Below are 57671 nucleotides of genomic sequence, written 5' to 3'. Positions count from 1 at the left end.
GGATAGCATTCAGGAAATTGCAAAAGCGGTCGGGTATTCCGAACGGAATCTGAACCGGGTATTTCAGCGGCTTTTGGATATGTCACCAGGCCAATTCCGTGCGAAACAGCGTGAATAGCCATGCAGGCAACTATGCCGTTTTCAAAGCAGCAGAATAACGAGAAAAACTTGCATAGAAGCGGCGAGGAGTCGCAGAATAGCGAAATGAAGCTGGCCCGAAAACATTGCGTTTTTCGGGCCAGCTTCATTTGTGGGGCTAGCGGGGCGGCCCTAAGCAGCAGTTTTCCAAATAGACAATTCATGCGGATAGTTAATGGAATTTGAACATTTTAAGAATTGTGACAATTCTCATTTCTTTTGTGCCGGTAAGGGAATATAATAAAATCAGAAAGACTTGTGAATATTTTCACAAAACTATTCAATGAAGGGGGTTTACGATATGAAAACAGCAGAAATAATTGCCAAACGATCTCCTTGGGATGGTTTCCGCGGAGGGAATTGGCAGAAAGAAATTGATGTTCGCGATTTTATTTTGCAGAACTTCACTTTATATGAAGGAAACGAGCAGTTTTTAGCAGGTCCAACAGAGGCAACAAAGGCGCTGTGGCAGCAAGTTATGCAGTTGACTAAGGAAGAGCGAGAAAGAGGCGGCGTATACGATTTGGACACGCGCATCGTATCTACGATTACGTCCCATGATGCCGGGTATTTAAACAAAGCTCAAGAAAAAATCGTCGGTATCCAGACAGACGAACCGTTCAAGCGATCGCTTCAGCCTTTTGGCGGTATCCGGATGGCCGTAACTGCTGCCGAATCGTATGGGTATCAAGTGGATAAGGAAGTAGTTGATATCTTCACCCATTATCGCAAAACGCACAATCAAGGTGTGTTTGATGCCTATACACCAGAAATGCTAGCCGCAAGAAAGGCCGGCATTATAACAGGTCTGCCTGATGCTTATGGCCGCGGACGAATTATCGGCGACTACCGCCGTGTAGCTCTTTATGGTGTCGACCGTCTGATTGCAGTAAAGAAACAAGAGCTTAATCTGATCGGGAACGGGACGATGACGGAGGAGATCATCCGTGATCGTGAAGAAATATCCGAACAAATTCGCGCCCTGAAAGAATTGAAACAGCTTGGCGAGACTTACGGATTTGATATTTCCACACCGGCAGCAACGGCCCGGGAAGCTTTCCAATGGCTGTACTTTGGTTACCTCGCGGCGATCAAAGAGCAGAATGGCGCGGCCATGAGTTTGGGACGTGTATCGACTTTCCTGGATATTTATGTAGAAAGGGATATTCAGAACGGAGTCATCACAGAAGAAGAAGCACAGGAACTGGTGGATCACTTTGTAATGAAGCTTCGTCTGGTCAAATTCGCCAGAACTCCTGAGTATAATGAACTGTTTAGCGGGGATCCGACCTGGGTGACCGAATCGTTAGCGGGTATCGCGGAGGATGGACGCCCGCTAGTCACGAAGAACTCCTACCGCTTCTTACACACCCTGGATAATTTGGGGCCGGCGCCGGAGCCAAACTTGACGGTGCTTTGGTCCACGAAATTACCGGATAACTTCAAAAAATATTGTGCCATGATGTCGATCAGAACGAGTTCCATTCAATATGAGAATGATGACCTGATGCGCGAGTATTACGGCGATGATTACGGCATTGCCTGTTGTGTATCGGCGATGCGGATTGGCAAGCAAATGCAATTTTTCGGTGCGCGTGCTAACCTGGCCAAAGCGCTGCTGTACGCTATTAACGGCGGTGTTGACGAACAGCTGAAAATACAGGTCGCCCCCCGCTATGCCCCTATCACTTCAGAATATTTGGACTATGAAGAAGTAATGGAAAAATATGATACGGTCTTGGAGTGGTTAGCCGGGTTATATGTTAATGCCTTGAACATCATTCACTACATGCATGACAAATATAGTTATGAGCGCATCGAAATGGCGCTTCATGACCGTGAAATCGTACGAACGATGGCTTGTGGTGTAGCGGGCCTCTCCGTTGTTGCCGATTCGTTAAGTGCAATAAAATATGCGAAAGTAAGGACGATTCGGGACGAAAACGGGATTGTCGTCGATTATGAAGCAGAAGGCGACTTTCCGAAATACGGAAACAATGACGATCGTGTCGACGAAATCGCGGTAGAGCTTGTGAAGTCGTTCATGAACAAAATAAAGAAACACCCGACCTATCGTAATTCGGTGCATACCCAGTCGATTTTGACGATCACTTCCAATGTCGTATACGGCAAGAAAACGGGCAATACGCCAGATGGACGCAAGGCGGGCGAACCATTTGCACCAGGGGCCAATCCGCTGCACGGACGCGATCAGAAAGGCTCGCTGGCTTCGCTGAGTTTTGTTGACAAACTGCCATATGAATATGCTCTGGACGGCATCTCGAATACGTTCTCGATTGTGCCTGAGGCATTAGGTAAAGATGAAGAAACGAGAAAAGCAAATCTGGCTGGGATGTTGGATGGTTACGCGGTCAAGCGCGGCCATCACTTAAACGTCAACGTATTGAATCGCGAAACATTGCTGGATGCGATGGAACATCCGGAGCAATATCCGCAGTTGACCATTCGTGTATCCGGCTATGCCGTTAACTTCATTAAGTTAACGAGAGAGCAGCAAATCGATGTTATCAATCGCACATTCCATGAAAGCATGTAAATGTGCAAACAAAAGTCAGCAAGGCGAATTCTCCATAACTTGGAAGAGGAGGGGAGCGACATAAAGGGACGAATTCATTCGATAGAAACGTGCGGCACCGTCGACGGACCTGGCCTGCGATATGTCATTTTTACACAAGGGTGTTTATTGCGCTGTAAATTTTGTCATAATCCCGATACTTGGGAGATAGGTCTAGGGAAGGAAATGTCGGTTCAAGAATTAGTGCAGGATATTAAAGACTATCTGCCGTTCTTTCAGGCCAGCAATGGAGGAGTGACCGTAAGTGGAGGGGAACCGCTGCTTCACGTGGAGTTCTTGGTTGAACTATTCACGGAGCTGAAGAAGTTAGGCGTGCACACAACGATCGACAGTTCTGCTGGATGTTTCAGTCGTTCCCCTCGTTTTATGGAAAAACTGGATAGGCTGCTGGAGCTGACCGATTTGGTATTATTAGATTTAAAACATATCGACCCGGCGGAGCATAAGGAGCTGACGGGGGTATCTAACGAGCATATTCTCGATATGGCCCGCTATTTGGAGGAAAAGCATATACCTGTCTGGGTCCGTCATGTGTTAGTGCCGGGGCACACAGATAACGATGTCTATTTGCAGCGTTTGTCCGATTTTATCGCTACATTAAATAATGTGGAAAAAATAGAAGTGCTGCCGTATCATAAGCTCGGCGTGTATAAGTGGGAGAACTTGGGCCTTGCTTACTCGCTGGAAGGCGTTGATCCCCCAACTGAAGAGCGTGTGCGCCATGCGGAAGAAGTCCTCCACCGGGTCAAAACAATACCGAAGAGAAGCTGATCCAGGCTTCTCTTTTTTTGACAGAATTAGTTCAAGCAGGCCCCTGCAGAAAGGGCGTACGCTTGGAGTCCGAGAGATTTCCTGCCTTTGCGGTTGCCTAAAAAACTAACATTTCGAGAAAGGTATTTACAATTGAAATCGCTTACCTTATAATTCATAACAAGGTTGTATTGAGGAGGAGGGATAAAATTTGTTATTTTGCGTAAACGATTACTCAGTTGCGTAAACGATTACGCAAAAAATGAAGGAAGCGAGTGAAGAGAAGGGGATGGAGTAAACAAATTTTTTTTCATTCTTGCGTAAACGATTACGCACCTGCTGATATTGATATTAATTCGGGAGAAGGTTTTTCAATAATCTTTAAAAAACGAGGTCTGAAATGTGGAAAAGATGACAATCGCGAAAATTGCAGAGCTTGCCGGTGTTTCCGTGGCAACGGTTTCACGAGTTTTAAACCAAACGGGCCGCTACTCCGAGGAAACGAAACGCAAAATATTGGAAATCATCGAAGAACACAATTATCGAACCAACAATGTCGCAAAAAGCTTGCGTACGCATCAATCCAAAACGATAGGCATCATTATACCCGATATTACCAATGAATTTTTCTCCAGTATCGTTTTGGCTGTAGAAAACTATTGCGTACCTCGCGGTTACTCGGTTTTCGTCTGCAATACAAGCGAAAATATAGATAAAGAAAAACTGTACTTGGAAGACCTTGACGCGAAGGGAGTTGACGGTCTCATCTATATTTCCGGCTATGGTGAAATACCCGGTCATGTCAGGCTGCCTTCCGTATGCATTGACCGGCGCCAGAAAAATAATAACAGCATCATTATTGAATCGGACAACTTCCAGGGGGGATTTTTGGCTACGGAAGAATTAATCAGTCAAGGCTGTCAAAGAATATTGCTGCTAAAGGATGAAAGGGATTACATTGCACCAATGGAAGGGCGATTCCAAGGGTATATGAGCGCATTGCGCAAATACGGTTTGACCTATGACCCTTCACTCAACATTCCGATGAACATATCGGTTGAAGCTTCTCAGGAGGCGGTGTCCAATGCGATCAAGAAAGGGATTAAATTCGATGGTATATTCGCTACGACCGATTGGCTCGCGCTTGGTTCGCTGTACGCCTTGCGGGAGCATGGCATAGAGGTGCCGAAACAGGTCAAAATTGTCGGATTCGACAACATCTCCGCCGGAAAATACAGTTACCCGGCCTTGACGACGATTAATCAGGATAAAACAAAACTCGGAGAATTGGCCGCCTCGTCCCTGCTGGAGCTTATCCAAAACCGAAAATTCCAACGGAGCTATGTCGTACCCGTCGAGTTGATTAGAAGAAAAACAACTTGTTAATGAACAGTAACTTTACTAAGAAGGGGATGTCAAAATGAAAAGATTAAAATTTTTGACCGTTAGTTTGGTAGCATTGCTGGTTATTGCGGGCTGCGGCAGCAGTAACTCGCCAAATCAGACAGGTGGCACGAACGGTAACAGCTCTGCACCCGCATCGGATGTAACATTAAATATTGCTGTTCAGCGGCATTCCGCAGTGGACGCATTGGAAGTGCTGCTTAAAGATTTTGAAGCGGAAACAGGCATTAAAGCCAAATTTGATGTTCTGCCGCAAAATGAGCTGAAAAGCAAAACAGAACTCGCTATGGCCGGCGGAACCGGGGAATACGATGTCATCATGTTTGACTATGTGCAAAACAGTCAATACGCCAAGGCGGGCTGGATATTGGATTTAACCGACTATATTGAATCCCGCAATGTGGATACTTCCGACTTCTTCCCGGGATTTCTGGAATCTTATCAATATGAAGGAAGACAATATGCGATTCCTTTCTTCGGAGAGAGCCTGATACTCATGTACAATAAAGACATTTTTGAAGAAGCGGGCATTACTGCACCGCCGGCAACGATGGACGAATTGATTGAAACGTCGCAAAAAATCCGTGATGCGGGCCATAACGCGATTGCGATTCGCGGTGCACGCGGCGAAGGCATGAATGTATTTACGTGGTCTTCCTTCTTCCTTGCCTACGGTGCGGAGTGGTTCGATGAAAACGGCGTGCCGTCCGTAAATTCCCCAGAGGCGATTCAAGCTACGGAAGTCTATGCGAATCTGTTAAATGAATACGGTCCTCCGGGAGCGGCAAACTTCACTTGGGACCAGGTTCAATTGTCGATGCAGCAGGGCAACGTCGGTATGGTCATCGATTCGCTGAATTTTGCGCCGAGACTGGAAAACCCTGAAAATTCTACGGTAGTGGGCAAAGTAGGTTACGCGGCCATTCCAAGCGGTCCGGCAGCTCAGGTGACAGGTCTTGGCACATGGGGAATGGCCATTCCTGCCGATTCGAAAAATCCGGATAAGGCGTTTGAATTTATCAACTGGGCGAACAGCGCCGAAATCCAATTGAAAACATCGATTGATGGAGAACGTGCTGATGCGACTCGGCAATCCGTATGGGAAAGCGAAGAATTCAAAGCTAAATACACTTACGAAAACTGGACAGAAGTAGCGACCGAGAGTCTGGCTAAAGCGGAAAGAGATTATCGTCCGGGCATTACGCAATGGAGACAGCTTGGCGACAGAGTAAGCATCGCGATCAGCGAAACGCTGGCCGGCGAAGATGCGAAAAAGGCTCTTGACGCTGCACAAAAGGATGTAGAGGATATTAGAGCGGAATAATGGATGCCGGCAAGGAAGACAGGGTCTGGCTTACCGCAATTCATGCCGATCGGTAAGCCTTTCTCCTTCTTGGGGAAGGGGTGGTAAAGTGAAACAGCAAGCGCAAAATATGGGTGCCCCCAGCAACAGCTTTTGGAGGAAACTGAAACTTCTTTTTACATTGGAAACGAAATGGACAGCTGTTTTGCTGATGAGCCCGATTGTGATTTTCTTACTGTGTACAACGGTGTTTCCTACGATTTATGCGCTGATCATCAGTTTGCAGAGCTACAATCTTGCCGATGTGGCCGGCCGAGAATTCATCGGTCTGGGCAATTTCACCAAACTGCTTGCCGACTCGCAGTTTTGGAATGCAATGAAAGTAACAGGGATCTTTTTGTCAGGCAGTCTATTCTCCGAGATGGTCCTTGGATTTTGTCTTGCCCTGCTGATCTCTAAAAACTTTCGCGGCAACCGTATAGTAAAAACGATCTTTCTGCTCCCTACCGTTACGACGCCTGTCGTGGTCGGGTTGATCTGGGTGATGATGTACGACGCTCAGTTCGGGGTGATCAATTATTTTTTGACGTCTGTCGGTCTTTCTCCCCAAGATTGGCTGGCCAATTCCAATAAGGCGATTTGGGCGCTGATCGTTGTCGATATATGGGAATGGACGCCTTTCGTCGCATTGGTCATCCTCGCGGGATTGCAGTCACTGCCTACCGATCCTTATGAGGCGGCACGGGTAGACGGCGCCAGCAGCTGGCAGATGTTTCGCCATGTTACGCTGCCGCTGATCAAGCATTATGTCATTGTTGCATTCATCTTCCGGTTTATGGACGCCTTCCGCTGGTTTGACACGATATACGTCATGACTAAAGGCGGACCGGGAACGGCTACGCAAACCTTGAATATGTTTGGTTATTTTTCAGCCTTCGAGTATTTGAATATGGGCTATGCGGCTGCGATCGGAATCGTCATGCTGATCATGATGATCTTGATATCACAAGTATTTGTCAAATCGTTTCTTTTGCGGAAGGGGTGATCACCGATGGCAGTGAAAGGCTCGCAAAGATTTTTCATGCAGGTCGCGATGTGGGTCATGGTCCTGTTTTTTGTATTTCCATTGCTCTGGTTGTTTTTAACCTCTTTTAAAAACAGGGTTGATGCGTTCAGCATTCCGCCCAAATTCATCTTTACGCCTACGATGAACAATTATGGGCAGGTGCTGCAGAACAGTGATTTTCTTGCAAACTATGCGAACAGCCTTCAGGTGGCATTGCTGACTATCGTGTTCAGCCTGCTGCTCGGTATACCGGCAGCCTATGCGCTGGCGCGATTTAATATGAAAGGAAAAGACGACACGGCTTTCTGGATTTTGACGACCCGGATGGCGCCGCCGATCATGGTGGTACTTCCGTTTTATCTCACCTACTCGCAGCTGAATCTTCTCGATACTACGTCCGGCTTGGTGATCGTCTATATGCTGATAAATCTGGCCTTCGTAGTCTGGATGATGAAGGGGTATTTTGAAAGCATACCTGAAGCACTCGAAGAGGCGGCAAGAATTGACGGTACATCCAGGCTGGGAGCCATGCTGCGCGTCACGCTGCCGTTGTCGGCCCCAGGAATTGCTTCCGCCAGCATCTTCTGCTTTATCATGTCGTGGAATGAATTCATTTTTGCATTGATTTTATCAGGTGAATCAACGAAAACGGTACCGGTTGCCGTGACCAGCTTCATTACATTCGAGGGCATACGCTGGGGGGAAATCGCCGCAGCCGGGACATTGATCGTGCTGCCCGTTCTCATATTCGGGATCGCTATTCAGAAGTATCTGGTTCAGGGCATGACAATGGGAAGCGTAAAATGATTGTTGGCCGCTTATTTCGCTGATTAAAACAGGGAGGATTGGGTTTGATGGGGATCAAGGAACAGATGGATCTTACCGGAAAAGTATCAATTGTAACGGGCGGACTGCGGGGATTGGGGCTAGCGATGGCGAAAGCGCTCGCGGAATGCGGTTCGAATATTGTCATTGCCGATATGAACGAGCAAAACAGCGATCAATTGATTGGATCTTTTCGGGAGCAATACGGCATTGAAGCTTTATATGTCAAAGTGAATGTCACAAATGAGGAGCAAGTGGTGAATATGGTCAGCCAGGTCATTCAGCATTTTGGCAGAATCGATGTGCTCGTTAATAATGCGGGTATCGCTTATGTAGAGAATGCTGAAGAGATGAGCTACGAAGCCTTCAAACGTGTCATTGACGTGAACTTAAACGGCGTTTTCCTGGTAGCCAGAGAAGTCGGCAAACAGATGATCAAGCAGCAAGGCGGTTCCATTATCAACATTTCGTCGATGTCAGGCATGATTGTGAACACGCCTCAAAACCAGTGTTCCTACAATGCTTCGAAAGCAGGCGTCATTATGTTGACGAAAAGCCTCGCGGTAGAGTGGGCAAAGCACAACATCCGCGTCAATACGATCGCCCCGGGCTATATGAATACGGTAATGAATCATAATTACGTGGACAGCAGGCCGGCCACACTGGAAAAATGGCTTGAGCTTACGCCGATGCATCGGCTTGGCGAACCGGAAGAGCTGGGAGGCGCTGCGGTATTTTTGGCGTCAAATGCGTCAAGCTTCATTACTGGTGCAGTGATCAACGCCGACGGCGGTTACGTTGCACTATAAGGCACTGCCCCCGTTTTGGACAAAAATAAACAGAAACGAATGTGGAGGGAAAACCGGATGTATAAGTATGGAGTACACTATGGATATTGGTCGCAGCAATGGGACACGGACATCATATCGCTGGTTAAACGCGCGTCTCGGCTCGGTTTGAGCGTTTTGGAAATCAATCCGCCTAACTATATGATGGATTTGGACAAAAACAAGATGAAAGAATTGAAAGACGTTGCGGAAGCTCATCAGGTCGAAGTGAACATATGCATTGGATTTCCTAAGGAGATGGATATGTCCTCAGAAGACGAGAGCGTGCGAAATGCCGGAATTGAATACACCAAACGGATGCTGGAGGCGGCCCATTTCATGGGCGGTACTATCATAAGCGGGATTTTGTACTCCTATTGGCCAGCGACTTACCCGGGGTTACTGGACCGCGAGACGAAAGCCGATTATTTGGAAAGAGGTTTGGAATCTGTTCGTAAAGTGATTCCTGTGGCAGAGGATTACAATATCATTTATGCCATTGAACTGGTGAACCGGTTTGAACAGTATCTGCTGAACGGTGTAGATGAAGGACTGGAGTTTGTAAAAAAAGTTGAAAGTGCGAACTGCAAATTGCTTTTGGACACTTTCCACTTGAACATCGAGGAAGATGACATGGCGGAAGCGATTCGCAAGGCGGGAAGCTACCTGGCCCATATTCACGCTTGCGAGAACAATCGCAAGGTGCCGGGTCAAGGCAATCATATCCGTTGGCCGGAAGTGTTTGCAGCCCTCAAAGACATTAACTATCAGGGTAGAATAGTCATGGAGCCGTTTGTCAAAATGGGCGGACCGGTTGGCCGCGATTTGCGCATTTGGCGCGATGCGATCGATACAAGCGCCGGGAATGTGCAGGAGAGACTCGATCAGGACTTGGCCGAGGGACTTCGCTTTTTGAAACAAATGGCCCAATGTTAATGCTGCGGCCCGTTTGCCATATATAGAAAAGCATCTCTTTCACTGTCTGACGGGAGATTCTTTTCTTCCGGATCAAAAAGGAGACTCATAAGATGGGTTACTTGATGGGAATTGATTTAGGAACTTCGAGTGTGAAAACGATAGTCATGGCGGAGAACGGTGAAATCCGCGGATCCGCTCAAGGCGGCTACGATATATTGATACCCAGTATCGGTTATGCGGAACAGCAGCCGGAAACATGGTGGAAGGCTGCCGCGCAGACGATGCGCTCGGCAGTAGCGGATGCAGGCATCTCTCCCCATGAAATCGAAAGCATTGGATTATCCGGACAAATGCACGGCATGGTCTTGATTGACGATAAGCATGAAGTGATTCGGCCGGCGATTGTCTGGTCGGATCAGCGATCTGTCCGCGAGGCGGAAGATGCGTACCGCATTGTAGGTAAGAACGAATTGGGAAGGATTACGTTAAATCCTGCCTTTACCGGTTTTCAAACGATTTCCTTGCTGTGGGTCAAACACCACGAGCCTCAAAACTATGGGCGCATTTCCACTGTGCTGTCACCCAAAGATTATATTCGCTTGAAATTGACGGGGGAAGTGGGAACAGATATAACGGATGCTTCGGCCACACTTGCTTTTGACACGGCAAACCAACAATGGTCGTCGGCGTTGATTGAAAAGCTAGGATTAGAGCCGGATTTCTATCCGAAGACGTTTAACCCGTATGAAATTGCAGGTCAAATTACAAGGGAGGCTTCACTCGAAACAGGACTTGCTGCCGGCACGCCGGTCGTCTTTGGCGGAGGAGATCAGCCCATGCAGGCAGTCGGAAACGGTATTGTACTGCCAGGACAAGTATCGTTGACCATTGGAACCGGGGGACAGGCATACTCGGTTGTAGAACATCCATACCATGACCCGCAATTAAGAACGCATACGTTTTGCAATGCCGTTCCCGGGACATGGAATATTATGGGGGCTACGTTGTCTGCCGGATTATCCCTCAGCTGGTTAAATAAATCGCTTTTGTCTGAGCTTCCCTATAACGATATTAATACGTTGGCCGGCGGGATCAGACCAGGCAGTGAGGGACTTATTTTCTTGCCTTATTTAAACGGGGAGAGAACTCCGCATATGGATGCGGCTGCCAGGGGGACATTTCTCGGCATTACGTTAAAACACGACAAAGCCCATTTCATACGTTCCGTGATGGAAGGGGTGGTGTTTGCGTTAAAGGATTGCGTGGAAATATTGGGCGGCCTTGGCATTCCAATGAATACATTTATCGCTTCGGGGGGCGGCGCGCGCAGCGCTGTCTGGATGCAAATCCAGGCCGACATCTTGAATCGGGAAATCCTGAAGGTGGAACAAGCCGAGCAAGCCAGTGCAGGTGCGGCCATCATGGCCGGTGTTGGCATAGGGCGTTACTCGTCGATCCAGGAAGCCTGCTCGACAATTGTTCAATATAGCGAGCTGTCGGTAAGCCCGATTTCTGAAAACGTATGCAGGTACGAAGAACTTTACGAAATTTATAAAGACGCATACAAACAAAACAAAGCGCTGTTTCAACGGTTGACCGAGTTCCAATGATGCTAGCAGTTTTGTCCCTTGATTGATAAATGTGCATGGAAGCTCACCTAACATACGGGGCTGTCCAGAAAAAAGCTGGTGAAAACCGGCTTCTGGAAGCCTCGTTTTGATTTCTAGATTTTGACTGCTTCAGAGGTTGAAATCCGGGTGTTTAGCACTTATTCCTGTGTGAACCTTAAAAAGCTATTTACAAAATCTAAGAAGTAATGTTATTATATCGCATAAAAATAAAACCTAGGTTTTACTCAGTAAAACCAGTGACCAAGTGATGAATGGAAGTGAAACGATGCAGGATCAAGACCGTTATCGCATCAGCTCAATAGAAAAAGCATTGGATGTAATCGAGGCATTGGCGGAGCATGACAATTTAAGCCTGATCGAGTTATCTTCCATACTTGGTAAGAACAAGTCATCCGTATACCGGATTCTGCTCACACTGGAAGGTCGCGGGTTCGTGTCCCGGCATCATGAAAACGGGAAGTACTGTTTAGGGTTTAAGCAGCTCATCATTTCTAAACGGCTGCTGGAAAACAACTCTTTAAGGGTATGTGCTTTGCCCGAGATGAAACGACTATCCGACAAATACGGGGACACCGTAAATCTTGGGGTACTAAACGAAGGCGCTGTACTCTATATCGATATTATTGAAGGCACTAACTCTCTGAGAATGAATGAAAGCATCGGCTCAACCAGTCCGTTTCATGCCACGGCAATCGGCAAAGTCATTGTCTCGCATCTTCCGAGAGAAGAGAGGGACAGACTGCTGCAATCGACGATTTTCGAGCCTGTAACCGCTGCAACAATTACTGACGCGGCTGCTCTGAAGGAAGAGATTAATCTAATCCGCACGCGGGGGTATGCCATCGATAACGAGGAAATTGTGGTAGGTGCCCGCTGTATATCTGCTCCAATCTTTAATAGCTCCGGGAAGGTCGAAGGAGCTATCAGTATATCGGGAGCCGCACACCGTTATCCGCTGGACGGACTAGAGGCAATCGCCAAAGACGTCACACAGGCAGCGGAAGTCATTTCACACAAACTTGGTTTTTACCGGTAGCTAATCAGGCTGGTCACCAGGCTGCCGGATAAAATAGGGAAGGTAATGCTGAGAACAGCAGCTTTCCCACACTTATAGAATGACAAGAAAGCGTATACAGTCAACAAGCGTTAGGAGGTGGTTTGATATTAACGTAAACAAACGTAATTGTAAACGTTTACAAATCCATTTTTTCATTAAGCCATCTCAAAAAATCACCTCAAATCATTTCAAGGGGGATTCAACATGATACGTAAAATGAAACCAATGCTTCTGTTCCTTATGAGCTTATTAATGATCTTTGTTGTGGCATGTTCAGGCAATAATGGCGGCTCGGGCTCATCGCCTTCTCCCTCCAATGGCGGAGGCTCCGGTGAAAATGACGGAGACGGCAGCCTCCCTCAGGTTACTATCCAATATTGGGTAGATCCTCGTTTTCAGTTTGTAGAAGGGCTTGAGGATCAAACGCCTAACTACGGGGATTGGGAGAAGATTCAGGCACAGAAATTCATGGATATGCACCCTCATGTCAACATAGAAGTGCAGGCGCTTACTTGGGAGGATATGGGGACGCGGGTGCCGATCTCGATTACCTCCGGTTCGCCGCCTGATGTTCTTAGAGATTACTTGGGCAGAACCGCACAATATGCTCACCAAGGCGTACTGGAAAACCTGGAGGATTATATACCACAGGAAGAATTGGACGACTATCTGCCTGACTACCTCGAGATGTACACGATCAATGGTCATTTGCATGCTTTGCCTGCCTACGCCTGGATCAGTGCAATGGTCGTTAACCGCGCTCTCTGGGAACAGCAAGGCGCTGCCGACCTGCTGCCGAATAGCGACGACCCGACTTGGAGCTTCGATCAATTAGATGAAGCGATTCGTGCCATCAACGCTCCTAACGTTTTTCCCCTCGGTGTGCAAATCGCTACTTCCCAAGGGGATAACGGCCTGCTGGGCTGGTTTTGGGGACATGGGGCTCAATTTTTTAAAGATGGTGATTACAGTAAGACGGCCTTGAATTCTCCGGAAGCGGTTGCGGCCCTCGAACGGCTGAAGCAGTACAACGATGAAGGCCTGCTGCAGCCTAGTGCCGTTACAGCGGCTAACGGCGATTTGGAAACTTACTTGTATCAAGGACAGCTTGGCATATTCGCCGGCCAGACTCAAGGAATATGGTCTATGCTGGAGAACGCTCAGAAGGAAGGCCGGGTTGCTGGTGAACATGAACTGCAAATGGTTAAGCAGCCGGATGTGGACGGCGTGGAAAGCGGAGTTCTTGTCGGTCCGACCAGTCTGGCTGTCTTTAAGCAAGAAGATGACTACAAAAGAGAGTGGGTCATCGAGTTTGTCAGATTTTTAAACAGCACGGAATATCAGAAGGAATATGCCATCAACGCAGGTCAATTCCCGACCCGGATATCTGCCCAGCTTGAAGATCTCCCGGAAGAAAGCCGAGTTGCTCAAGAATTGATGGCTAAATATGGTGCGGAAGATAATGGCTTGACCACTCCTCATTTTGCTGAGCTGCGTGTATTGCTGCAGCCAATGGTACAGTCAGTCATTCTAGGACAAAAAACACCTGAAGAGGCGCTGGCGGAATACGAGTCTGAAGCAAATCGCATTCTGTCGGGTGAGTAACGCAAGCTAGGCTTCGGGTCGGTCTCCAACGTGGGCCGGCCCGAAGTAATTACTGAGGAGGTGGATAATCTACATGAGTCTGCTGAAACAAATATACTCAAGCCGCTGGGCTTACTTTTTTATTCTGCCTGCTTATGCCTTTTTTACCGTCTTCACTTTGTATCCGTTGGCGAAGGGGCTCGGCTACAGCTTCTATAATGTCGGCTTGAACAACCGGGATTGGGTCGGTCTCGGCAACTTTGTTCAGATGGCATCCAACGAGGTGTTCTGGACAGCCTTGACCAACACCTTGCTGATTGTTCTTGGCGTCGTTCCAGCTGTTATTATTTTGTCAATCTTCATTTCCGTATTGGTCTATCCGTTGCGCAGGGGAGCACAGACCTTTTTCCGTGTGTCATTTTATTTGCCTGTTGTAGCCAGTGGAGTCGTCTTGTCCATGGTTTGGCAGTGGATGCTCAACCCAAGCTTTGGGCTAATCAATTACGTTCTCGGCTGGTTTGGCGTACAGCCGGTTGCTTGGCTCGGCACACCGGGGCTTGCGATGCTTTCCATCATGGTCGTTGTCATCACCTTCGTTCTAGGGCAACCGGTTATTTTGTATCTGGCCGCGCTTGGCGGAATTCCTTCGGATCTGCATGAAGCAGCTATGATTGATGGGGCAAACTCTTGGCGCCGATTTTTCCATATCACCCTGCCTCTGTTAAGACCGACCACGTTATTTATAGCGGTTACCCAAACTATAGGGGTATTCCAGGTGTTCGTCGTCATCTTGCTGTTGACTAATGGGGGACCGGCTAACGGAACCCAGACCCTGGTCTACAGAATGTATCAGACGGCATTCGAGTTTTACCAGTTTGGCTATGCTTCGGCATTAGGAGTTGTTGTTATTATCATCGTAACGATTATTACGCTAATCCTGTACCGTCTCTTGGGTCGGGAAACAGAATATTGAGGGAGGTGCAGCGGTGAATTATCGTATCAGCTTGAGCCGGTCCGAGAAGGTTATGCGATATGTCGGTCTGGCCGTGATTATAGTCCTGGCTCTAATGTTTCTAATGCCTCTGTATTGGATGATTACCGGTTCCTTCAAAATTCTTAGTGACACCATGAAGGTACCTCCAGAATGGTTCCCGTCGTCACCTACCTTGCAAAATTACAAAACCTTGTTCACCGTCAACCCTACGTGGAGATGGTTGTTTAACAGTGTATTTATGTCCGCGATGGTTGCGGTTGGAGCTATTATTACAAGCGTGATGGCCGGTTATGCCTTCGGCAAGAAGGTGTTTCCCGGAAGAAACATCCTTTTCTGGCTGCTGCTTATGACGATGATGCTGCCGAACCAGGTGCTGGTCATTCCGTTGTTTATCATGATCTCTGACTTTGGCTGGACGAACTCCTATCTCGGTTTGATTATGCCGTTTATCGCTTATCCGATGGGAGTGTTCCTCGTCAAGCAGTTTATGGGCTCCATACCGAATGAGTTAATCGAGGCAGCGCGAATAGACGGGGCAGGCGAAATCAGAGTATTTCTAAGAGTCATTGTGCCTTTAAGCAAACCGTCAATCGCCGCGTTGGGGATATTCGCTTTTGTCTATTCCTGGAACGAGTATTTATGGCAGCTGGTCGTGGTTGACCGCCCTGACATGCTCACTCTTCCTGTAGCTATTTCCAAGCTGGCTTACGGAATGAGCAGTATAAATCTCGGCTTGGCGATGGCTGGCGCTACGGTGGCGTTCATTCCGATGCTGTTGTTCTTCTTGGCATTTCAGCGCTTCTTTATTAAAGGTCTAACTGTAGGGTCGCTGAAAGGCTAGCAAAATTTGATTCGGTTAAATAAAACAAGAAGCACTAATAACCTGCATCTAGCAGGATAAGGAGGTTGAACAGCAAGTGACCAATTCGTTGGAGCATACACTTTTGGAAAGCCCTGCTGTCTTAATTGATCTGGATTTGCTTGACCGGCATCTGCGGGCAGCGGCCGAGAGGGCTAAAGCGCACGGAATACGCTTGCGCCCGCACACGAAAACCCACAAAAGTGTGTGGATTGCGGGTGAACAGCTGCGTTATGGTGCCGGAGGCATTACGGTAGCTAAGCTGGGTGAAGCCGAGGTGATGGCTGCGGCAGGAATTTCAGACATCCTGATTGCTTTCCCCTTGTATGGAACAGCCAAAATGAAACGGCTTGGCAAGCTGTTGGAAACCTGCCAAATCACCGTCTCCGTCGACCATCTGAAAATTGCGGAAGGCATCTCCGAGCTCGGTGTTTCGCTAGGCCGCCGCATTCCGCTTTATGTCGATGTGGATACCGGACTAGGCCGCTGTGGTCTTGCACCGGGAGAGCCAACCGCTGAGCTGGCGGCTCAGATCAGTCTTTTGCCGGGAGTAGAGATTGTCGGTTTAATGACGCATAGCGGGCATGCATACAGCTGTGAGACGGAAGCAGACCTGCGCCAAGCGGCTCGGCACGAGGCGGAAAGCCTGCTTTATTCCCAGACGCTGCTGCGGGAGAAGGGGATAGAGGTGCCTGAGCTAAGCGTAGGGTCAACGCCTACCTCTTTCTTTCCGGAGGAGCAGCAAGGCGTAACGGAAATGAGGCCGGGCGCCTATGTGTTCGGAGACCGCAGTCAATTTATATTAGGACTGATCGACCGCAAGGAAGTGGCCATGACCGTTAAGGCCACGGTGATCAGCATGCCCCGGCCTGGCGTAGCCATCATTGATGCCGGCTCCAAAACCTTCAGCAGCGATCTTAACCGCAAGCTTCCCGGATATGGGGAATGGGTGGAGAATCCAGAGGTTTACGTGGAACGGCTGAGCGAAGAGCATGGCAACCTGCATGTGCCTGAAGGGGTACAGCTGGAAATCGGTCAGGAGCTTTCCTTTATTCCTAACCATTGCTGTACCGTAACGAATTTGCAGGACCAACTGTTCGGTGTCCGTAAGGGGCGCCTGGAAAGAATGATCAATGTAGATGCAAGAGGAAAAATCAGGTAAGGCACGCATTTTGCCACCGGCGAAAATGCTCCTAATAAATATTTTAAATGATAAGGAGAGATTTTCTATGTCCAAAGCTGTAAATGTACCTCAAGCTCCGCAATTTCCGCTGCCCTTTTCCCATTATATTGAAGCGGGGGATTTCGTCTATGTTTCCGGTCAAGTGGGAGTAGATCCGGCAACATTGGAACTGGTTGGTGATACGGTTGAAGAGCAAACCCGCCAATGTGTGAAGAACCTGGAGACGATTTTAAATTATTTGAACTTGACCTTGGATCATGTGGTCAAAATGAATGTCTTTGTTTCTGATTCCCAGCACATCCCGGCTTTCAATAAAGTATATGCGGAGATCGTCAATAAGCCCTATCCGGCAAGAACAACCTGTGCGGTCGGCCTCGGCAGCTATAAAATCGAAATCGATTGTATCGCTTACACAAAAAGCAAGCGAGGCGAAACGGCATGAGCAATCCTATCCGCATAGGAGTTGCGGGAATCTACCATGAAACGAATTCATTCGCCCCGGGAATTACCGAGGTGGAGCATTTCCGCGATCAGTGGGTAGAGGATGCGATTACATTCGACAAAAAGTATCGCGGTACGCGTACCTCAATGGGAGGAACAATAGACGCTGCGGAGAGCAACCAGGCTGAACTGGTCTGCGGATTCGTCACCTATGCTACGCCCAGCGGAATGGTATCCGCCGCAGCCGCCGAAGAGCTTATGGATCATCTTATCGCAACCTTGCCTACGGAGGTAGACGGATATGTTTTGTTCCTTCACGGGGCCATGGTTGCCGAAAACCATGACGATATGGAGGATGAGATTGTCAGAAGAATCCGTGAAAAAGCAGGGCCCGACCTGCCGATTGCGGTCACCCTGGATCTGCATGCAAACATCAGCCAGTCTCTGGCGAATCGCAGCGATATCATTGTCGGATATGACACGTATCCGCATGTGGATATGTATGAGCGCGCAGTAGAGGCAACTGACTTGCTGTGTGCGACTATTCGTGGTGAAATCCGACCTTACACTGCATGGAAGCATGCCCGTATGCTGGTCGTTCCCCAGACGATGATTACCTCGCATAATCCGATGAAAGCACTTCTGGAGACTGCTTGGAGAATGGAAAAGCTTGACGGGGTGCTGGCGGTCACGGTTGCCGGCGGCTTTCCGTACAGCGATATTCCCGACGCCGGAATGTCCTTTACAGTGACAACGGATGGGGATGAGCAATTAGCAGAGCGCTGTCTGGATGAATTAACCCAGCTCGCCTGGAGCATCCGGGAACAATTTCAGTTTCCGGAGGTGACAGTTGAAGAGGCGGCACGCTGGACCAGGGAGCAGACAGAAGGGCCTATTATTTGGATCGAAGGTTCCGACAATGTAGGGGGAGGCTCACCGGCCGATGCGACTCATGTGCTGCGATTTCTTGTCCAGTGGAACGAGCGCAGCCTGATTGTAATCCGGGACGAGGAAGCAGCCCGCAAAGCTCACGAACTGGGAGTTGGCGCCGAGCTGTCCATGGCCATTGGCGGCAAAAGTGACGAGCTCCACGGAGATCCTGTAGCGGTCACAGGGAAAATCCGCCTGCTGTCGGACGGCCGCTTTACTCACCAAGGCTCCTATATGACTGGGAAAGAAGAATATATGGGGAAAACCGCTGTGCTGGAACTGGAGCATATGACAATCCTCATTACAGAGAAAAGAGTGCCTCCGTTTGATGTGGGACATGTGCGCTCCGCAGGCATCAGGCCGGAAACGTACAAAGTCATTGTCGCGAAGTCTGCGGTCGCTTGGAGAACGTCGTTTGGCGATATTGCCAAGGGAGAAATTTTTATAGATACACCGGGCTGCTGCAGTGCGAATTTGAGTCATTTCCAATATAAAAAAATCAAGCGGCCTATTTATCCATTGGAGGGGTAGAAACCATGCTGAAAATAACAAAGTCTCAACAATTGTTAGCAGAATCGAAACAATATCTTGCCGGCGGGGTAGCCAGTTCCTTGCGCGCTTCTATGCTGCCTGTTCCGCTATATGTAGAAGAAGCCCGCGGCGCGCGCGTAAAAGATGTTGACGGCAATGAGTACATTGACTATTTGCTAGCTTACGGCCCGCTAATTCTGGGTCATGCTAACCCGGCCCTGAATGAGGCGATTGCGAAAGCTATTGACAAGGGCGCGACCTATGGCCTGCAGCATGAAGGAGAAATCAAACTGGCTAAAAAGCTGGTGGAGCTTCTGCCGGCAGCAGATCAAGTCGCATTGAGCGGATCCGGAACAGAGGCCGTTATGCTGGCTCTGCGCCTGGCTAAGCAGTTTACAGGCAGACGCAAGGTGATCCGTTTCGAAGGTCACTTCCACGGTTGGTCAGATAGTATCTTTACCGCATTTCCAACCCCGGATATGGGATCTCAAACGGCGCAGCAAAACTCGGAAGCGGTAGCGCCCGGGACCGGCGGACAAAGCTCCAAAGCTTTGGAGGACATTGTTCTCGTTCCCTGGAACGATGTTCAAAAGCTGGAGCAAGCGTTCGAACAGCACAAAGGTGAGATTGCCGCAGTGATTTCCGAGCCTGTCATGTGTAATAACGGCTGCATCTTACCGAAAGAGGGCTACTTGGAGCGATTGCGAGAGCTGACAGCTCAGGAAGGCACCGTGTTGATTTTAGATGAGGTTATTACCGGATTTCGCCTTGGACCGGGTGGCGCCCAGGAGCGATTCGGCGTCATTGCCGATTTGACGACGGTAGGTAAAGCGCTTGGCGGTGGCTCCGCCATCAGTGCGGTTGGCGGAAAAGCTGAGCTGATGAATCAGATTGAGTCAGGTGCCATTAACCATCTCGGAACGCTAAACGGCAACGGTCTTGCTGTTTATTCTGCTCTAGCTGTTATCGAAGAACTGACTAAAGACAACGGAGCGGCCTTTGCCCGTATGGAAAAGCTGGCTACCGAGCTGGTCGAAGGCATACGCAAGGCTCTGCAAAAGCATGAAATTCCGGGATTACTCAACCAGATCGGTCCGGTGTTTCACTTTATGTTTACTGAAGCGAAGGAAGTGCGGGATTTCGCTGTATTCCAAGAGAGGGATGCGCGCAAATATTCCGAGTTTGCTGCCTTGCTGCTTGAAGAAGGAGTGCTCGTACGCCCTAGCGGATTGTGGTACATTTCCGCTGTGCACAGCGAGAAGGAGGTTCAAGATACATTAGCTGCAATCGAGCGGGCATTAGCCAGGATCAAAACCGTTTCCGGAGGGAAGGTGCAGGCGTGAGATTGAAAAGCAAAGCTGTCTTGTTAACCGGGGGCTCACAGGGCATCGGGCAGGCAATCGCTTTGAAATTTGTTCGTGAAGGCGCCCGGCTTGCTATTGCGGACAGGGAGGTCAAAGCGCTGGAGGAAACCGTGTCGCTGCTTCGGGCAGAAGGGGGGGAGGTATTGCCAATTGAAGCGGACCTGCAGGACAAAGTGCAGCTTGACCGGATGATTGATGCAAGTCTGGAAGCGTTCGGCGGCATAGATGTGCTTGTTAATAACGCCGGCATTTGCCGTCCTGCGCCCCTGCTGGAAATTAGCGAGGAAGATTGGGATCAGCATCTGACCATTAATTTGAAGGCACCATTCCTGGCTTCACAACGCATGGCACGGGAATGGATTGAGAGCGGTAAAACCGGGACGATCGTCAATACTTCCAGCGTTAACGGCATTCAAGCCGAAGCCAATCAAGCTCATTATAATGCTAGCAAGGGCGGATTGAACTTATTAACGATGTCGCTGGCTCTGGAATTGGCGCAGTCCGGTATCCGGGTCAATGCAGTCTGTCCCGGCTTTATCGAAACCCGCTTAACCCGACCGGCCATTCAGAATGAGGCGGTCATTACGGAATACTTGAAATCAGTGCCGATGGGGCGTGTTGGCCAGCCGGATGAAATCGCTGATGTTGTGCTCTTCTTAGCCAGTGAAGAATCCCGCTATATTACCGGGCACTGCCTGGTGGTAGATGGCGGTCAGGTAATCAAGCTCTCCTAAGGCGTAAAAATCGCATATAGCCACTACTGCAATTCGTGTCGATTCTAGAGCAGAAAGGAATGTTACCTGCATATGCGTGCGAAGTCTATTAGACCTTTAGTTAAGGATGGTCCGCTTCGTCTGGCCATGCTCGGAATGGTGGATGGCAACGGTCATCCTTATTCCTGGAGCGCTATCTTCAATGGCTACAACCGCGACAAAATGGCGGAGTGCCCCTATCCGGGCATCCCGGCATATTTGGATAAACAACCGGCTCACACGTTTGGCATTGGCGACGCGAAGGTGACCCATATTTGGACGGACCGGCCGGAGGACGCCGAGCTTGTCGCCGAAGCGTCCTTGATCGAGCATGTGGTCGCCCGGCCTGAGGATGTCATTGGGGAAGTGGATGCGGTCATTATTGCCACGGATAAAGGCCATGAGCATGTGGAGCGATGCCGGCCTTTTGTAGAAGCCGGACTGCCGGTTTTTGTAGATAAGCCGCTCGTGGATAACGAGCCTGATCTGCAAGTCTTTCACCAGTGGGTCCAGGAGGGGGCGCCAATTCTGTCCTCAAGCTCGATGCGCTACTGCAAGGAGTTCATGCCTTATCGGGCATCGATAGATGATTTGGGAGAATTAAGACTGGCTACGATTACGACTGCAAAAAGCTGGGAGCGTTACGGCATCCACGCTCTGGAATCCGTATATCCGATCATGGGCGGAGGATTTATCTCGGCTGTCCATTCGGGCACAAGTGAACGCAATATTGTTCACTTCAAGCACCGCAGCGGCGCAGACCTCATTGTCGTTGCTGCGGATGATATGTACGGCGGATTTGGCTTGCTGCAGCTGGCAGGAACAAAAGGATTTGTGCAGACAGCCACCAAGGATACTTATTATGCATTTAAGCATCAGCTTGAAGCGTTTATCGCCTACTTGCGAACCGGTATTCGTCCATTTGCCCACGAGGAGACCGTAGAGCTGATGAAGATGATCATCGCCGGATTAAGAAGCCGTGAGCAGGGCGGTAAAGAAATTCATCTCGAGGATATCCGGGAGGAGCAAGGATGATGAAAGCAGCGATTGTAAATGGCAAATTAATCCTGCCTGATCAAGTGATCGAGGATGGCATTGTTCTGATAGAAGGTGAACGGATTGCTGCCTGCGGCTCAAAGGATCAAGTAAACGTGCCTGCAGATGCGAGCATCATCGATGTCAGCGGTGCCTATGTAGGCCCGGGCTTTATTGACATTCATAATCATGGCGGCGGGGGCTATTGGGCTCATGAGTATCCGCAGCTTGCAGCAGAAGCCCACTTGGCGCATGGCACAACGGCTATCCTGCCAACCGTCGCCTATATGCTTAATCGTGAAGATATGAGAAAAGGCGTGCAGGAGGTCGTAAAGGCGATTGAACAGCCTGCCGCTTATGCCGGATTGATTGCCGGAATTCATTTGGAAGGGCCCTTTCTAAACCCTAAATACGGAGCCAACCGCACCAATATCCGCCCGGTAGACCTGGATGAAAGCCGTGACTTACTGGAGCTGGCCGGGGAGCATATCCGTATTTGGACATTGGCTCCGGAAATGCCTGACCAAGATTTGTTCATCGCCGAGGCATCAAAGCATCAGCCGATTGTGTTTTCCGCAGGTCATTCTGAATCCGATCCGGAATCCCTGTACCGCTTCGTTTCTTCCGGATTAGTGCTGGCCTGTCACCTGATGGACGCTTCCGGCACGACTCCTGCAGTCAGCCGCTTCGCCGGAACCCGTGAAGTCGGGCTTGACGAAGCTGTCCTGGTGCACGATGACATTACCGCGGAAGTTATTCCTGATGCGGCCGGTGTCCATGTCCGTCCATTGATGCTGAAGCTCATTCTGAAGACCAAGGGTGTTGATAAGGTTATTGTCATTACCGATGCGATGCCGGATGCGGGTACAGGCAAGGCTGCTCTGCCGGAACATTTCCCTTACCGCGACGATTTTGCTGATAGTGATGATCTCAACTTCAACGTTAACGGCGGATTGGAAGGCAGCCGTCTAACGATGGATAAAGCAGTATATAACATGATGAAGCATACAGGCTGTTCAATCACAGACGCGTTTCGCATGGGGGCCGCCAACCCGGCCAGACTTCTCGGATTTGACAAAGAAATGGGAACCCTGGAGGTCGGGAAACTGGCCAACCTGGTAGTTGTTAACGAGCGAATTCAGATTCAGCAAGTGATTTTCAAAGGCAGACTTGTCAAGCTTGAAAGGAAGGATTAGCATGCAGCAAAGTCAGCCGCGTTTGCGCGCGAGCCGGGTATTGGAGCGATTAAGGAATGGGGAAACGGCACTATGTACGAAGCTGAACTTGGGAGATTCCCGGGTGGTGGAAATTGCTGCATTAAGCGGATTTGATTGTGTTTGGACCGATATGGAGCATGTCCCTAATGATTGGTCGGCGATTGAGAAGCAGATTCTAGCCGCCAAAGCTTACGGTGTAGATATCATCGTCCGGGTAGCCCGAGGCAGCTACAGCGATCTCATCCGCCCTTTGGAGATGGATGCGACAGGTATTATGGTTCCTCATGTGATGAGTTTGAACGATGCCAGAGCGATCGTTCGGCAGACGAAATTCCATCCTGTAGGGCTGAGGCCTTTGGACGGAGGTAACGCAGATGGTGCTTTTTGCCTTATGCCGTTAAGCGATTATATGCTGCAGGCTAATGAGCAGCGGTTTAATATCCTGCAGATTGAAGATCCAGAGCCTATGGAGGAGCTGGAGGAGATCATCTCGCTTCCGGGTCTGGACATGATCTTTTTTGGACCGGGTGATTACAGTCAAGCTATCGGCGTTCCGGGACAGATTACCCACCCAAAGGTGACCGAGGCACGTATCAGGATTGCCGAGCTCGCTCGCCAAAAGGGTAAATTTGCCGGTACCGTTGGAAGTGCTGAACAAGTTCCTGATCTGGAGAAGATAGGCTACCGCTTTATCAGTGTAGGCGCTGATGTAGTTGGTCTGGGGGGTTATTGGAGCTCGCTTATACAGACTTTGCGGGGAGCCCGGCTTAGCACAGCTTCAACGGATGGCGGCGTCTATCAGGATTGACCGGGCGAGAAGCAACTGTTTAGCAGACAGTGGAAAAGGGCCGCAGAGCTGCCGAATCGTTCTGTAGCAGCGAAGGTTTTTTCACCACAATTCCAGGATGGAAATAGGAATGCAGACTGACCATAGAGGAGAGGTGACGATGAACGTACTGGAATCTTTTTCGCTTAAAGGCAAGGTTGCCTTGATAATCGGCGGTTCCGGGCTGTATGGAAGGCAAATATGTGAAGCGTTGTCCGAAGCCGGCGCTAACACTTATGTCACTACCCGGCAGCAGGATCAGGTAAGCGTACTGCAGGAGAGATTCGACAACGAAGGAATCCGTGTCACGGTCGAGTACCTCGACCAGTCGCAGGAAGAAACTATAACGGCCCTTCGCGATAAGCTGCTTAATAAGGAAGGCCGGATCGATGTCTTGGTCAATAACGCAGTTGCCCGGACGATGAGTGAATGGAATGATGATACCGAGAAGTTCGCGCAGAGTATGGTTGTGAATGCAACAGGAATCTATGCTTTAACGAAAATATTCGGGAATGTTATGGAAACGCAGAAGGGCGGCTCCATCATACAAATTGGCTCGATGCAGGGAATGATCGGACCCGATCCGTGGCTGTATGAAGGGAAGTTTCCCGTCAGCCCCGATTATTTTTTCCATAAAGGCGGCATGATCAACTTTACCAAATTTGCTGCGAGCTACTACGGTCCTTCGGGCGTACGCTGCAATTGTATTAGTCCGGGAGGAATACAATCCTACAGGACGCCGGATGATTTTGTCGAACGCTACAGTACACGGACCATGCTTGGCCGGATGGCGAACGATACCGATCTGAAAGGGATAGTTGTCTTTCTTGCCTCTGATGCTTCCCGGTATATTACGGCAGCGAATATCCCTGTAGACGGCGGCTATACGGCCAAGTAGAAAGGAGTGCAGCGAAGATGGCTATCGAATTGCCCGTCTCTCCCTTAACGCTCGGCACAGTTCAATTAGGCATGCCCTATGGTGTGGCCAATAAATCTGGAATGCCGGATGAAGCTGCTGCTTTTGCAATATTAAATGAAGCGATCGACGGCGGTGTGACGAGTTTCGACACCGCCCATGCCTATGGAGCTTCAGAAAAGGTGCTGGGCCGCTACTTCCATAACAAAGCCGAGCCTACCCTGATTTCCAAGCTGCGAATCGAGGGAGGCAGTCAACTCACGGCAGATGAAGTGGAGCAGCAGATGCTTTCGCAGCTGGAGGGCAGTTTAAGAGATTTGAATGTAAGCCGTTTGCCCGTACTGCTGCTGCATAATCCTGAAGAACTGATTCCGCACGGGCGCACGATCACCGCTGTGTTTGAAAAGCTGTGCAAGGAAGGTATCATCGGTTACGCCGGCGTTTCCTTTGGCGCCAATACCGATGAACAGTTCAAAACTTTATGGGACACGGTTTGTGAAGATGTGTACCAAGCAGTCCAAATCCCGATTAATGTTCTCGATCACCGTCTCATTCATAACGGGGGCTTGGACAAGCTGAGGCAAAGCGGGAAAACGGTGTTCGCCCGCAGCATTTACATGCAGGGTCTTATATTTCTGCAGGATGACGAGCTTCCGTCCCACCTGCAGATCGCTGCGGCTCCGCTGGCAGCGGTAAGGGAAATCGCGGTAAAAGCAAACCTGTCAGTCAGTCAATTGGCAACATCCTTTGTCAGGGACCTGCCAGGGATCGACAGTCTTGTCATCGGCGTGGAAACCGTGGACCAACTGAGAGAGGCGCTTAACCAGATCGCCGGACCTCCGCTGGAGGAGGCGACTCGCCAGGAATGTATGAAGAGATTAAAGGATGTTCCGGAACAGGTCGTGAATACCTTGCTGTGGAACACAGCAGCAAGGCGCTGACAGGCTGCTTTAAAGGGGATTAGATTTGGAAAGCGCATTTAATCGGGGAGGATAGCGTGGAATATGAGCCGAAACTGGTTTTCTCTGGAAGGGAAATATGCAATTGTTACGGGAGGAGCGGGCTATCTGTGCTCGAAAATAGTTGAGGCGCTGTTGGATCATGGCGCTCATGTAGGTGTTGCCGATCCTTCCGATTTGCCGCCTGCTCTTGGGGAAAGGATGTCACAGGGCAGACTGCATCATGAACGCTGCGATGTTTCGGATAGCGACTCGATCCGCAAGACATTTTCTGCATTTTATGAGAAATTTGGCAGGCTGGACATTCTGATTAACGGGGCTACCTATGGCGCGGGCTATGGCAAGGAAGCGATGATTGACACCATGTCAGATGAGGTCTGGTTTAAGGGGCTGGATGGTGCAGCAGGAACGGTTTTCCGCTGTACCCGTGAAATTGTGCCCTACTTCCGTAAAAACCCTGGAGGAAGTATTCTTAACATTTCCTCCATGTACGGAATGGTCTCTCCAGATCCGCGAATTTACGGTGACAGCGGCGCCAACAATCCGCCCAACTATGGTGCCGGTAAAAGCGCGGTGCTGCAGTTCACCCGCTATTGTGCGGGCCATCTCGCAGCAGATCAAATTCGCGTTAACAGTCTTTCACCAGGGCCGTTTCCTAATCTGGATAAACAAACGGATGCAGCCTTTATCGAGGAACTGAACCGTAAGACGATGCTGGGCCGTGTCGGTCGTCAGGACGAGGTTGCCGGAGCAGCGCTATTTCTCGTCTCTCCTGCAGCCAGCTATATTACCGGAGTGAACTTGCCCGTAGATGGCGGTTGGACAGCCTGGTAATGGGACGAGGGTGAAGGTACGGCCGGCTCTGGAGTACCGAATGTTTGCGGTGTAAGAAACTGGAGAATTGCATCTTGCAGGCGGGCTGGAATGCTCAACAGGCTGGAATGCCTAACAGGCTGGAATGCCCAACAGGCTGGGATGCCTAACAGGCTGGAATGCCTACCTGCAAGCTGTGTAACATGTTGGCAGTTTTAAGCTATACTCTTAAGCTATGTAGATCGGCATTTTGCATAATTTTGTATATAATTTTGTATAAACCCAAGTGAATTTTTCAAAATGCTCAGGACAGTAAACGATAAACGGGCGTCCCCATTCTATCGGGACAAAAGATAAAGCGAAGGAGCAAACGGGTAAAGCTTTCGCTTAATGTAATGTATGTAGGGTTATAGGAATTTGGCCGTAATTTTACAGCGGCTGATTACAATCTGTAATTACAATCTGTAAATTGGGTAGTCATTAAGGCGATAAACGGGCAGAGGAAGCGATGAACGATTTCTTCTGCCCGTTTTATTTTGGAAGCTGAAGCTGAAGTTGGGGAGAAGCTTCTCCAAGCTACCGTCCACTCTGGCCGCTCTGACTTCTTGTGATCAAAAAATGCTCCAATCGTACCTTTCGGACAGAAGCCTCAGCAGGTGAACGCCTGCAATGCTGTTGCCTTTGTCATTCAAAGAGGGCCCGACCACGCCAATGCCCAGCTTGCCGGGAACGAGAGCCAAAATTCCGCCTGACACCCCGCTTTTTGCAGGAATACCTACTTGTATGGCAAATTCGCCGGAGGCGTTATACATCCCGCAGGTAACCATAAATGATTTGGCGATTTGCACATAACGCCGGGGGATGATGGAGCGGCCAATCTGAGGGTCTACACCATCGTTTGCTAGAATAAGGGCCATCCGGGCAACGTGAGAACAGTGCACTTCGATGGCGCAATGACGGAAATACACTTCCAGTGTATTTTCCACCTCGTCGTCTAATATGCGGTTGTCTTTAAGAAAGTAAGCCATGGAGCGGTTGCGGTTAGCGGTCTGCGCTTCCGAGCGGCGGACCTCCTCATTCCAGGTCAGGGAAGTGTCCCCAGCTAACTCGCGGATAAAGGCGAGAATTCTAGCCGATTTTTCTGCAATCGATTGTCCGTGAATTAATGAGGAAATAACGATCGCGCCGGCATTAATCAATGGATTGAAAGGCTTGCCGGGCTCAACGAGCTCCAGCTTCAGCATCGAATTGAAATCATCCCCGGTTGGTTCCATGCCCACCTTTTCAAATACCCGTGCTTCTCCGTTGTCCATCAACGCCAGAATCAAGGTGAATACCTTGGAGATACTCTGCAAAGTGAATGAAGTGTCACAGTCTCCCGCAGTCAGCTTGTCGCCATTAAGAGGAAGAAGGGTAATCCCTAATGCATCCGCAGGCGCATAAGCAAGATGAGGAATGTAATCAGCAACCCTGCCTTTGCTGGCAAACATGCGGCTCATCTTAACCCATTCGGGCAGATTCTTTTTAAGATCTGAATAATCGGTGGCCATGCGTTACCTCCCTCGAAATGTTGCGAATTAGCCATAAATTCAACAACTGCCCAGCTTTTCTTTTTGGCTATTCTAAGTTATAGTATGCCCAATACAGTCTTCGTTTCAGAACTAATGCGCTAAGCATGTTTTGTTTGTTGGAATGCTCACACAAAGTGTTATAATGGTACTGAAATGGACAGAAGGTGTGGTGATAGAATGGATTCGAGTTCAACGAGTGAATTGTGGTATTACGCGATTTTTTTCGTTTTGGTTCTTATTGCCGCAGGTGTGACGATTTATGTTGCCAATTCCAAAGTAACGAAGGAAGGCAATCCTGAATATGACCAAAAGACAGGGAGAAACTGGAAGGTCTTGACCATCCTGTATACAATAGCTGTTATTATCGGATTGTTAGCTTTGGCTGTCTATGTTAAATATTTTACTTAGGGGACGTGGCAATTAATTAGGCAGATGACTAGAGCGTAAATATAGGAATCACAAAGGAGATGGGGGATACCAACGTTGATTCGCAATCTGATTTTTGATTTTGATGGAACCCTTGCTGATTCCAGAGGCCTGGCCCTTCAATTGTACCATGAACTGCGCAAGCAGCATGACGGATATCCGCCGGTCACGGAGGAACAGGTTGAGGCTTTAAGCGGAATGTCCATTGCGGATAGATTAAAAGCGGTTAATCTGCCCGCAAGCAAACTGCCGGCGCTGATGATGCAGATGACGAAGAGGATGTCAGACGCAGCCGAACGCTTACAGCCTTTTGATGGTATCCCGGCACTGCTGCGGACTCTTGATCAGAAGGGCTACAGCTTAGGAATCATCTCTTCAAACCGCTCCGCAACTATCCGCCAGTTTTTGCTTCAGCATGATATTCGTGTATTTAAGGAGATCGTAACGTCGCGCCATTTATTCGGGAAAAGCCGTAAAATCTCGGCCTATATGCGAAACAACCGCCTGCTGCCGGAAGAAACGGTATATATTGGCGATGAGCTGAGGGACATCGAGGCTTGCAAACAGGCAGGAGTGAAAATTCTCGCCGTTGGCTGGGGCTATGATGCAAAAGCATTACTGCTGGACGGCAAGCCGGATGGTCTGATTAGTAATCCGGATGAAATGCTGCCATGGCTTGATAAGCAAAATGCCAGATAAGCAGAATGCGGATCAGTAAAATGCAGATTCTGAGCAGAATGCAGATGAGCAGAATGCCAGATCAGCAGAATGAGAGCAGAAGTGAAATTCTCGAGTTAGAGCGAATGGGGTCATCTAAAGCGCCGGGCATTTAGCCGGGCGTTTTTTTGTGGGGCTTGCCAAAAGCTCGCGGATTCCCCCGGGATTCGGCTCATTGTATGCGGTTTTCCGCATACAATTCCCCTGGGAGTGACGGTGAAGACGAAATGTATGCAGTTTTTCTGTAAAAATAAAATGCCCCACATGATGAGCAATCTCGGGTAATCGTACCTCACCTCAATTTCATAACTTTATACGGAATTTCATCTAGAACACTGGCTGCAGCTCCTTTAACCTCCTGCGTTTGTACGATTTGTCATACAAATCTCCGGTAATCGCACCTCAATCCGCTGCATTTGTACGATTTGTCATACAAATTTTGGGTAATCACCCTTCAATCCCCTGTATTTGTACGACGTTTCATACAAATCTCCGGTAATCGCCCTTCAACCCCATGCATATGTACGACATTTCGTACAAACCGCAGGCAACAAGCCCGTGCAGCCCTCGAAGCCCGCTAGCCTTGGCTATTTTCATGCTGGAGTTGTGCCAGAACTGGAGAAGACATGACTGTTATCGCATACATTACGCGTCTTTCCCCGGGGGTGTCTCTAAAACAGGGAGCCTGTCCGAAACGCGGCTTTAATACGACGCTTTAAATAGTACAGATAGCCACCTGGATAGACTGGATAGTCCCTGGGTGTACCTGGATTACCTGGATAGTCTCTGGATGTACCTGGATTATCTGGATAGAATCTGGAAAGTCTCTGGATGTACCTGGATTACCTGGATAGTCCCTGGAATCCTGGAGTGGAAATTTTAATGCGAGCTTGTCAAGCCAAGAAAATTGTCGAGTAAGCGCAAAATATGCAGGAAAAGAGACGAATAACGGTATTTTTGCATAAATCCAGATAGCGAAGAGGGTTGATCGTCCGAAAGCTGTACAGGTATAATTTCTTCTTGTGTACATCGGCCCCGACTTTTCTGAGAGTGGAAAGTCATCATTTCATAACACAGGAGGAACCTATTTTTGAAAACACAACTGAATACAGGATGGTTTGGCAACATGCGCATGGATATTCTGAGTGGAATTACTGTCGCATTAGCTTTAATTCCTGAAGCGATCGCTTTTTCGATTATTGCAGGTGTCGATCCGATGGTCGGTCTTCATGCGTCGTTTTGCATTGCCGTAGTTATTGCGTTTGCCGGGGGCAGGCCGGGAATGATATCCGCCGCAACCGGAGCGATGGCTTTGCTGATGGTGACTTTGGTGCGCGATCACGGGCTGGAATTTTTGTTTGCAGCGACGATCCTGACAGGGATTCTGCAGGTACTGTTTGGCGTATTAAAAATCGGCAAGCTGATTTCCTTTGTGCCTCAATCCGTCATGAACGGCTTCGTCAATGCCTTGGCGATTTTGATCTTTGTTTCCCAGCTGACCCATTTTACCGGACAGAGCTGGGTCATGTACGCGCTAGTAGCCCTTACCTTGTTAATCATCTATTTGCTGCACAGGCTGACCAAGGCCGTCCCTTCAGCGCTTGCCGCCATTATCGTTGTCTCTTTACTGGCCATCGGACTTGGGCTGAACGTTAATACAGTAGGAGATATGGGGGAACTGACTCGCTCGTTTCCCATATTTCATATCCCGCAAGTATTGTTGAACTGGGACACGCTGATGATTATTTTCCCTTACTCGTTATCGCTTGCGCTGGTCGGCATCATGGAGTCGCTCCTGACAGCCACTATTGTCGATGATATGACCGATACGCCTAGTGACAAAAACAGGGAAGTGCGAGGCCAGGGATTGGCAAATGTCGTTACTGGCTTTTTCGGAGGAATGGCAGGCTGTGCCATGATTGGCCAGTCGGTTATCAACGTGAAGTCAGGAGGGCGAACCCGCCTTTCAACATTGATTGCCGGAATCTTTCTGCTCTTTCTGATTCTTGTGCTTGGAGACGTTGTAAAAATGATTCCGATGGCCGCTCTTGTTGGCGTTATGTTCATGGTGTCCATCGGGACGTTCAACTGGGGCTCGCTAACTGCCATCAGAAAAATTCCGGTTGGCGATACGCTCGTGATGGCTACAACCGTTGCGATTGTATTAATAACACATGATTTGTCCTTAGGTGTGATTACCGGTGTAGTCCTCAGTGCTTTGATTTACGCGGGGAGGTCAGCCAAATTGGCCATAAGCCGGACATCAGCCCACAACCGGACCACTTATCGGGTAACAGGTCAATTTTTCTTTGCTACCACAACTAAATTCAGTCAAGCCTTTGCTTATCTATCAGATAGCGATACGGTCGTTATCGATTTTGGCTCATCCCACGTTTGGGATCATTCCGCAGTTACAGCGATAGCCAAAGTTGTACAAAAGTATGAGGCTTTGGGTAAAACCGTACAGATTGAAGGATTAAATGAAGAGAGCCGGAATCTAATTGAAAAAATCGGATTAACGGCAAGTGCCGGTCATTAATGATGCTGCCGCGGGGGTATACACTGTACTCTGGCGGCTGTTTTTTTGGTAAAGGCTAGGGATAGGAAAATACTGGGACGGGCATAGTGGCGAACTGATCGCTCTACCGGCTTTCAGCTTTCGCGAGAGGAAGTGTTTGCATCCAAGTAAGTGATGAATCAGCTGGGAAGATAAATCCATTCAGACAATTCGGTGTCGAATCTTGACTTTTGGGCAGTACTTACGGCACTATAGTACTATACTCAAATAAAGGAGGACTACAATGGCTGAAGCCGATCTGACCCAGCAAATGCTCGCCATTATGTCCAGGAACGGATGGAGAATTACCGATCAGCGGCGTACGCTAGCGCATATATTTGCAACGACGGAAGGGTATTTATCACCTAAAGACGTATATGAGCAAATGAGAGTCAAATATCCTGGTGTCAGCTTTGATACCGTTTATCGTAATCTTCGAATGCTAACCGAAATGGGCGGGCTGGAACAGTTTTACTTCTTGGAAGGTGGCTTGAAATTTAGACGCAGCTGTACCCACCATCACCATCACCACTTAATCTGTATGAATTGTGAGAAAACATTGACTTTTGATTTTTGTCCGATGGAGCAATCTCTCAAGCTGCCAGGTGATTTCAAAATTGTAAATCACCGCTTTGAAGTATACGGGGTGTGCGAGAACTGTCAGAAGGACCCCGAAGCAGCCCAATCATTGGATGCATAGGAGATAAGAATATAAGAATATACCATAGCAAGTTTTTCGTTTGGAACGAAATCAGCTCCCGAAGCAGTGGACAAGCAATGGAAACAGGCCTGCTGCTGAATTTGGGGGCTTTTTTTGTATTTGCATCCAAGAAAAGCAATTGAGAAGAAATGCTGGGGACATCCAGGTAATATACTGATTAAGTATGATGATACTTGGAGCGGGAAAGGATGATGGCAGTGGCTTTTTCCAGTAAACAGCCGATACAGAAGGAATGGGCTATAGAAGCCCATGGCCTGGTCAAGCTGTTCGGTACTAACCGGGCGGTGGACGGAGTAGATCTAGCCGTGCCCAGCGGTATTGTATACGGCTTCCTCGGTCCTAATGGAGCCGGCAAAACGACAACGATCCGGATGCTGTCAACCTTGCTGGTTCCAGACGAAGGCCATGCCCGCATTATGGGCTATGATCTGGTGGAGGAGGCGGAACAGGTGCGCAGCCGCATCAGCCTGACAGGTCAATACGCATCCCTGGATGAAGACTTGTCTGGAGCTGAGAACCTGACCATGATTGCCAGACTAATGGGTTATCCCCGCAGGCAGGCCAAGGAACGGGCTTACGAATTGCTAAGTGCCTTTGGTCTGGAGGAGGCTGCCGCCCGGCAGATCAAAAATTACTCGGGAGGAATGCGCAGAAGAGTGGACATTGCCGCCAGTATAGTGGTGGCACCTGAACTGCTCTTTCTCGATGAGCCTACGACCGGACTCGATCCAAGAAGCCGCAATCAGGTGTGGGAGATTGTGAGAGCTCTTGTCCATAACGGCACTACGGTTATGCTGACTACCCAATATTTGGAGGAGGCTGATCAACTGGCGGATCGGATCGCCGTTATTGATCAGGGCAAAGTAATAGCCGAAGGAACAAGTGGAGAGCTTAAGGCTTCTGTAGGATCAGGGAAACTGCTTGTCCGCCTGATGGATCCGAATACACGGCCGGCCGCCAAGGCGCTGCTCGCAGATAGGCTGGGCACTGACATTTTGCTTCCGTCTGATCCGGCAGTGCTGCAAGCGCTAGTATCCGATCCGGAACAAGTGGCCGATGCTTTAAAAGAGTTGGCCCAAGCAAACATTCCGGTTACAGAGTTTTCACTTGGTCAGCCAAGCCTCGATGAGGTCTTTCTGACGCTGACCGGCCGCCCTGTCGAAGGCAGCGGCGGGGAAACGGAAGAGGAGGGGACGAAATGAGCAAGGCTTCTGTTAAAGCCGTGTCGGCTTCAGCCGCAAATCTATCTTCATCGCGGGAGCAACTGCATAAGGCTATGGAAGTCAAAGAAAGGCCGCCCAAACCGAGCGCTTGGAGCGCTACTCTAACCTTTGCCTGGAGGGCGCTGCTGAGGATTAAGTATGTGCCTGAGCAGCTGTTTGATGTGACGGCCTTCCCGGTCATGTTTCTGCTCATGTTTACCTATCTGTTTGGCGGAGCAATAGCAGGATCGACCGGGGAATATTTACAATTTGTACTGCCCGGCATTCTTGTTATGACCGTAACGATGATTACGATGTATACCGGCCTAGATTTAAATAAAGACATCAGCAAGGGAATCTTTGACCGCTTCCGCACTCTGCCGGTATGGCGACCAGCTCTGCTTGTCGGTGCCTTGCTGATTGATATGGTCCGCTATTCGCTGGCCTCCGCCATTATGATCGGGCTTGGCCTTATTCTTGGCTTCCGGCCAGAAGGAGGAGTAGTCGGTGTCGTGCTGGGAGTTTTGCTTCTATTGTTATTTTCCTTCAGTCTGTCCTGGATATGGACGACCCTTAGCCTCATCTTAAGATCGGAAAAATCGTTGATGGGAGTCAGCATGATGGTGCTGTTTCCTTTAACTTTTTTGAGCAATGTATTTGTTGCACCGGAAACAATGCCCCGCTGGCTGCAAATGTTCGTGGAGGTCAATCCGATCACCCTTGTAGTGGCTGCGGTTCGCGGCTTGATGCAGGGCAACGTCACTTTGCCGCAGCTTACCTGGGTTTTCTTGGTGTCCGGTCTGCTTCTGATTGTGTTTGCTCCTTTGACGATGAATCTATATCGGAAGAAGTAATTCCCCACACCCCCCCCCCCGGTTTCGCTGACAAACTGCTTTGCTTTCCCGAACGGCCGCAATTGCGGCCGTTTTATGGAACAGCAGGAAGCCCGAGCGGCTAGTTATGACGTATAGCTATTAGAGGTTTGCAATCCCGCCTATTTTATTCGGTTAGAAAAGGAGGTAGATATGTTGAATTCGCTGCCTTTTGAAGAGATGCTATCCCACTATTTTGATAAGCAGAAGCCTTTGATTGAGACCGTTTATATAGAAAAACATGGAATACAGAATTTTCAGTGCAAAGTTATAAATAAGCTCACTGCTTGCGTTTTTCCATCCATATCATGCATTGCAGCAGCAAGGCATCGTGGAAGACTTCCGGGTTATATCCGGTCCGATCCCGGCACTGCTGAAGCCGGTAGATCATCGTGTTGCGATGGATCCCGAGCAGTTGGGCGGCTTGCGCCATATTGAGATTGCAGGCAAAGTAAGCTTCCAGCGTTTCCTGAAGACGCGGGGTCCAATGAGGCGACAGCCGCTCCCGCAGCCGCTCCCGATGAACCGAAGGAATGAGCTGCATTAACGCCTGTCCCTCTATCTCCTCATAAAATGTAATTGCCCCCCCGGCTGTTCTCTCTTGTTGGCGCTGCTTCACAGCGATAGCCTCACTTGAATCCGCCTCTGAAGCCTCCTTGCCAGGAAGGAATAAGCTGCCTGGGTGTGCGATGTCAAGGGCAAGCTCGGCTTCTGTCAATGCGGTTCTAATGTCCTTGACCTGCCTGACCGGTGAACTAATGCCGACACTTGGCGAGTATTCGGATGCTCGTTTGACCAGATGCTCCACATAATCCCTGATGCTTAGTTCCGTAACCCCTGAAAAAACAAGAAGGTAGCGCTCAGGCTGCAGTTTCGCCAGGAGGATGTGAGGCCTGCTGCTGCGGCCGTCGGCTAGCAGTCTTAGCACATAATCGTGGCTTGGGAGCTCTGCGGAAGGGGCGTTAAGCTTTGTTTGCAATAAAGCAATCTGAAAAGGCGGCGTTAACGGGAACTGCAGCGATTGGGCATGCTGTCGAATCCACTCCATCCGAGGAGTCTCATGCATCAGCTCGCGCAGCAGCAAATCGGTAATGGTCTGTCTCCATTCTTCCTGGACTACCGTCTGCGCTTGCTGGATCATCATTTCCGCGGTCATTACGAGCAGCTGGCTTACCGGTTCAATGTGGGCGGGAGTGCCGGTAATGCCAATTACACCGACTACTTCTCCGCCATATGTGATCGGCCAATTGATTCCAGCCTCGGCCTCCGGCATGCTAATGGCCTCATCCGCGCTAATGTACACGGGTTTGCCGGTGCGCACCGCCTTTATCGCTCCCGGATGCTGCTGACCTACCCGCATGCTGTCCCCGCTGGCAATGATTTTGCCTGTTGGGTCCATCATATTAATATTCCACTGGACCCGCTTCATTGTCTCAGCTACGATCGCTTCAGCAAGCTTGACGGTCAGCATGATTGACCACCGTCTGCCCGGGAGTTAGGCTGCGTTCCCCTGCCGGGCACATCCCCTGGACGCGCGGGAGGCTGTGCGGCTCCATCAACGAAAGAGGCGCTGCTGCCTTGAGCGTCTAATCCGGCTGCGGCCGCCCCAGCGTCATGTCCTGCCGCTGCGGCCGTTCTAGCGCCAACTCCTGCCGTCCCGTCCAGGCTGCGGCTGCCCGCTGCCCGGATCAGCCGCACGATTTGGCGGCAGGCCGTATAGACGTTCTCAGCGGCATCGCGCATGCATACGGCCAGATCGGCTGGCCGGGGTACTGCCGAGAAGCAGCCGTCGAACGTCTCGTAGAGGCTGCCGCTGTCACTGCCGATGCTGCCGGATAACAGCAGGCAGCGGGCTCCGGCGCGCCGTGCAGCGGTCGCCACGTGCAGCGGCAGCTTGCCGTAAAGGGTCTGCGCATCGCTCATGCCTTCGCCGGTGATGACCCAGTCGGCGTCAGCAAGATGAGCGTCAAGCCGCACCGCCTCGGCAACGACTTGCGCTCCCGGTACCAGCCTGGCTCCAAGCGTCCGCAGGGCAAAACCTAGCCCGCCAGCCGCGCCGCTGCCAGGAAGCCCCTGAAATGTGGTTCCCAGGTGGCGCTCGATGAGCTTGGCGTAATGGGCCATGTAATGGTCCATTGCTTGCACCAGCTCGGCATCGGCACCTTTCTGGGGACCGAAGATGAAGGAGCAGCCTTCGGGGCCGCATAGCGGGTTCGTGACATCGGAAGCAACAACGATGTCGCTCTCAGCGAGCCGCGGGTCGAGCCCGGCGAAGTCGATTGCAGCTACGGCCTCAAGGTCACGGCCGTACCCAGCGAGCTGCTTGCCGGAAGTGTCGCGGAACTCTGCTCCGAGGGCAGAGAGCAAGCCCATGCCGCCATCATTGGTGGCACTGCCGCCGAGACCAATGATGAACGAGCGCTTGCCGGCGTTGAGAGCGGAGAGGAGGAGCTCCCCCAGCCCGCGGGAAGTGGTGTGAAGCGGATTGCGCCGGTCTTCGGCAACCATAGCCAGGCCGCAAACATTAGCCGCTTCCAATACAGCGGTCTGCTCATCAGCGCCGCTGATGCCCCAGTAAGACTCGACAAGAGTTCCGAGCGGACCGGTTGCCGTGGTGTGCACAACCTTCCCTCCGGTGCTGCTGACGATTGCTTCGACGGTGCCCTCTCCGCCGTCGGCCATGGCGAGTGCGCATATTTCTGCTTCCGGCCACTCTTTCCGAATGGCTCTCGCCATTGACTCTCCTACCTTGATCGAAGATAAACTGCCTTTATAGGAATCGGGTGCGATAACAAATTTCATACTCTTGCCCTCCGCTGCAGCAAAATATATTACACCTATTGTAGCGAATTTTTAGCAGAAAATCTTTATGCATATAGTCCAAAAAATTAATATATATATCCAATAATTAGTGCAGAATATACAAAATAGAGGTGTGTATCGTATCTAGCTTATAGTACGCACAGCTCTGGTGAGGAGAAGCTGCGAGGGATACTAAGCTCTTTGACAATTGTCACAAGCGTGGCTAAAGCCGGGGAACCATGGGTTTCGATGCTGAAAAAGCAGTAATGACAGCTAATGCTGCGGCAAGGGTTTCCGCTTGAGGTCCTGATGCCAATCGCAGGCCACTGAGTTATCCAGCAGCCTGTGCAATGATTTTCCTGATTGCTTTCGGGCATACTACCTTCATAACTTTTTATTGCAAATGGAGGACTGGAGCAGTGACTCAGGAGAGCAAGGTCATTATTTTAACGGCGAGCTATGGGGAGGGACACAACCAAGTCTCTCTCGCGCTCAAAACCGCATTGGAACGAAGGGGGATCCACGCGGTAAAAATCATCGATCTGTTCCATCTGTCTTCTCCACCACTGGATAGACTGGTCCGTTTACTGTATAAATATAGTGCAACGCTCTCAATCGGAAACCTTAACTACTACGGCTTGGCTTATTATTGGACTCGCTGCTTGCCCCATGACCACAGATTGGCACAATGGATGAATTCCTGGGGAAAAGCAACACTGCTGAAGCTGATTGCTGAGGAGAAGCCTCAGATGCTGGTTTACACATTCCCGTTCGGGCCGGTTCCTGATGACCGGAAAAACGCGGCTAAGCTCGCAACAGCAGCTGTGGTTACTGACTATTCCGTACATAACCGCTGGTTGTATTCGCGAGCAGATCATTATTACGTACCTACGTTCGAGGTAAAACAATACCTGGTCGAACAGGGCCTGGTCGCAGACCGGATCACCGTTTCCGGCATTCCGGTACGGGAGGCCTACTATGCTCAAGAAAAGGCAGGGGGAGATGAATCAGCTAATGAGGCGGTCCGCGGGCTTAATACAGGAGGGTCGAATGTGGTGTTGATCATGGCTGAGATGTGCATAACGACGTCTCAGTTGAATGGAATAATCCGTAAGCTTCTTAGTATTGAAAACATATGTATTCATGTAGTTTGTGGCTGGCAAAAACGAAGAGAGCAGAGACTGAATAAGGTGTGGGGGACTCATTCAAGAATCCGCATAGAGGGATATACCGACGAATTGCACCGATTGATGAAACAGGCCTATTGCTTGGTCACGAAGGCTGGCGCGATCACATTAACCGAAGCAGCTCATGCCGGGATTCCCTTGATCCTATTCAAGCCTTTTCCCGGGCAGGAGAAGGAGAATGCAGTGTACTTTGAAAAAAAGGGAGCGGCTCTTCTGAGCCATACCGCAGAGCAGCTGGTTGCTTGTGTCCAGCAGCTCGTCTGCTCACCATCGTTGAGACAGGCAATCCTGCGAAAACAACAAGCATTAGCCCGTTGCCGGGCCTCGGATCATATTGTTGACCATCTCCTTACTAGAACAAGGGAGCTTTACAATGAGATGACCCAGAACCCGGTCCTTCTGCCACAGATTGAACCAAGTCTGGAGCCGTAAGCCGAACCGCGACGTGCGATGGCCACCTCGCGTGCAAGCTGCACGCCTCGCGCGCAAGGTGCATGCCTCTCGCGTAAGCTGCATGCTTCATTCTTCATTTGTCCGAGAAGCGTAATGGTCAACACCGAAGCTGTAAATTACCTTAAGCATGTAGAATAGAAGAGTAAGGAGCAGAAGGGCGGGCAGCGCTTTCCCTGAGCTTAGCACCAAACCCGCTGCACCCAGGAGAGCAAGCGAAGCACCAATGGCCCGTTGTGCGGGATGGCCGGCGAGTGAATGAACGATGAGAGAAGCGAGCACAGTATAACTCCATACGGCCAGGCAAATCGGAAAATAATCCGCGAGTAACGCTGCGAACAAGATCGGTTGAATATGAACGACGATAAAAATAAGTCTCGCAGTCGGCTGGTTACGATAATAATCATTGGTTGACCAGGTCAAATTTGCGATGACACCGCCACAGATGTCAACTAAAAGCAAGGCAAGGAGCACAACCCTCCACAGTTGAAGATGGCTCCATTCCTCAAAAGTGAAGCCTAGCAGAACAGCGCTCATCCCAAAGGCAAAAAACAGTACATGCCAAAGCTCAAAACCAGTTGTTTTTTTGCCGAAAAGCTCATGCAGCAGCTTGGGTACGGCAATCATTTTCATCCGGATTCCCCCCTTATCTAAAATTAGCGTTTTTATCGGAGGAGGCTTTATTTTGAAAAGAATTGCTTGCGAAACAGCTCCGCTTGCAGCTTCCAAGCATTTTCAATACTAGCGTGATTGCCGCTACTCATGTAATGCAGCCCCAACCCGTCCCACAGCGATAGTAGCAAAGCAGAGGCTGCTTCCAACTGCTCTTGGTCAACATCGACTGCTACATGGCGCAGTTGAATCGTGATAACCTCTAGCATCTCCACTCTGCTTTGCTCAAGTATTTCTGCATAGCGGGCATCAAACAACCCTTCATGATAGAAGGAAAGGAAGGTTTTAAACAACGTGGCTTGCTGCTCCTGCTGCTCTTGCTCCTGCACCGAAACAAACATTTTTCCAATCTGATCAAGAAATTGTTCGGCATCACTGAACTTTGTTCTCATCGTCTCCAACATGATATCAGTTAATTGCTGCAGTGCAGCTGAGAGAAGCTCTTCAATCGTTTTGAAATGATGAAAAACATTGCTTTTACTAACTTCAGCGACTTCTGCCAGCTTGGCAGCGGATACACTCTGTACGCCGCTAGCCGCTGCAAGGGAAATGGCGGCATCAATAATGCGCTGTCGTGTCTGGCCGCCTTTTTCCAGTCGCTTGTCATGTAGGTCTGTCATCTGGCTCTCCTTTTAATACAGCTTTGTTTTTGCTTAACTATAACACTGACCGATTGGACAGTCAATATGTTGAAGTTGTTTGAAAAAATGCTTTTATCCGGTATCCTCTTTAGACAGATAGTAAAAATAAAGCCCGCTGTAGGTTATGAACGATCTAGTCTATACGAGGACATAGCCTAGCCCGGAGAGTAGCGTACCTCGGAGATAGCATGGCCGGGAGGAAAGTGAAGCTGGAAGTATACCGGACTGCTGCTGCCCCCGCCTGCCGCTGCCCCCGCCTGCAGCAAACTGTGCGGCAGTTAACCCGAACTGCAGACAAACAAGGGCAGCAAACCGCAACTGTGACGAGAGGTTATACTCGCAACCGCTATACCATCCAACTATGCGCTGTTCCGCCTCTGTCTGACCGGTTTTAAGGATGACCACCCGGCACGCCTCTTCTGATAACCTTTTTCACTGGACTTTTAGATGGTATACTTGAGGAAAATCGTTTGTATGATGGGGCATTTCCAGTTTACACATTATTAAATTCTTACAGAGATTAATCTCATATAAGGAATGTTAGGCATGCATTGATACACTAATACAAACTGCACCAGATCGAAGCCGCTGCTGAAATAAGGGAGACATAAACGATGGCAGAAGCCTGTATTCGCTTAATCCGGGAAGATGAGCTTGAGGAATTGCTTCATTTGTATACATATCTGCACGTGGATGAACCGCAGCTCGCCGTCAACGAGAAAATCATCTGCCTTTGGCAAGAAGCTCTGCAGGATCCTTACATGCGCATTATTGTTGCTGAGTGTGAAGGTAAGATTGTTTCAACCTGTGTGCTGGCCGTAATTAGAAATTTTACCCGCCAGGCGAGACCGTACGGGCTTATAGAAAATGTGGTGACCCACCCGGAATTTCGCAATCGGGGATTGGCGAGAAAAGTGCTGGCACAAGCGATAGAGCTTGCCCGTGAGCAGAATTGCTACAAGGTCATGCTGCTTACTGGCAGCAAACGTCAGGAGATCCACCGCTTTTATGAAAATTCCGGGTTTCAAAAAGGAGTGAAGGAAGGCTTTATCATTCGGCTGTCGTAATTCAACGCTATCAGTTTTATTATGCGATCATCAAAGCGTAATAGACCGAGTACAAGAAAAAAGACATGGAAGGGAGACGGACAAGTGACCGAACAGAAGAAGGACAAACCGGCCGTAGGATTTATTGGGATTGGGGTAATGGGGAAAAGTATGGCTCGCAGGTTAATGGAGGCAGGTCATTCGCTGCATGTTTACAGCAGGACAAAAGCGAAAACAGATGAGCTTGTAGCCGCTGGAGCGCTTTATCATGCTGACCCGGCCTCGCTCGCCCCGTTTTGTGAAGTGATTATAACGATGGTGGGCTATCCGCATGATGTGAAGGAGGTTTACCTTGGTGAACAAGGCTTGGTTCATCACGCCAAGCCGGGCACGGTATTAGTTGATATGACGACTTCCAGCCCTGCTTTGGCTAAGCGGATTTATGAGGAAGCCCGCTCCAGGGGGCTGGCTGCATTGGATGCTCCAGTTTCCGGTGGTGATATAGGCGCCAGAGAAGGACGATTGTCGATTATGGTTGGAGGGGATCGCTCGGTATTTGATAACGTCCAAGATGTATTTAAAGCGATGGGCAGTCAAATTGTATACCAGGGTGAAGCGGGAGCCGGCCAGCATACGAAAATGTGCAACCAGATTGCAATAGCTTCCAACATGATGGGGGTGTGTGAGGCTATCGTGTATGCGGACAAAGCGGGTCTTCAGCCGGAAATTGTGCTGCAAAGCATTTCCAGCGGCGCTGCCGGCAGCTGGTCGTTAAATCAGCTGGCACCGCGGATGCTAAAGGGAGATTTCGCCCCGGGATTCTATGTTAAGCATTTCATCAAAGATATGGCGATTGCCCTGCAATCGGCTGAAGAGATGAATATTGAACTGCCGGGCTTGAAGACAGCCAAGGCCTTGTACGACCGCTTAGCTGAAATGGGAGAGGAAGATAGCGGGACTCAAGCGCTGTTCAAATGGTATCTTGCCCAGCAGGGATAGTCTCTAAAGAGGGTGATCCAAAAGAAAGCACGGGTCATCCTCTTTTCTCTTTATAGCATTCTCAATAATATCCCAAGTATCTCCCAAAAATCCCCAGGAATCTTCTCGATCTTCCCGGGAATCATCCCGAAAATCTCCTAAGAATCTCCCAAGAATCTCTAAGGAATCTTCTCCAAAATCTTTTCAATGTTATTTTGAATTTTATTTTCAGCTTGATGAAGAAGCTGCCGACTCTTGTTCGGAGCGTTTTCGGGATTGTGGGAACTGCATGTCATAGAGCTGCCGATAACGTCCGGAATGCCTGAGCAGCTCTTCATGGGTTCCTGCTTCCAGCAAACGGCCTTTTTCCAGGACGAGTATGCGGTCGGCTTTTTGAATGGTAGACAGGCGGTGCGCAATGACGATGGATGTCCGTCCGGATAGCAGTTTCTCCAAGGCTTCCTGAATTAACAGCTCTGATTCGGTATCCAGTGCCGAAGTGGCTTCGTCCAGAATAACCAGGCGGGGGTTGCGAAGAATGGCTCTGGCTATGGATAATCGCTGCTTCTGCCCTCCCGATAGCCGAACTCCTCGTTCGCCCACCTGAGAGTCGTAACCTTTTGGAAAGGAAGTAATGAACTCATGGGCATTGGCGGCTTTAGCCGCTGCTATAATATCTGCTTCCGCAGCATCGGGCTTGCCGTAGGCAATGTTATCGCGAATCGTTCCATTCATCAGGATGACATCCTGTGAGACGATCCCAAGCTGCTGCCGCAGCGATTGTGTGGTGACCTCCCGGAGAGGATGACCGTCTATCGTTATAGAGCCATTGACTGGATCATACAGCCGGGCAATCAGATGGGCGATCGTAGATTTGCCGGCCCCGGAAGAGCCGACAAGCGCCGTCAGTTGTCCAGGCTCGATCTCCAGACTGAATTGTTTTAATACGGGTACATCCTCCTGATAGGCGAAATCAACATTGTGGAATACAATTCGGCCTTGAATTGGAGGCAGCGGCTTGGCCGTATCGGAATCACGCACCTGGGCTTTGGTTTCCATAATTTCCATAATCCGTTCATAGGCTGCCGCGGATTGCTGAACTAGATTCATGGCTCTGCTGAATTGGCGGACCGGGTTTTGCAGCAGGCGAAGATACGCGATAAAAGCCACGATTTCTCCCGTCGTCATGCGCCCATTCATCGCCAGCCAGGCTCCAAACACAATAACAGCAGCCAAGCCGACATAGTTCAGCTGGTCGATCAGCGGGCCAAATAACGATGAAAGCTTGGAGGCTCGAAGGTTCGAGGTCATATTCGCCTCATTCCGGTTAGAGAACCGGCTGTTTTCATATTCCTCTGTCGCAAAGGCTTTAACCAGACGAATGCCGGACAGGCTGTCCTGCAAGTGATTGCTGACTTTGGCCACCGATTCCTGAACTTTTTTGTAGGCTGCTCTCAATCTTTTGCCAAAGAAGCGAATCAACAGCAGCATAAACGGGAATGTCGCCAGCAGAATAGCAGCAAGCTGCCACTCGGTATACAGCATGTAACCGGCGATTGCGAAGAAGATCACGACATCGGTAACGATAGAGATCATGCCGGATGAAATTAACTGCTGCAGCATATTGACATCGCTGGTCACTCTGGACATGAGATCGCCGGTGCGGTTGCGGTCAAAAAAAGCGATATCCATACTCTGGATATGGCGATACAGGTCATTGCGCATCCGATAAATGGCACGCTGACCGATGATTGACATCAGATAGCTGCTCAAAAATCGGAATATGCCAAGCATCAGAGCCGCTCCCAATATCCCTGCAGCTATCCAGCCAAGCCAGTCATAGCGATGCTGCGGAATGACATGGTCAATCGTGTGCCGGGTCAGCTGCGGAATGAAAAATTCCAATAAAGCTATGCAAATAATAGATCCGCAAACGATAAGCAGCAGCTTCCAATTTTGACGGACATGAAAAAACATCTGACGATACATTTTTCCAATACTGCCTTTGGCCGGAAGCGGTGTATCTGTATACCTTCCTGCCTTAGGAAAATACCTCATCCCATCCATCCTCTCTCAACAATCCGTTCAGTTTGGCAGTTTATTCATTGTCTTCGGTCTTTGTTATCCGATAGCAAGATGATATGTGCATTTCAGATTGTCGTTAGCGTTAACCAATGACGAAATATCGGTTTAAGTGATAGTCTGCCATTCTATTCTTCCTCGTGATAATCTTCCAATCGTTTACGAAGCTCACTTAGCAGGGATTGGAAGCGTCCCTGCTGTCCGGCCCCGGGATCGCGCAGAGCCTGCTTTTCCGCTCGCGCCAGCAGTCGGATGATTTCGGCCATCTCAGCACGCTGTTCCTGAATTTGTTCGGCCCCGATGGCGGGGTCAAATTCCTGCCATTCACCAAACCAGCCGCGTTCGGCTTTGGACGGCTTGCCTTTCTCCAGAAAACTGCGACCCAGGTCCGTGATGCTGTAAATTTTTTTCCCTTCTGCTTCCTGAGAAATGACATAATCCTGATCTTCCAGCATTTGCAGGGTAGGGTAGATGGAGCCGGCGCTGGGACTGTACAAGCCTCCAGACTGTTCTTCCAGCCCCTTCATCATCTGGTAGCCATGCATGGGCTCCTTCGTAAGCAGCTCCAGCAGAGCAAACTTCACCCCTCCGCGGCCAAAGTACCGTTTTCCCCCACGGCCGTAGCTTCCGCTGCCTCTTCGTCCGCCATGGCGATGCCTGTGAAAGGGCTTGGACTCGCCATCATGTGCTGAGTTCCGATAATAATGCCTCAATTCAATCATTCCTTTCATAATCGGTTATTTGTAATGAGCTGCATGACAATCGTGTAGTGGCGTGTGATGCGACATGTGTCGGAGTGATACGCTGCAAAGATGCGCTGCAAAGATTAGCAATAGCAGCGTTGCAATACGATATATCGTTATAAGTACATTTATATTAACGATATATCGTATTCATGTCAATTGGCAAATTCGTTTTATAAATTCGTTCCAGGAGAACTTCTGCTAAAAAGTCTTGTACAACAAGTCCCGGCGAACGCCGTGAGACTAGTATGCAAAGGGGAGGGAGCGGGAATATCAGTCAAGTCTAGGCCTGTGATATAATATACAAGACGACTATATGCTTGGCTGCATTGCTGTTAAATTCATGTGCTTGCATTACTTTATTTGAATCAAGTGAGTGCATAGGGTCGGCTGAACTGAGTAGTAGATAATCCGCATGAGATTGCTTTTAAGCGGAGTAAGGCGGCCAATGGAACGATATGAGAGTTAGGGCGGCTGCTGGAAGGGAATGAGAGTGCGGATGGGAAAGGAAAAAAAGAGCTCCGTTCAGGGTGTGCACTACCGGACACTTGGCGACTTTCAATTACCGAGTATTGTGCTGCTTCATGGCGGGGGGTTAAGCGGCAGAATGTGGGATGAAGTAGCGCTGCACCTCAAGGACTACCACGTGATTATTCCTGACTTGCCTGGACATGGTGAAAGCTCGGAAATCGCCCTGAGTTTGGAGGATTGCACACAGAAATTATTCAAGCTGACGCTGGAGGCGGCGAATCCTGATCAGCCCGTGCATCTTGTCGGACTTTCACTCGGTGGAGCCATAGCCTTGCATTTGATGCATGAAGAGCCGCAGCGTTTCTCAAGAGTAGTGATAAGTGGAACGTCTAGCGGTTTGAGCCGGGCGGAAGCATTCATTAATAATCTGAATGCTCCAATGTACCGGTGGCTGCCGGCAGCCTGGCTGGCTGCACTAACAATCAAATCGCTCGATATTCCTGAGCGTTTTCGCAGCCAGCTTATTCAGGATACTATTCCAATGCAGCCGGCAACCATAAAGGCGATGAGCCGGATTCTGATGGAATTCAAGCTGCCTCAAGCGCCGGCCCCCGATCTGCTTGTGTTAGTCGGAGAAAAAGAAACTAGGCTTGCTATCCAATCAGCCCGCAAGCTGTGCCGCCAGCTGCATTGCGAAGGCCGCAAGGTTCCGCGTGCCGGACACGCCTGGAATTTTCAAATGCCGCATTCCTTTGCAGAGACTGTCGCCAATTGGATCGAGCATAAGGAACTGACGGGACTTTTGCAGCTCGGCGGTTAAGTGGGCACAGCCTATTACCATTTACATATTGTGGAGGTCTAAAAGAATGAACGGTTTGATGCAGGGAAAAAAAATAATCATAATGGGAGTAGCCAGCGAACGCAGCCTGGGTTGGGGGGTTGCCCGCTCCTTGCATACCGCAGGGGCAGAGATGATTTTCACCTACCGGCAGGATCGGTCAGCCCAAAAGCTGGAAAAGCTTCTTGCTGCTGAAGGCATGGACAGCATGATGGTGCAGTGTGATGTTGCAGATGATGAAAGCATACACAGGGCTTTTGCCGAGATCAGCCAGTGTACCGATACTGTCCATGGATTGGTGCATTCGATAGCTTTTGCTGATAAGGATGAGTTAAAGGGAGAATATATAGAAACAAGCCGGGAGGGTTACTTGCTTGCGCAAAATGCCAGCAGCTATTCCCTGGTGGCTGCCGCCCGGGCCGTCCGTCCCCTGATGAAAAGCGGAGGGAGTATTGTGACCCAATCCTATTTGGGAGCTGAGAGAGTAGTTAAGAATTACAATGTGATGGGAGTAGCCAAAGCTGCTTTGGAAGCGAGTGTACGATATTTGGCGGAGGATTTGGGCAAGGAGCAAATAAGGGTTAATGCGGTCTCGTCAGGTCCGGTACGCACTCTGTCGGCAAAGGGAGTAGCAGGGTTTAACGATATTCTGGGTACGATGGCTGAAAAGGCGCCGCTGCGGCGGAATGTGGATCAGGCTGAAATTGGCGATGCAACTCTATTCTTTTTGAGCGATCTGTCGCGCGGCGTTACGGGAGAGGTGCTGCATGTCGATGGCGGCTATCATATTCTAGGCTAGACTTCACTATGTACAGGTCACCCATTATTCAATAGTAGAAGCAGCATAAAACTAGCAATGAAAAGGACCGACCTTGCATCCTCCGGCCTGAAAGAGTCCGGATTGAAAGAGTCCGGCTTGAAAGCGGAGGGAGGTCCTTTTCAGAAAGTTAGTCCTATTCACGGCTGCTATGTCATATGCTATAATCAGATCGTAATTATTTCGTTTATAACGCTGGAGGTTTCCATGCAATCTGCTGTCTCCCGCTGGGGAGTTTCCTTGCTGCTCATTACTTTTTTAAGCTTCATGCTTGTGCTGGTGATCAACAAAGATGCTTTTGCTTATTTGTTCGATGAACTGCCAGCTGTCCAATCCTTTAAAACGATGTTTATAAGCATTATACTTGAAGCGCTGCCCTTTGTGCTGCTGGGAGTGCTGCTTTCATCGCTGCTCCATGTATTTGTTTCCGAACGGTTGATCAGTCGCTTAATTCCCCGAAATCCTTTTATCGGCGTCCTAACCGCTTCTTCGTTGGGGCTGCTTATTCCGGTCTGCGAATGTGGCATGATTCCCGTCGTCCGCCGGCTAATGCGTAAGGGCATGCCGTTATATATGGCGGTGGTCTTCATCCTGACCGGACCGATTATTAATCCGGTCGTTTTCTGGGCAACCTTTGAAGCATTCCGTTCACGTCCGGAGATGGCTTACTCCAGAATCGGACTTGCTTTTGCTGCTGCTGCTGCAATTGGTCTATTAATCTATTATTTCGTCAGCAGATCACCGCTTAGGCCGGATAAGCATTATGCTGGCGGCCATCAGACTAACAACAACCATGGTCATCACGCCAATCATAACCATCATCAACATGCTTATCACAACCATCGTCATCACGCTAACCACAGCCATGATCATCATGCTCACGACCACGGCCCTTCTAGCCCAAACAAGCTTCTATCCGCCCTTAATCATGCGGCTGACGAGTTTTTTGAGATGGGCAAATACCTTATTTTCGGTTCGATTCTGGCGGCTTTTATCCAGACCTTTATGGCAAGAGAAAGTCTGGTTGCGATCGGACAAGGGGAATGGAGCTCACATATGTTCATGATGGCATTTGCTTTTATCGTCAGTTTATGCTCGACCTCGGATGCGTTCGTGGCTGCTTCATTCGGCCATACGTTTACAGCCGGTTCGCTGCTTACCTTCCTAGTATTTGGTCCGATGATTGACATGAAGGGGACGCTGATGCTGCTGTCTATTTTTAAAATGAAATTTGTTATCCTGCTGATTGTGCTGGTTGCAGGATTTGTAATGTTCGGTTCGATGATTTGGGAGCAGGTGTTTTTATAAGAAAGGGGTACATACTATGACTAGCCAGCACCGTACAGATGCGGCTCGTTTTTTCATCCGAGCCCTTATATTAGCGGGTTTTTCGTTCTATATCAGCTACCTGGTCCGTTCCGGCAACATTGTTTATTATATTGCCCCGCGAATGGAGATCTACGTCAAGTTAACGGCTGTCGGGCTTTATATAATCGCTTCCTACCAGGCTTTTTTGGCCCTAAAGTCATTAAACAGGAAGAAGGCAGCGGACGCGGACTGCGGATGTGGATGTGAGCCTCAAGCCCGTGCAAGGCCATCACTGCTAAGCTTTATAATTTACGGCTTATTCCTGTTTCCTCTTCTGCTGGGCTATGTACTGCCTGATGCTGCATTAAACAGCTCTCTGGCTGCCAAAAGAGGTGTGAATTTTGGTCCGTCCCCGACCCAGCCTGGTACGATACAAGCAACCTCAACTTCACCTTCAGAGGATAAGACTGATAAGACGGTTAGGGCCATTGAAGAGGGAGGCCAAAAGGAACTTGAAGGTTCCGAGCCCGGGACAACCTTGGTTACAGCAGAGGAGCTGGAAGCACTCTTTCCCGCTGACCAGTACATGGAACCGTTTGCGAACCTTGCAAAAACGTTGTATGTACAGGACACAATTGAAGTAAAAGAAGAAGGCTTTATCGAAATTCTATCTTCCATTGATTTGTTTGTGGAGCCTTTTGTAGGCAAAACGATAGAATTTAGCGGCTTTGTTTACCGTGAGGATGACATGAGGAGCAATCAGTTTGCACTGGCGCGCTTTCAAATCCAATGCTGCTCTGCTGATGCGCTGCCCTTTGGCATAATGGTGGAATATGACCGGGCGCAGAATTACCCCACCGATAGTTGGGTTAGAGTGCGGGGAACAATAGGGCAAACTTTATATAATGACATGCAAATTATGAAAGTTGATGCCGTAAAAATTGAGAGCATAGAAGCCCCCGGTTCCCCCTATGTCTATCCGAATTACGATTATTTTTTCACTGCGTCTAATGAAGAGGGAATAGATTTATAGTAGCTGGTTATCCGCAAGGACAAACAAATCAGGATGTAGGATGTAGGCACAGCCTTGTTATCGAGGCTGTGCTTTTCTAATGGCTCCTTTTATTCTCTGCTAAGTTGTTAATTTTCCAGATAACAGCTTCATCGTCGCTCGCGGGTCGCACCTTCCATTTACAGCTTCAGCCAGGAGAGCGGCTTCCGTTTTTTTATTTTACCCAAAGTTTGCAAATTCAGTCCGGCGATTTCATATGTAAATAATACAGATCCGCTTATAACTGCGAAAATGTTAAGATTTAAATAATTTAGATCCAGAAGCTGGCAAGGAAGGGTAAGGGCTGGCGGGGCTTGATCTTTAGCCCTATTACCGCCTTTTTGCTGACGAAGAAATAATGGGGTTTTCAAGGGGAAATGGAAGCGGTTGACTTGCACCAGTTTTCACATGTTGTTATGCTTATAAGGCCCGATGGTCGTGATTGTTTTCTTGATGAAAGGGGGATGGCTTCCTTGAACCAGAAGAAATCAGAACAGGGGCAATCAAAAACCACTGAGCTTCAACCGGGCCCAAAGCAGCAGAATTCTCAGCTTATAGAAATTTATATTGTTAGAGCATTGGCAATTCTGGGTGTGCTGCTGGTGCATACCGCTTCTGTCCCAGTGGGAGATTTTGATGTCCATTCAAGAGCATTTTCGATCTATAATTTTGTTAATACGTTTAATCGGTTTGGAACGACAACGTTCATTTTTTTAAGTGCCCTGGTGCTCTTTTACAGCTATTACCGCAAACCGTTGACAATCAAGCGCGTGCGCAGCTTTTTTCAACGCAGGCTATTGTATATACTGCTTCCTTATGTCATTTGCTGCACTTATTATTATGTCATCCAGATTTATTATACGTATGGGGAAACATGGGAGCTTTTTTGGCAAAACGCTTCGTGGTCAGCATTTTTGTCTATGGTGATGAAAGGTGAGGCTTTCTACCATCTGTATTTTATTTTTATCAGCATTCAGCTGTATCTTTTCTTTCCGTTAATGCTGTGGTTCCTGCAGCGCTGGCCAAAGCTGACCAAGCATCTGGTCTGGATGGGCCTTGCAATCCAATGGGTGTTTGTTTACGGGAATGAAGTGCATTGGTGGCAGGTTGAGAATAAGGCAACACTGGCGATCAGCTACACATCTTATTACTTCTTGGGCGCGTTCTTCGGGATTTATTATAATAAAATCAAGGAATGGCTTGGTGCCGACCGCGCCAAGCGGACCGGTAGAGCAATGCTATTATGGCTGCCGCTGTGGCTTTTGTGGCTAAGTTCCTCCCTTTATCATGTTTATACTTTTTCGGAAATTCGACGGAACGGCTACGTTGTTCATCCGCTCGGGTATGAGCTGTTGTGGAATATCCATACCTTGACCGCGGCTGTTGTGCTGCTCCAGGCCGCCATTCTATTATCTGTGTGGCTGCGGCCTTTCTGGCTTAACGCCTTCATTCGCTTAGGCGTAGCGTCCTTCGGCATCTACATCGTTCATGCAGCACTATTGTTTTTCTATTTCCGTATCCCCACCAGCACTAATCCGCTATATTATCATCTGCATTCGGTCGGCGGGTTTGTTGCCGCTCTGGCGGTCAGCTGGGGATTGGTCGCGTTGGCTTATAAATTTTTGCCATATTCTTGGGTTATTTTCGGTGCTCAACCGAAAGTCAGCCCTTATGTAGAACGCAATCCATCCAGAACGCGGCAGCGGTATTCCAACCGCAATCAGCAGCAGGTGGAATCATCATAGACTCATCCTCGTAAGCCGGATCGGATTTAAGGTTTAATATATTCACCTTGTCACCATTCTAGTAAATAATTATAGTAAAGCAGCAGCCATCCTAATCAAAGGATGGCTGCTGTCTAGATAATGAATCTTGCAGTGCTGCTAATTGCTTCGGGTGGATTTACACAAGCCAAGCACGGCTGATGATGACTAACAAAATAAACAGAACAAGAATTACTCCGGCGCTAGTAAATCCAAATCCGCAAGAACCTCCGTAACCCATTGTGAATTCCTCCCTTGTTTTAGAGATAGTTTATAATATGTCAGTAGGATTCAAGAAGTATAGGCGTATATTCTGAGCGAGAGCACATAATTTTTACAGCGTTATTTTGTAGGGGTAAATTTCAGCAAAATTACGGAAATGGGTGCGGGTGCAGATTCAATTCATTGGGGCTGCTTAACTCGGTTGGATAGCCTAGCAGGTCGGGAACGCTGGCCAATCTGTATAGTCCGTTTAATCTCCTGAGATGATGGCCAAAGCTCATCGGCAGCATCCCTGGAATGAGTACCTTGACACAGCAAAGCTGATTTTTTTCAATTTCGCTGCAGGTTTGATTGACAACAAGCACTTCGAGATTAAGAGAGCGGAAGCGCTCGACCAGTTCCTGAACATCGGCGGTTAAATCCGTATGAGAAAGTGAAGGTAATGCTCGGAGAGAAGCCATTTCTGCGACTTCTTGAAAGGTTTGGGGCTCCCGATTATTTTTCAATAAAAAATCAAGTCGGGACTCTGCTTTGGGATGTGCATATACTAACGGATGATCGTCCATCTGGCGGACCAGTGAAGCATCATGCACCATCAGCTCCGTCTCCTTCCGGCGCTCACGGAACTTTGCGTTCAAGACCGGGATGAAGGCAGCCGCTTCGTGTAAAGCATTGATCGCTGCCTGTTCCGGATCGGGATGCGCCGCAGCGGCGTTGATCAATCTGGCATCATGCTCTTTGCGGCTGCGCAGTATAACCCAAATGGCGGGTATTCCACTATCCATCGTCATGTTAAACAAGTGGAGCTCATAGCCATATATATGCCTCAAGCGTGAACGCATCCACTGCAGCTCGCTTCCTGCCGCCGAATCAGGATCGATTGGAGGCAGCAGCAGTTTACGGTACCACGCCAGCAAAAAACTGTCCCGTTCGATCACTTCCAGCATTCCGTGCAAAATCGCCTCAGACAAGCTCCCTCCCAACGAGCAGCCGTTTGAAGTTTCCTCCACGAAGCTGTCGGCGTAGCCCGCACTATAATAAGCTATCGACTCTGGCAGCAGCACAGGCCGATTCTCCGTCAAGGAATAACCCCATACCCAGTTTGTCGGAACAGCGGCATCAAAAGGTCTATAAGGAAAATCAGGCTGATTGTACTGATCATCCATGTACAAGCCAAATCTTCTCGGGTCGATGGCATCATCTTTTAATGACTCGTAGCTAGCGTATATGTGAGAAACTTTACCTTTTGGTGCAATGCCGCAGTATCTTTCCAGCCCTTCGAGTACCGCAGTTCCTTCAGAGTTCAAATAAGAATGACTTCGTCCGGCGGAATATTCGGCCTCTGTGGTCAACTGAGGCAGCCGGGCGGTAACTACAGGGAAGGGTGGCAGATGCTCCCACGTTAATTCGGTAAAGATTCCGCTCTTTGCATCCACATAGTCCTTCTTAATAAACGGGAGCAGCTCCGCAAGCGGGCGGGTCCGAAAGTTGTCAGTAGACGGCTTCGGCTGCTGAACGAGTGGAGGCAGTGCATTTTCCGCAGAATCTTGCTCCAGCTGACTGCAAACAGGGCAGGTGGGATCGGGAAGAAATCGATGCAGCCTTGCAGCCAGCGTATTAATGTCTACTTCATAGTAGGCACCGGCCGTGTTAGGAGTGATGCCCTGTATAAATCTTCTCAGTTCAGCGGTAAGCAGCTGGGCCATATGGGAAAGTGCGCCGGGGTTGACAGCGGATAACTTCTCCTGTGGTTCAACATCCTCCGGCCCATTCTCTGGCCGCAGCAGCTTGGCAAAGTCAATCATCGGGACTGCTTTCACGTCTGCGATTATGCGTCTTGTGGCTGAACATTGAAAGCATCCGGGTAAGTCTGACTGTACCCAGGGTCCGACAAAGCCTGTCGCTGTTGTGTACGATGCGCACAGCCAAGGGCTGCTTCGCAGCTTTTTCAGCTTCAGTTCCACCTCTTGACTGGGAATATGAGCGGTTTCATCCTCTTGTATCCATAAGATGAGGTCTGCTTCCTGAAGCTGCGGCCATTCGCTGTGGCTTGGGAGGGAGGGCAGTTTTACCAGCTTTACCTGCAAGCTGTTTGACAGCCACGATTCAGAGGCTGCCAAGTCTGTAATCATGCCTGTGAGCTGACCTTCGCCAATAACAGCCAGCATAACCGTTGAACCGGGCCGATTCATTGGAATGCATCCCCCTTTTCAAGAGCAGCTAAAGAGAAAAAGATTCCATCATCGTGTGAAAAATATGGGCTTGCATTGAACAGGTATAGAGAGAGCCGCTTCTGCTTTTTCTGAAACCGGGCAGCGATCTCCTGAATGGTTGGCAGCTTCACTTGCTCCAATAAATATGGAAGCGGGGAATTTACTGGCTGTAGGGGATGGAAATTGCTTGTATCCCGGATGTATATGGGACGGTCGACAGCGTGGCGGTCATTGTTGTGGCCATCATTGTGGCCATAGTGGTTGTCATGGCAGCCGTGTTCTTGGCCGTGATCTTGTTGAACGGTATGAAGCGCCTGGAGACAAGCATCCTTCCAGACGGATGCCGGGGTAAGGCCGACTTTCACTATCTGCCTATCGGCTATCTGTACCGCGGCAGCAGGAAACCCATACTCATCTTCTCCGGCAAATAACTGAAACCTTATGTTATATAGGGATAAAATATGCTGGCAATATTCAAGTTCATAGTCCTGCTTCGAGAAAACAATGCCGGAAACTGGCTGCAGCCTGGAGGAGGATAGAGGGTTTTGGTCGTGCTTAAGCAGCTGCTTTAATAAAAGCTCCATTATCGCTTTGTATTGACTTTCTTCTTTGGAGGTCCCGCATCCGACTGCCTTGTCAAGTACCTTGTCTATTGCTTTGTCGTTTCCTTCGAGCTGCAAAAGACGCCCGGCAAAGGCTTCAAGACCGCCAAGAGCTGCGTTCTTTCTTGCATCTAGTGCGGTGAATCCGCTGAAAACCTGTTCGTCCAGCAGCAGGGCCGGGCCCGTGGATAGCGGATCTACGGGTTGAATACGACACTGGTGCAGCGGCAGCTGTGTCAAGCCTCCTTCCCCCCACACATGAAACAGGCCTTGTACCTCGCAAGTACGCTCGGAAAGCTGCTCTAACCATGCAGGCACCGCCAAGGGAGGCGGGTTACAACCTTCCTCTAACAGTGAAAATGCTTCCTTGTACGCAACATGCTGCTTCTTTCCATTGTGCTCAATTGGACACGGGGTTAATCTGCTTGAGATCCAATCCGCCACTTCGGTCTGTGCCACTTGCTTTGTCGAATACCATAGTCCTTCCATAGTCGTAAGGTTTAACCAGTAATAGCGGGAATGGTCATCATTCTGCTTATTCAGGAAGGCCTGCCATTCACTTGCAAGCAGTCCGGCCAATATCTTTTCAGCTGTGAATGAGTCGGGAGGAATAGCGGCACCAGCTGAGGGGCGCAGCTCTGTTTCATGAATGGTTCTCCATGCGGTTGTCCAGCCTGGTTCCGATTCATGATCAGCATGCATTACCGGGCCAGCCATACCTCGCTCTGCAAACAATAAAGCGGGATACAAGCTTTGCCGGTTTGTTCGGCAGCTCACTTCTACTGCCGCCATTTCTGCTCCGGGAGGCACAGTATGGCTCACGTAAAAAACCGAGCGGCAAGCTCGCCGCTTATGAAGGCACTCGGCAAGCTGAGCGGCCGGCAAGTTTTCAACATTTAATAAAAAAGGAGATGGCCGCATTCCCTCTTTCAAACGGGAACGGGCGGGGGAAGGGACCGCTGCTGCTGCCCAAGGCTCAATAAAAGGAGCTAATTGATGTACATCCTTTGCGCTCGCATCCAGCAGCACCACATGAATGCGCGAGGCTCCATAATGCTGAAGGATGTTTAGCAACGCGGTTACGAAGCTTCCTCTGCCGACAACAAGTATGCTTTCTCTTTGAGCTGTATCCATTGGGGTTTTAATACCTCCAAATCCTTCTTTTTTCACCATTGTATGCTCTATGCTCACAAGCTAGGCTGCCTGCTTCGAGCGATTCTTTTTAAGCTCCGCAAATGGATACCTTAAAAGCTTTCTCAAGAGATTCCGCAAGTGATTCCTTAAAAGATCCTTCAAGAGACTCTTCAAGTGGTTCCTAATTGCAAAGCTTCGGGCCTTCAGGAAGGAGGCGAAAAGTGGCTGGTTACAGCTTTAATTCATCTAAAGCAAAGTACTGCTCGGCGTGAAGAGCGTCCGCCAATTGACGGGCAAGCCCCAGGCGAATCCGTCCGGCTTCCGTATCAATAACGGTTATAGGATAAGCAGATGCAGCCAAACGGCCAGCCTGCTCGAGCGCTTCCGCAAGTGGAGAGGGTTGCCCCGGGGAAGTACTGCTGCTCAGCCTTCCATCTGTCAGCAGGAGAAGATGAGGCTTTAGGTCCTTCTCTTTGCCAAGCCAGCGCCGCAGCCACTCCTGCCCTTTGCGAAGTCCTAGTGCCAAGGGAGTGCTGCCTCCGGTAGGCAGGGCGTCAACGACCCGCCGGGCATGCTGAAGACTGAGCGTTGGAGTCAGAGCAAGCTCGGCCCGGTTATGCCGGAAGCAGAGCAGGGCAAATAACTCCCGCTTCTGATAATAACGCTCCATGAGAGAGAGAAGCACGGTTTTCGTTTCTTTCATTCTTTGAAAACTGGACATCGATCCGCTGGTATCCAGTAAAAAGACGTGCAGCTTTTTAGGCTTTAGCAAAAAAACCTTCTCATACATATCCTCATGCTGAATAGGCAAAAACCGCTTTCTGGGCGCATTCTCATCCTGTAATCTGCTGGAGGCTTCATAGAATGCAGAATCAAGCTCTGAATGGCGGTAATTCTGGTTATGAGTTTGTCTTTGTCTGACAACAGCCCTTCTTGCGGAATCGGCGGCAGCTGCCAATTCTTCCTGACGGGCAGAGCGGATGAGTGCGCGTACGACGGTTTGCGGCCAGTCTACCCGTACTCCGGCTCTGCCTGTACGCTGTGCCGCTCCCTTGGCGGGCAAAGGGCGGGAGCGGATATGCCGGCCTGTCTGCGCATGCTCCTGGCCGCCCTTAGCACCGCGGGAGCGGGCCTCCGAGCGCAGTCCTGAGCGCATGCCTCCGGCAGCTGCTGCGCCTAACACCTGCTTGCGCCCCTCCGCGCGCGCGAGCGGCCTCACATCTATGCGCAGGAGGCTGTCTGCCGGCAGCAGCTGCTCCGCATAGAACTGCGGCGCAGCGCTTGCGGCAACGGCCTGCCCGCCTGCTGCTGCCGCCCGGGCCGCGTCCGCAGCAGCCCGCCGCTCCCGCCCGGCCGCCCGGCCGGCGGCACGCTCAGCGGCGGTCAAGCCGCCGCTTGCGCTGCCTGCCCGCTTCGGCCTGCGGCCGCCATGCGCAGAACCCGGGCCCGTCCCCGGGTCCGGGTTCTCGCTTGGCGGAGCGGCGCCGCGCTGCGGGGCAGTGTAGCGCGGCGCAGTGGAGCCGCGCTGGCCCGCCGCAAAGCCGCGGGGCCGCATTGCGGCGGCAGCCGGCGGCATCGCGGCGCCGTTTGCCGCGCTTTGGCCAGCGCCAGGGCTGCGGCCAAAGTGCGCGCCGCCTGGCGCGTCCGCGGGCGGCTGGCCGCTGCC

At 49.8% G+C, this 57671-nt stretch carries 51 protein-coding genes (1 of these 51 cut by a window edge); 40 read left to right on the top strand and 11 right to left on the bottom strand.

All coding sequences use genetic code 11. The features are described from left to right. The 25 genes from PSHG_RS26455 to PSHG_RS02490 all read left to right on the top strand — a co-directional run. Positions 1 to 118: the end of a helix-turn-helix domain-containing protein gene (locus PSHG_RS26455; protein ID WP_010269046.1), read on the top strand. It extends 2195 nt beyond the left edge of the window; the window shows 118 of its 2313 coding nt (coding positions 2196-2313); its start codon lies beyond the left edge, outside the window; it ends in the stop codon at positions 116 to 118. Between the two features lie 321 nt (positions 119 to 439). Beyond that, complete coding sequence (gene pflB, locus PSHG_RS02605) at positions 440 to 2695, top strand: formate C-acetyltransferase (protein WP_010269043.1); 2256 nt, start codon at positions 440 to 442, stop codon at positions 2693 to 2695. Beyond that, positions 2696 to 3505 (top strand): pyruvate formate-lyase-activating protein, encoded by an 810-nt coding sequence (pflA, locus tag PSHG_RS02600; protein WP_042121072.1) that lies wholly within the window; start codon positions 2696 to 2698, stop codon positions 3503 to 3505. It begins immediately after the preceding gene. Between the two features lie 390 nt (positions 3506 to 3895). Beyond that, positions 3896 to 4870, top strand: coding sequence for a LacI family DNA-binding transcriptional regulator (locus PSHG_RS02595; RefSeq protein WP_042121327.1), 975 nt, complete (start codon positions 3896 to 3898; stop codon positions 4868 to 4870). Between the two features lie 34 nt (positions 4871 to 4904). Continuing rightward, complete coding sequence (locus tag PSHG_RS02590) at positions 4905 to 6212, top strand: ABC transporter substrate-binding protein (protein WP_010269035.1); 1308 nt, start codon at positions 4905 to 4907, stop codon at positions 6210 to 6212. Positions 6213 to 6300: 88 nt separating this feature from the next. Next, the gene (locus tag PSHG_RS02585) at positions 6301 to 7236 is read left to right on the top strand and encodes a carbohydrate ABC transporter permease (protein ID WP_010269032.1); all 936 of its coding nucleotides are present in this window, start codon (positions 6301 to 6303) and stop codon (positions 7234 to 7236) included. 6 nt (positions 7237 to 7242) lie between these two features. Further along, positions 7243 to 8064: a carbohydrate ABC transporter permease gene (locus tag PSHG_RS02580; protein WP_010269029.1), complete on the top strand. Its 822-nt coding sequence runs from the start codon at positions 7243 to 7245 to the stop codon at positions 8062 to 8064. 47 nt (positions 8065 to 8111) lie between these two features. Beyond that, entirely contained in the window at positions 8112 to 8891 is a 780-nt protein-coding gene (locus PSHG_RS02575) for an SDR family NAD(P)-dependent oxidoreductase (protein ID WP_010269025.1), read from the top strand. Positions 8892 to 8948: 57 nt separating this feature from the next. Continuing rightward, positions 8949 to 9845, top strand: coding sequence for a D-psicose 3-epimerase (locus tag PSHG_RS02570; RefSeq protein ID WP_010269023.1), 897 nt, complete (start codon positions 8949 to 8951; stop codon positions 9843 to 9845). 92 nt (positions 9846 to 9937) lie between these two features. Further along, the gene (gene xylB, locus PSHG_RS02565) at positions 9938 to 11437 is read left to right on the top strand and encodes a xylulokinase (protein ID WP_010269019.1); all 1500 of its coding nucleotides are present in this window, start codon (positions 9938 to 9940) and stop codon (positions 11435 to 11437) included. Positions 11438 to 11723: 286 nt separating this feature from the next. Further along, entirely contained in the window at positions 11724 to 12494 is a 771-nt protein-coding gene (locus tag PSHG_RS02560) for an IclR family transcriptional regulator (RefSeq protein WP_010269016.1), read from the top strand. Positions 12495 to 12719: 225 nt separating this feature from the next. Further along, positions 12720 to 14120, top strand: a complete 1401-nt coding sequence (locus tag PSHG_RS02555; protein ID WP_010269012.1) for an extracellular solute-binding protein — start codon at positions 12720 to 12722, stop codon at positions 14118 to 14120. A 73-nt stretch (positions 14121 to 14193) separates the two neighbouring features. Beyond that, the gene (locus tag PSHG_RS02550) at positions 14194 to 15072 is read left to right on the top strand and encodes a carbohydrate ABC transporter permease (RefSeq protein WP_010269006.1); all 879 of its coding nucleotides are present in this window, start codon (positions 14194 to 14196) and stop codon (positions 15070 to 15072) included. A gap of 13 nt (positions 15073 to 15085) precedes the next feature. Then, the gene (locus PSHG_RS02545; protein ID WP_010269002.1) at positions 15086 to 15934 is read left to right on the top strand and encodes a carbohydrate ABC transporter permease; all 849 of its coding nucleotides are present in this window, start codon (positions 15086 to 15088) and stop codon (positions 15932 to 15934) included. A 76-nt stretch (positions 15935 to 16010) separates the two neighbouring features. Next, entirely contained in the window at positions 16011 to 17114 is a 1104-nt protein-coding gene (locus PSHG_RS02540) for an alanine racemase (RefSeq protein WP_010269000.1), read from the top strand. A 67-nt stretch (positions 17115 to 17181) separates the two neighbouring features. Beyond that, entirely contained in the window at positions 17182 to 17577 is a 396-nt protein-coding gene (locus tag PSHG_RS02535; RefSeq protein ID WP_010268997.1) for a RidA family protein, read from the top strand. Further along, the gene (locus PSHG_RS02530) at positions 17574 to 19037 is read left to right on the top strand and encodes a M81 family metallopeptidase (protein ID WP_010268994.1); all 1464 of its coding nucleotides are present in this window, start codon (positions 17574 to 17576) and stop codon (positions 19035 to 19037) included. Before PSHG_RS02535 ends, PSHG_RS02530 begins: the two co-directional genes overlap by 4 nt. Before the next feature lie 5 nt (positions 19038 to 19042). After that, the gene (locus PSHG_RS02525) at positions 19043 to 20380 is read left to right on the top strand and encodes an aspartate aminotransferase family protein (protein ID WP_010268990.1); all 1338 of its coding nucleotides are present in this window, start codon (positions 19043 to 19045) and stop codon (positions 20378 to 20380) included. Continuing rightward, positions 20377 to 21135: an SDR family NAD(P)-dependent oxidoreductase gene (locus tag PSHG_RS02520; RefSeq protein ID WP_010268988.1), complete on the top strand. Its 759-nt coding sequence runs from the start codon at positions 20377 to 20379 to the stop codon at positions 21133 to 21135. The genes PSHG_RS02525 and PSHG_RS02520 overlap by 4 nt, the downstream gene beginning before the upstream one ends. A gap of 72 nt (positions 21136 to 21207) precedes the next feature. Next, a complete protein-coding gene (locus PSHG_RS02515) occupies positions 21208 to 22188 on the top strand; it encodes a Gfo/Idh/MocA family oxidoreductase (protein WP_010268985.1) in 981 nt (326 codons plus the stop codon). Continuing rightward, positions 22185 to 23384: an N-acetylglucosamine-6-phosphate deacetylase gene (locus PSHG_RS02510; RefSeq protein WP_010268982.1), complete on the top strand. Its 1200-nt coding sequence runs from the start codon at positions 22185 to 22187 to the stop codon at positions 23382 to 23384. The genes PSHG_RS02515 and PSHG_RS02510 overlap by 4 nt, the downstream gene beginning before the upstream one ends. A gap of 1 nt (position 23385) precedes the next feature. Then, positions 23386 to 24213 carry an HpcH/HpaI aldolase family protein gene (locus tag PSHG_RS02505; RefSeq protein ID WP_010268978.1) on the top strand — a complete coding sequence of 276 codons (828 nt, stop codon included), beginning with the start codon at positions 23386 to 23388 and terminating at the stop codon, positions 24211 to 24213. A 139-nt stretch (positions 24214 to 24352) separates the two neighbouring features. After that, entirely contained in the window at positions 24353 to 25129 is a 777-nt protein-coding gene (locus PSHG_RS02500; RefSeq protein WP_010268974.1) for an SDR family oxidoreductase, read from the top strand. Positions 25130 to 25146: 17 nt separating this feature from the next. Next, on the top strand, positions 25147 to 26088 hold the full coding sequence (locus PSHG_RS02495) for an aldo/keto reductase (RefSeq protein WP_010268971.1): 942 nt from the start codon (positions 25147 to 25149) through the stop codon (positions 26086 to 26088). A gap of 63 nt (positions 26089 to 26151) precedes the next feature. Then, positions 26152 to 26940 (top strand): SDR family oxidoreductase, encoded by a 789-nt coding sequence (locus PSHG_RS02490; RefSeq protein ID WP_010268968.1) that lies wholly within the window; start codon positions 26152 to 26154, stop codon positions 26938 to 26940. Positions 26941 to 27530: 590 nt separating this feature from the next. On the opposite strand, the gene glsA is transcribed toward PSHG_RS02490, so the two are convergent. Continuing rightward, positions 27531 to 28469 (bottom strand): glutaminase A, encoded by a 939-nt coding sequence (glsA, locus tag PSHG_RS02485; protein ID WP_010268964.1) that lies wholly within the window; start codon positions 28467 to 28469, stop codon positions 27531 to 27533. Between the two features lie 198 nt (positions 28470 to 28667). Between glsA and PSHG_RS02480 the strand changes: the two genes are divergently transcribed. The 6 genes from PSHG_RS02480 (at position 28668) to PSHG_RS02455 (ending at position 34967) form a co-directional block, all read left to right on the top strand. Then, a complete protein-coding gene (locus tag PSHG_RS02480) occupies positions 28668 to 28898 on the top strand; it encodes a hypothetical protein (RefSeq protein WP_010268961.1) in 231 nt (76 codons plus the stop codon). A 75-nt stretch (positions 28899 to 28973) separates the two neighbouring features. Then, positions 28974 to 29615, top strand: a complete 642-nt coding sequence (locus PSHG_RS26450; RefSeq protein WP_010268958.1) for an HAD-IA family hydrolase — start codon at positions 28974 to 28976, stop codon at positions 29613 to 29615. 1108 nt (positions 29616 to 30723) lie between these two features. Next, the gene (locus PSHG_RS02470; protein WP_010268954.1) at positions 30724 to 32172 is read left to right on the top strand and encodes a SulP family inorganic anion transporter; all 1449 of its coding nucleotides are present in this window, start codon (positions 30724 to 30726) and stop codon (positions 32170 to 32172) included. A 262-nt stretch (positions 32173 to 32434) separates the two neighbouring features. Then, complete coding sequence (locus tag PSHG_RS02465) at positions 32435 to 32890, top strand: Fur family transcriptional regulator (RefSeq protein WP_010268950.1); 456 nt, start codon at positions 32435 to 32437, stop codon at positions 32888 to 32890. A 209-nt stretch (positions 32891 to 33099) separates the two neighbouring features. Then, positions 33100 to 34113: a daunorubicin resistance protein DrrA family ABC transporter ATP-binding protein gene (locus tag PSHG_RS02460; protein WP_010268946.1), complete on the top strand. Its 1014-nt coding sequence runs from the start codon at positions 33100 to 33102 to the stop codon at positions 34111 to 34113. Beyond that, positions 34110 to 34967 (top strand): ABC transporter permease, encoded by an 858-nt coding sequence (locus PSHG_RS02455; protein ID WP_010268945.1) that lies wholly within the window; start codon positions 34110 to 34112, stop codon positions 34965 to 34967. Before PSHG_RS02460 ends, PSHG_RS02455 begins: the two co-directional genes overlap by 4 nt. A 298-nt stretch (positions 34968 to 35265) precedes the next feature. Here PSHG_RS02455 and PSHG_RS02450 read toward each other — a convergent pair whose 3' ends face one another. Continuing rightward, entirely contained in the window at positions 35266 to 36456 is a 1191-nt protein-coding gene (locus PSHG_RS02450; RefSeq protein WP_010268942.1) for a CdaR family transcriptional regulator, read from the bottom strand. Further along, positions 36450 to 37787 carry a glycerate kinase gene (locus PSHG_RS26445; RefSeq protein ID WP_010268940.1) on the bottom strand — a complete coding sequence of 446 codons (1338 nt, stop codon included), beginning with the start codon at positions 37785 to 37787 and terminating at the stop codon, positions 36450 to 36452. The genes PSHG_RS02450 and PSHG_RS26445 overlap by 7 nt, the downstream gene beginning before the upstream one ends. A 419-nt stretch (positions 37788 to 38206) precedes the next feature. Here PSHG_RS26445 and PSHG_RS26440 point away from each other — a divergent pair, with 419 nt between their 5' ends. Further along, positions 38207 to 39406, top strand: a complete 1200-nt coding sequence (locus PSHG_RS26440) for an MGDG synthase family glycosyltransferase (protein ID WP_010268937.1) — start codon at positions 38207 to 38209, stop codon at positions 39404 to 39406. Between the two features lie 87 nt (positions 39407 to 39493). Here PSHG_RS26440 and PSHG_RS02435 read toward each other — a convergent pair whose 3' ends face one another. Both PSHG_RS02435 and PSHG_RS02430 read right to left on the bottom strand, forming a co-directional pair. Next, positions 39494 to 40057 (bottom strand): hypothetical protein, encoded by a 564-nt coding sequence (locus PSHG_RS02435; protein WP_010268934.1) that lies wholly within the window; start codon positions 40055 to 40057, stop codon positions 39494 to 39496. Positions 40058 to 40104: 47 nt separating this feature from the next. After that, positions 40105 to 40716: a TetR/AcrR family transcriptional regulator gene (locus tag PSHG_RS02430; RefSeq protein ID WP_010268929.1), complete on the bottom strand. Its 612-nt coding sequence runs from the start codon at positions 40714 to 40716 to the stop codon at positions 40105 to 40107. A gap of 224 nt (positions 40717 to 40940) precedes the next feature. On the opposite strand from PSHG_RS02430, the gene PSHG_RS30365 reads away from it, so the two are divergent. From PSHG_RS30365 to PSHG_RS02415, 3 genes are all read left to right on the top strand, one after another. Then, a complete protein-coding gene (locus PSHG_RS30365; RefSeq protein ID WP_148497613.1) occupies positions 40941 to 41132 on the top strand; it encodes a hypothetical protein in 192 nt (63 codons plus the stop codon). Positions 41133 to 41351: 219 nt separating this feature from the next. After that, positions 41352 to 41804: a GNAT family N-acetyltransferase gene (locus PSHG_RS02420; RefSeq protein WP_010268924.1), complete on the top strand. Its 453-nt coding sequence runs from the start codon at positions 41352 to 41354 to the stop codon at positions 41802 to 41804. 21 nt (positions 41805 to 41825) lie between these two features. Further along, a complete protein-coding gene (locus tag PSHG_RS02415) occupies positions 41826 to 42782 on the top strand; it encodes an NAD(P)-dependent oxidoreductase (protein ID WP_081505036.1) in 957 nt (318 codons plus the stop codon). A gap of 207 nt (positions 42783 to 42989) precedes the next feature. On the opposite strand, the gene PSHG_RS02410 is transcribed toward PSHG_RS02415, so the two are convergent. Together PSHG_RS02410 and PSHG_RS26435 are read right to left on the bottom strand one after the other, a co-directional pair. Continuing rightward, the gene (locus PSHG_RS02410; protein ID WP_010268917.1) at positions 42990 to 44819 is read right to left on the bottom strand and encodes an ABC transporter ATP-binding protein; all 1830 of its coding nucleotides are present in this window, start codon (positions 44817 to 44819) and stop codon (positions 42990 to 42992) included. Between the two features lie 152 nt (positions 44820 to 44971). Continuing rightward, the gene (locus PSHG_RS26435) at positions 44972 to 45556 is read right to left on the bottom strand and encodes a PadR family transcriptional regulator (protein ID WP_052310043.1); all 585 of its coding nucleotides are present in this window, start codon (positions 45554 to 45556) and stop codon (positions 44972 to 44974) included. 529 nt (positions 45557 to 46085) lie between these two features. Here PSHG_RS26435 and PSHG_RS29155 point away from each other — a divergent pair. The 5 genes from PSHG_RS29155 (at position 46086) to PSHG_RS26420 (ending at position 51816) form a co-directional block, all read left to right on the top strand. Beyond that, positions 46086 to 46877, top strand: a complete 792-nt coding sequence (locus tag PSHG_RS29155) for an alpha/beta fold hydrolase (RefSeq protein WP_010268911.1) — start codon at positions 46086 to 46088, stop codon at positions 46875 to 46877. Positions 46878 to 46923: 46 nt separating this feature from the next. Continuing rightward, positions 46924 to 47694: an enoyl-ACP reductase FabI gene (fabI, locus tag PSHG_RS02395; protein ID WP_010268909.1), complete on the top strand. Its 771-nt coding sequence runs from the start codon at positions 46924 to 46926 to the stop codon at positions 47692 to 47694. 225 nt (positions 47695 to 47919) lie between these two features. Then, positions 47920 to 49020 carry a permease gene (locus PSHG_RS02390; protein WP_026021153.1) on the top strand — a complete coding sequence of 367 codons (1101 nt, stop codon included), beginning with the start codon at positions 47920 to 47922 and terminating at the stop codon, positions 49018 to 49020. Positions 49021 to 49036: 16 nt separating this feature from the next. After that, positions 49037 to 50053 (top strand): TIGR03943 family putative permease subunit, encoded by a 1017-nt coding sequence (locus PSHG_RS26425; RefSeq protein WP_010268906.1) that lies wholly within the window; start codon positions 49037 to 49039, stop codon positions 50051 to 50053. A 491-nt stretch (positions 50054 to 50544) separates the two neighbouring features. After that, positions 50545 to 51816 (top strand): acyltransferase, encoded by a 1272-nt coding sequence (locus PSHG_RS26420; protein WP_010268902.1) that lies wholly within the window; start codon positions 50545 to 50547, stop codon positions 51814 to 51816. A gap of 157 nt (positions 51817 to 51973) precedes the next feature. On the opposite strand, the gene PSHG_RS31365 is transcribed toward PSHG_RS26420, so the two are convergent. From PSHG_RS31365 to PSHG_RS02355, 4 genes are all read right to left on the bottom strand, one after another. Continuing rightward, positions 51974 to 52075, bottom strand: a complete 102-nt coding sequence (locus PSHG_RS31365) for a sporulation protein YjcZ (RefSeq protein WP_081505033.1) — start codon at positions 52073 to 52075, stop codon at positions 51974 to 51976. A 130-nt stretch (positions 52076 to 52205) separates the two neighbouring features. Further along, positions 52206 to 54248 carry a TOMM precursor leader peptide-binding protein gene (locus PSHG_RS02365; RefSeq protein WP_010268898.1) on the bottom strand — a complete coding sequence of 681 codons (2043 nt, stop codon included), beginning with the start codon at positions 54246 to 54248 and terminating at the stop codon, positions 52206 to 52208. Next, positions 54245 to 56005, bottom strand: coding sequence for a hypothetical protein (locus PSHG_RS02360; protein ID WP_026021151.1), 1761 nt, complete (start codon positions 56003 to 56005; stop codon positions 54245 to 54247). Before PSHG_RS02360 ends, PSHG_RS02365 begins: the two co-directional genes overlap by 4 nt. A 229-nt stretch (positions 56006 to 56234) precedes the next feature. After that, positions 56235 to 57671 (bottom strand): VWA domain-containing protein (locus PSHG_RS02355; protein ID WP_010268893.1); only part of this gene is annotated, 1437 nt, incomplete at its 5' end.

Origin of the sequence: Paenibacillus senegalensis JC66 (assembly GCF_000285515.1) — a bacterium.
Taxonomy (GTDB): Bacteria; Bacillota; Bacilli; order Paenibacillales; family NBRC-103111; genus Paenibacillus_L; species Paenibacillus_L senegalensis.
The sequence above is the reverse complement of the archived record's forward strand: the minus strand, read 5'-3'. Positions and strand labels throughout refer to the sequence as shown.

Excerpts from the sequence above, each read along its gene's own strand:
- pflB (WP_010269043.1), top strand. The coding sequence starts at position 440 with ATGAAAACAGCAGAAATAATTGCCAAACGATCTCCTTGGGATGGTTTC.
- pflA (WP_042121072.1), top strand. The coding sequence starts at position 2,696 with ATGTGCAAACAAAAGTCAGCAAGGCGAATTCTCCATAACTTGGAAGAG.
- PSHG_RS02595 (WP_042121327.1), top strand. The coding sequence starts at position 3,896 with ATGACAATCGCGAAAATTGCAGAGCTTGCCGGTGTTTCCGTGGCAACG.
- PSHG_RS02590 (WP_010269035.1), top strand. The coding sequence starts at position 4,905 with ATGAAAAGATTAAAATTTTTGACCGTTAGTTTGGTAGCATTGCTGGTT.
- PSHG_RS02580 (WP_010269029.1), top strand. The coding sequence starts at position 7,243 with ATGGCAGTGAAAGGCTCGCAAAGATTTTTCATGCAGGTCGCGATGTGG.
- PSHG_RS02575 (WP_010269025.1), top strand. The coding sequence starts at position 8,112 with ATGGGGATCAAGGAACAGATGGATCTTACCGGAAAAGTATCAATTGTA.
- PSHG_RS02570 (WP_010269023.1), top strand. The coding sequence starts at position 8,949 with ATGTATAAGTATGGAGTACACTATGGATATTGGTCGCAGCAATGGGAC.
- xylB (WP_010269019.1), top strand. The coding sequence starts at position 9,938 with ATGGGTTACTTGATGGGAATTGATTTAGGAACTTCGAGTGTGAAAACG.
- PSHG_RS02560 (WP_010269016.1), top strand. The coding sequence starts at position 11,724 with ATGCAGGATCAAGACCGTTATCGCATCAGCTCAATAGAAAAAGCATTG.
- PSHG_RS02555 (WP_010269012.1), top strand. The coding sequence starts at position 12,720 with ATGATACGTAAAATGAAACCAATGCTTCTGTTCCTTATGAGCTTATTA.
- PSHG_RS02550 (WP_010269006.1), top strand. The coding sequence starts at position 14,194 with ATGAGTCTGCTGAAACAAATATACTCAAGCCGCTGGGCTTACTTTTTT.
- PSHG_RS02535 (WP_010268997.1), top strand. The coding sequence starts at position 17,182 with ATGTCCAAAGCTGTAAATGTACCTCAAGCTCCGCAATTTCCGCTGCCC.
- PSHG_RS02530 (WP_010268994.1), top strand. The coding sequence starts at position 17,574 with ATGAGCAATCCTATCCGCATAGGAGTTGCGGGAATCTACCATGAAACG.
- PSHG_RS02525 (WP_010268990.1), top strand. The coding sequence starts at position 19,043 with ATGCTGAAAATAACAAAGTCTCAACAATTGTTAGCAGAATCGAAACAA.
- PSHG_RS02515 (WP_010268985.1), top strand. The coding sequence starts at position 21,208 with ATGCGTGCGAAGTCTATTAGACCTTTAGTTAAGGATGGTCCGCTTCGT.
- PSHG_RS02510 (WP_010268982.1), top strand. The coding sequence starts at position 22,185 with ATGATGAAAGCAGCGATTGTAAATGGCAAATTAATCCTGCCTGATCAA.
- PSHG_RS02505 (WP_010268978.1), top strand. The coding sequence starts at position 23,386 with ATGCAGCAAAGTCAGCCGCGTTTGCGCGCGAGCCGGGTATTGGAGCGA.
- PSHG_RS02500 (WP_010268974.1), top strand. The coding sequence starts at position 24,353 with ATGAACGTACTGGAATCTTTTTCGCTTAAAGGCAAGGTTGCCTTGATA.
- PSHG_RS02495 (WP_010268971.1), top strand. The coding sequence starts at position 25,147 with ATGGCTATCGAATTGCCCGTCTCTCCCTTAACGCTCGGCACAGTTCAA.
- PSHG_RS02490 (WP_010268968.1), top strand. The coding sequence starts at position 26,152 with ATGAGCCGAAACTGGTTTTCTCTGGAAGGGAAATATGCAATTGTTACG.
- glsA (WP_010268964.1), bottom strand. The coding sequence starts at position 28,469 with ATGGCCACCGATTATTCAGATCTTAAAAAGAATCTGCCCGAATGGGTT.
- PSHG_RS02480 (WP_010268961.1), top strand. The coding sequence starts at position 28,668 with ATGGATTCGAGTTCAACGAGTGAATTGTGGTATTACGCGATTTTTTTC.
- PSHG_RS02465 (WP_010268950.1), top strand. The coding sequence starts at position 32,435 with ATGGCTGAAGCCGATCTGACCCAGCAAATGCTCGCCATTATGTCCAGG.
- PSHG_RS02460 (WP_010268946.1), top strand. The coding sequence starts at position 33,100 with ATGATGGCAGTGGCTTTTTCCAGTAAACAGCCGATACAGAAGGAATGG.
- PSHG_RS02455 (WP_010268945.1), top strand. The coding sequence starts at position 34,110 with ATGAGCAAGGCTTCTGTTAAAGCCGTGTCGGCTTCAGCCGCAAATCTA.
- PSHG_RS02450 (WP_010268942.1), bottom strand. The coding sequence starts at position 36,456 with ATGCTGACCGTCAAGCTTGCTGAAGCGATCGTAGCTGAGACAATGAAG.
- PSHG_RS26445 (WP_010268940.1), bottom strand. The coding sequence starts at position 37,787 with ATGAAATTTGTTATCGCACCCGATTCCTATAAAGGCAGTTTATCTTCG.
- PSHG_RS02435 (WP_010268934.1), bottom strand. The coding sequence starts at position 40,057 with ATGAAAATGATTGCCGTACCCAAGCTGCTGCATGAGCTTTTCGGCAAA.
- PSHG_RS02430 (WP_010268929.1), bottom strand. The coding sequence starts at position 40,716 with ATGACAGACCTACATGACAAGCGACTGGAAAAAGGCGGCCAGACACGA.
- PSHG_RS02420 (WP_010268924.1), top strand. The coding sequence starts at position 41,352 with ATGGCAGAAGCCTGTATTCGCTTAATCCGGGAAGATGAGCTTGAGGAA.
- PSHG_RS02415 (WP_081505036.1), top strand. The coding sequence starts at position 41,826 with ATGCGATCATCAAAGCGTAATAGACCGAGTACAAGAAAAAAGACATGG.
- PSHG_RS02410 (WP_010268917.1), bottom strand. The coding sequence starts at position 44,819 with ATGAGGTATTTTCCTAAGGCAGGAAGGTATACAGATACACCGCTTCCG.
- PSHG_RS29155 (WP_010268911.1), top strand. The coding sequence starts at position 46,086 with ATGGGAAAGGAAAAAAAGAGCTCCGTTCAGGGTGTGCACTACCGGACA.
- fabI (WP_010268909.1), top strand. The coding sequence starts at position 46,924 with ATGAACGGTTTGATGCAGGGAAAAAAAATAATCATAATGGGAGTAGCC.
- PSHG_RS02390 (WP_026021153.1), top strand. The coding sequence starts at position 47,920 with ATGCAATCTGCTGTCTCCCGCTGGGGAGTTTCCTTGCTGCTCATTACT.
- PSHG_RS26425 (WP_010268906.1), top strand. The coding sequence starts at position 49,037 with ATGACTAGCCAGCACCGTACAGATGCGGCTCGTTTTTTCATCCGAGCC.
- PSHG_RS31365 (WP_081505033.1), bottom strand. The coding sequence starts at position 52,075 with ATGGGTTACGGAGGTTCTTGCGGATTTGGATTTACTAGCGCCGGAGTA.
- PSHG_RS02365 (WP_010268898.1), bottom strand. The coding sequence starts at position 54,248 with ATGAATCGGCCCGGTTCAACGGTTATGCTGGCTGTTATTGGCGAAGGT.
- PSHG_RS02360 (WP_026021151.1), bottom strand. The coding sequence starts at position 56,005 with ATGGATACAGCTCAAAGAGAAAGCATACTTGTTGTCGGCAGAGGAAGC.